Below are 56,364 nucleotides of genomic sequence, written 5' to 3' on the forward strand. Positions count from 1 at the left end.
TGCAGACGGCTGTCGCAGGTGCCGCGCTCGTCAACGGCGGCAAGCTGATCCCGCCGACCTTCCTGCCACGCTCGCAGGAGCAGGCCGATGAACTGGCGACGACGGTCGTCAAGAAAAGCACCAGCGACGACATGCGCTTTCTGCTTCGCTGGAACGGCATCGCCGGTTCGGGCAAGCGCGCGCAGGTGCCGGGCTTCAACGTCGGCGGCAAGACCGGCACGGCCGACAAGGTCGTCAACGGCCGCTATGCCAGCGACCAGAACTTCAACGCCTTTCTCGCAGCGTTTCCGATCGACAATCCGAAGTACATCGTGCTGACTTTCATTGACGCGCCGAAGACCGGCGAAGGCGGCGGACGGACCGCCGGCTCGAATGCCGCGCCCATGGTTCGCGACATCATCAGCCGCTCCGCACCGCTTCTCGGCGTCGAACCGAAGTTCGGAGAAGATGGTTCTGCCATGCTTGTGTCTTATTAGGCATGAAATGAGAATGCGGACGATTCGCGATTCCGGCGAATTGAGAGCGATGTGAGACGTGCGGTTCATGAAGATAAAAGACCTGGCGGGAACGAGCTTCCCTGAACTTTCTGCGCAACTGGATGGCGCTTCCTCGCAGATCGAGGTTGCCGGCATTACGGCCGACAGCCGGCATGTGCAGCCAGGAGATCTTTTCGTCGCCGTCTCCGGCACCAAGGCAAACGGCACCAGCTATATCGTCGACGCGCTTGCGCGCGGCGCCGTTGCCGTCGTCGCTGAATCCGGCGTCAAGCCTGATGGATCCTCCGCACCCGTTCTTTCGCTCGGCAACCCGCGCGCCTTTCTCGCGCGCGCCGCCGCCGCGTTCTACGGTCGCCAGCCTGAGACGATGGTTGCGGTGACGGGCACGGCCGGCAAGACCTCGGTCGCCTCCTTCACCCGGCAGATCTGGGCGCATTCGGGCCTTGCTGCCGCGATGATCGGCACGACAGGCGTGGTGGCGCCCGGCCGCAACGACTACGGTTCTCTCACCACGCCCGATCCGGTTTCCCTGCACAAGCTTCTTGCCGAACTCGCAGATGCCGGCGTCACCCATGCGGCGATGGAGGCTTCCAGCCACGGCCTCGACCAGAGCCGGCTCGACGGCGTCAAGCTTTCGGCTGCGGCCTTTACCAATCTCGGCCGCGACCACATGGACTACCATCCGACGGTCGAGCACTATATGGCGTCCAAGATGCGGCTGTTCGAAGCGTTACTGCCGAAGGGCGCGCCCGCGGTTGTCTTTGCCGACGACCAGTGGTCGGAACAGGCGATTGCGGCTGCCCGCAAGGCCAAGCTCGACGTGCGCACCGTCGGCCGCAAGGGCGAATTCATCTCGCTGAAGCGGGTCGAACATTTCCGCCACAAGCAGTCGGCCGAAGTGCATGTCGGCGACGACATCTTCGAAATCCATATTCCGCTTGCCGGCGATTTCCAGGTTGCCAACGCGCTTGTCGCGGCGGGACTTGCGATCTCCACCGGCATCAGCGCCAAGGCGGCGTTCTCCGCGCTTGAAAAGCTGCAGGGTGCCTCCGGCCGCCTCGAACTGGTCGGCCAGACCAGGGACGGCGCGCTTGCCTATGTCGACTATGCCCACAAGCCCGATGCGCTCGAAAATGTGCTGGCCTCGGTGCGGCCGTTCACGACGGGCCGCGTTATCGTGGTCTTCGGCTGCGGCGGCGACCGCGACAAGGGCAAGCGACCGATCATGGGCGAGATCGCCACGCGGCTTGCCGACGTCGTGATCGTCACGGATGACAATCCGCGCTCGGAAGTGCCTGAGGTGATCCGCTCGGAAATCATGGCTGCGGCTCCAGGTGCAACCGAAATCGGCGACCGCGCCGAAGCGATCCGTGCCGCCGTCGGCATGTTGACAAGCGGCGACACGCTGATCGTCGCCGGCAAGGGACATGAGGAAGGCCAGACGGTCGGTTCCGTCACGCTGCCGTTCTCGGATCATGCGGAAGTCCGCAAGGCATTGGGAGGTCTGTGATTTGAACTGGCTCTGGACAAGCAGCGATCTTCTGGCCGCAATGAACGGCCGTCCGGTTGGAAACCTGCCCGAAGGAGTAAGCGGCATATCGATCGACAGCCGCTCGGTCGGCAAGGGCGAAGCCTTCTTCGCGATCAAGGGCGACCGGGTCGATGGCCACGACTATGCGGGCCTTGCGCTCGCCAATGGCGCCGCACTCCTCGTTGTCAGCGAAGGCAAACTGCCGGCGCTCGGCCGCCTCAGCGCGCCACTGATCGTCGTCGACGACGTGCTTGAAGCGATGATTCGGCTCGGTTGCGCGGCGCGCGACCGCAGTGCTGCGAAGATCATCGCCGTCACCGGTTCCGTCGGCAAGACCACCACCAAGGAGATGCTGCGGCACGTGCTGGTGCCGCAAGGGCGCGTGCACGCCTCCGTGGCCTCGTTCAACAATCATTGGGGCGTGCCGCTGACGCTTGCGCGCATGCCCGAGGCCACCGATTTCGGCATCTTCGAAATCGGCATGAACCATCCGGGCGAGATCCGGCCGCTGACGAAGATGGTCCGCCCGCATGTGGCAATCGTCACCAGCATCGCTGCCGCTCATCTCGGAAACTTCGACAGCCTGGACCAGATCGCCGAGGCCAAGGCCGAGATCTTCGAGGGCGTCGTCAATGGCGGCCACGCGGTCATCAACCACGACAGTGCCCAGTACAAGCTGCTCGAAAAGGCCGCGGGTACGGCTGGCGTCAGCTATATCCACTCCTTCGGCGTCAACCCGAAGGCGGAGTTCCGCCTCGTCGAGTTTGCCGGTGCGGCGGACGGTTCAGTGCTTTGGGCCGCCCTTGGCGGCCGGACGATGGAAATCACCATCGGCGCTCCTGGACGTCATATCGCCGAGAACGCGCTGGCCGTGCTCGCGGCGGTGAAGCTGGTCGGCGCCGATGTCGACTACGCCGCCTCGTCGCTGGCGACGATGCAGGCCGAAACGGGCAGGGGCCGCCGGCACCAACTGTTGATCGGCGCGGGCACACTGACGCTGATCGACGAGAGCTACAACGCCAATCCGAGCTCGATGCGCGCGGCGATTTCGCTGCTGCAGGATTCAGCACCGGCGCCGGGCGGGCGCCGCATCGCCGTGCTCGGCGACATGCTGGAGATGGGCGAACACGCCGCCGGCGTTCATGCCGCGCTCGCCAAACCTCTCGTCGAAGCCGGCATCAGCGATGTCTGGCTTGCCGGGCCGTTGATGGCCCACCTGCGCGACGCGTTGCCGCCGGAAATCTCCGTCGTCTACCGCGAAACGGTGGACGAACTGAAGGCCTATGCACTCGGCGCGGTTGCGACCGGCGACGTGGTGATGATCAAGTCTTCGAAGGGCACGGGCTGCGGCAAGATCGTGCATGCGCTGATCGAAGCCTATCCGGAGCCCGAGGCCGAGGGGGACGAAGCGACTGCGTGATTGCCGGACTGCAAGCGGTTCAGCGGCAATGATGCAGTCGACCAAATGACGACAACGATCTTCGCGTGCCTCAAGCGGCGCGCTGCGTTGTAGTGGTCGTCGCCGATGCTGGCGGCGGTGGATACAGCCTTGGGTTAGGCAGCGCGGCCTAACACTTTCGCATACAAGCGCGTATCGTTTTTCAGATGATTCTGTTGGACGGTGTCCGATTTTAAACCTTTGGGGAAAGGTCCCTTATGCTCATCTGGCTCGTGGAACTGGCGGACCACTTTCAGTTTTTCAATCTCTTTCGCTACATCACGTTCCGTACCGGTGCAGCGCTTTTCACTTCGGCCTTGATCGTTTTCCTTTTCGGTCCGCGCATGATTGCCTCCCTCCGCATCCGTCAGGGCAAGGGTCAGCCTATCCGCGCCGATGGTCCGCAGACGCATTTCAAGAAGGCCGGCACGCCGACGATGGGCGGGTTGATGATCCTTGCGGGCATCGTCGTGTCATCGCTTCTGTGGGCCGATCTTTCCAGCGTCTATGTGGTCTCGACCCTTCTCGTCACGCTCGGTTTCGGCGCCATCGGCTTTTATGACGACTATCTCAAGGTCACAAAGCAGTCGGACAAAGGCTTTTCCGGCAAGGCGCGTCTCGGCTTCGAGTTCATCATCGCCGCGATTGCCGTGTTCTTCATGATGCAGGCGTCGCTTTCGGGCGGTGCTGCCGGCTCGACCTTCGGCTCCTCGGTCACCTTCCCGTTCTTCAAGGACCTCGTGATCAATCTCGGCTATTTCTTCGTGCTGTTCGGTGGCTTCGTCATCGTCGGCGCCGGCAATGCCGTGAACCTGACGGATGGTCTCGATGGGCTTGCCATCGTGCCCGTCATGATCGCGGCGGCCGCCTTCGGCCTCATCGCCTATCTCGCCGGTAACGCCGTTTTCGCCAATTACCTGCAGATCCATTTCGTGCCCGGCACGGGCGAGCTCGCCGTCATCCTCGGCGCCGTCATCGGCGCCGGCCTCGGCTTCCTCTGGTTCAACGCGCCGCCCGCCGCCATCTTCATGGGTGATACCGGTTCGCTGGCGCTCGGCGGCCTGATCGGCACCGTTGCCGTCGCGGTCAAGCATGAATTTGTCATGATCATCATCGGTGGCCTGTTCGTCATGGAAACGCTGTCGGTGATCATCCAGGTGTTCTGGTTCAAGCGCACCGGGCGCCGCGTCTTCCTGATGGCGCCGATCCACCACCACTTCGAAAAGAAGGGCTGGACGGAAAGCCAGGTCGTGATCCGCTTCTGGATCATCGCCGTCATCCTTGCGATGGTCGGCCTGTCCACCCTCAAGCTGCGGTGAGCGGACGATGATCGCGGTCAGCACATTCAGGGGCAAGAAGGTCGCTCTTTTCGGGCTTGGTGGTTCGGGGCTGGCGACTGCGCAGGCGCTCGTCGCCGGCGGCGCCGAGGTGACGGCCTGGGACGACAATCCCGACAGCGTCGCCAAGGCCGGCGAGGCGGGTGTGCCGACAGCGAACCTGCACGGCATCGACTGGCGTGCCTTTGCCGCCTTCGTGCTTTCGCCCGGCGTGCCGCTGACCCATCCGAAGCCGCATTGGACCGTCGACCTCGCGCATGCCGCTGGCGTCGAGATCATCGGCGATGTCGAGCTTTTCGTGCGCGAGCGCCGGGCGCAGGCGCCCGATGCCCCGTTCATCGCCATTACCGGCACCAACGGCAAATCGACGACCACGGCGCTGATCGCCCATATCCTGAGGGAAAGCGGCCGTGACACCCAGCTCGGCGGCAATATCGGCACGGCCGTACTGACGCTTGAGCCCCCGAAGGCCGGCCGCTTCTATGTGGTCGAGTGCTCGTCCTACCAGATCGATCTGGCGCCGACGCTCAACCCGACGGCCGGTATCCTGCTCAATCTCACGCCCGATCATCTCGATCGGCACGGCACCATGCAGCACTATGCCGATATCAAGGAGCGGCTGGTGGCCGGCAGCGGCACGGCGATCGTCGGTGTCGACGACAGCTTCTGCGCACTGATTGCCGATCGCGTCGAGCGGGCGGGCACCAAGGTGGTTCGCATCTCGCGCCGGCATGTTCTGGCCGACGGGATCTATGCCGAAGGCTCGCGCGTCCTTGAGGCGCACGGCGGAACGTCGCGGCTCTTCGTAGATCTCGATGGCATCCAGACGCTGCGCGGCGGCCATAATGCGCAGAATGCTGCCGCGGCAATCGCCGCATGCCTTGCCGTCGATGTCAGCGAAGACGCGATACGCCAGGGGCTGAAAAGCTTCCCCGGCTTGAAGCATCGCATGCAGCCGGTCGGCCGCAAGGGTGCTGTCGTATTCGTCAACGACAGCAAGGCGACCAATGCGGATGCAGCGGCCCCGGCGCTGTCGAGCTACGAGCGCATCTACTGGATCGCCGGCGGCCTTCCGAAGGAGGGCGGCATCACTTCGCTGTCGCCGTTCTTCCCGAAGATCGTCAAGGCCTACCTGATCGGTGAGGCCGCACCGGCCTTTGCCGCAACGCTCGGCGAGGCGGTGCCCTTCGAGATTTCAGGCACGCTGGAAAAGGCCGTGGCGCATGCCGCAGCAGATGCCGAGCATGATGACAAAGGCGCGTCGGCGGTGATGTTATCCCCGGCTTGCGCAAGTTTCGACCAGTATAAGAACTTTGAAATACGCGGCGATGCCTTCGTGACGCACGTCAAGGCATTGCAGGGCGTGACGATGCTGATCTGACGCTCGCCGTCCGCGCGCCCATCCGGCGCGCGACGGGTGGCGGTGATGCCGGGGTTTCGGACGTTTGGCGCAGGCGCGCCTGATAAAGGGGACTGACAGATGGTAAGCCGAGCCGAACGTGGCCCTGTGGCCGACTGGTTCTGGACGATCGACAGGTTCTTCCTGGCGACCTTCATCCTGTTGATGGGCGTGGGCTTCATGCTGTCGTTTGCGGCAAGCCCGGCGGTCGCCGAGCGCATCGGCCTCGACAGCTTCCACTTCGTCAAGCGCCACGCCGTCTTCCTCTTGCCGTCGCTGGTGGTGATGGTCGCCATCTCCTTCCTGTCGCCGAGGCAGGTGCGCCGCGCCGCGATCATCCTGCTCGGCGTGTCGCTCGCGATGATGGTGCTGGTGCTGTTCATCGGCCAGGAGGTCAAGGGCTCGATGCGCTGGATCTCAATCGCCGGCATTTCCATCCAGCCCTCGGAATTCATGAAGCCAGCCTTCGTGGTCGTCTGCGCCTGGTTGTTTTCGGAACATGCGCGCCAGCCGGAAATTCCCGGCAATCTCTTTGCCATCCTGCTCTTCGGCATTGTCGGCGCGCTGCTCGTCGCCCAGCCCGACCTTGGCCAGACGATCCTGACGACCGCGGTCTGGGGCGGCATGTTCTTCATGGCCGGCATGCCGTGGCTGTGGATCATCGTGCTCGCCGGCGCTGCCTTCGGCGGCTTCTTCGTCGCCTATACCATGCTGCCGCACGTGGCCGGCCGTATCGACAAATTCCTGACCGGGGAGGGCGATACCTTCCAGATGGACACGGCGCGCGAGGCGATCATCCGCGGCGACTGGTTCGGCCGCGGTCCGGGCGAAGGCATCGTCAAGCGCATCATTCCCGATAGCCACACCGACTTCGTGTTCTCGGTGGCGGCTGAAGAATTCGGCATCGTCTTCTGCATGCTGATCGTGATGATCTTCGCCTTCCTGGTGCTGCGCGGCCTCAACCACGCCTTCCGCGAGCGCAACGACTTCAACCGCTTCGCCGTTGCCGGCCTCGTGCTGCAGATCGGCATCCAGTCGATGATCAACATCGGCGTGAACCTCGAACTGCTTCCGGCCAAGGGCATGACCCTGCCGCTGATCTCCTATGGCGGCTCGTCCATGGTGGCGATCTGCGTCACCGCCGGCTTCATCCTGGCGCTCACGCGCCATCGCCCAGAGAAGCGCGCCGTGGAGCGTAGCCTGTTTCGGTCCGGCATTGGCGTGCCGGCGGAGTAAAGAATGACCAAAGGCATTATCCTTCTTGCCGCCGGGGGTACCGGCGGCCATCTGTTCCCGGCCGAGGCGCTCGCCCATGAGCTGAAGGCCAACGGCTATTCGGTGCATCTGGTGACCGACAGTCGCGCCGAGCGTTTCGCCGGCAAGTTCCCGGCAGACGAGGTGCATGTGGTGCCGTCGGCAACCATCGGCTCGAAGAACCCCATTCATGTCGTGCGCTCGCTGTGGACGCTCTGGACCGGCATGCGTGCCGCGCGCCGGCTGATCGCCCGGCTGCGGCCGAAGGCCGTCGTCGGTTTCGGCGGCTACCCGACCGTGCCGCCGCTGCTGGCGGCAACCGGCATGGGCGTGCCGTCGATGATCCATGAACAGAACGCTGTCATGGGTCGTGCCAACAAGGCGCTCGCCTCCCGCGTCAAGGCGATCGCCGGCGGCTTCCTGCCCGAGGGCACCGGTACCTTTGCCGCCAAGACGGTGACGACGGGCAACCCGGTGCGTCCGGCCGTGCTCGATGCTGCCAAGGTGCCTTATGTCGCGGCGGCGGGCGAAGCGCCGTTCCATCTCGTCGTCTTCGGCGGTAGCCAGGGCGCGCAATATTTCTCGAAGGCGATCCCCCAGGCGATCTGCCGTCTCGACGACGCACTTCGCCAGCGGCTGACGGTGACGCAGCAGGCGCGTCCGGAAGATCGCGACGGCGTCATCGCCACCTATGAGAAGCTCGGCGTTCCCGCCGAGGTCTCGCCGTTCTTCACCGATATGGCCGAGCGCATCGCCGGCGCCCAGCTGGTCATCTGCCGCTCGGGCGCCTCGACGGTTTCCGAGCTTGCGGTCATCGGCCGGCCGGCGATCCTCGTTCCCTATCCTTATGCGCTCGATCACGATCAGGCGGCCAATGCCGCGGCGATTGCCGCCAAGGGCGGCGCAAAGGTGATCGCCCAGGCGGAGCTGACCGCCGAGCGCCTTGCCGGCATTCTTGCTGAGGCCATGGCCAATCCACAATCGCTGGCGCAGATGGCCGCCAATGCGCGCGAAACCGGAAAGCCGGACGCCGCGCGCTTGCTTGCATCGATGGTAGAGGCTATTGCCAGCGGTTTGACAGTCGAGACATTCAAGGAAAAGCGCTCATGAAAATGCCGAAGACGATCGGTCTGGTTCATTTTATCGGTATCGGCGGTATCGGCATGAGCGGTATTGCCGAGGTGCTGCACAATCTCGGTCACCGGGTGCAGGGCTCCGATCAGTCTGATAGCGCCAATGTCCAGCGGCTGCGCGAAAAGGGCATCGAGGTCTACGTCGGCCACAAGGCCGAGAACATCGGCGATGCCGAAGTGGTCGTCGTGTCGACCGCGATCAAGAAGGACAATCCCGAACTGATCGCCGCCCGTGAAAAACTGCTGCCGGTCGTGCGCCGCGCCGAGATGCTGGCCGAGCTGATGCGCTTCCGCAATGCGATCGCCATCGGCGGCACCCACGGCAAGACGACGACGACCTCGATGGTTGCTGCCCTTCTCGATGCCGGTGGGCTCGACCCGACCGTCATCAACGGCGGCATCATCAATGCCTACGGCACCAATGCCCGCATGGGTGAGGGCAAGTGGATGGTGGTCGAGGCCGACGAGTCCGACGGCACCTTCCTCAAGCTGCCTGCCGATGTCGCCGTCGTCACCAACATCGACCCTGAGCATCTCGACCACTACGGCAATTTCGACGCCGTGCGCGCCGCGTTCCGCCAGTTCGTCGAGAACGTGCCATTCTACGGTTTCGGCGTGCTCTGCCTCGATCACCCCGAAGTGCAGACCATGGTCAGCAAGATCGAGGACCGCAAGGTCATCACCTACGGCGAAAACCCGCAGGCCGACGTTCGTTTCCTCAACATCCGCATGGACGGTGCCACTTCCGTCTTCGATATCGAGATCCGCCGTCGCCGCACCGGCCAGGTGATCTCGATGAAGGATCTGCGCCTGCCGATGCCCGGCCGCCACAATGTGTCGAACGCCACGGCCGCGATCGCGGTCGCCCAGCGCCTCGGCGTCAGCCCCGAGGCGATCGCCAAGGGGCTTGCCTCCTTCGGCGGCGTCAAGCGGCGCTTCACCTTTACCGGCGACTGGAACGGCGTGCGCATCTATGACGACTACGGCCACCATCCGGTCGAGATCAAGGCCGTGCTCAAGGCGGCGCGCGAGGCATGCCAGGGCCGCATCATCGCCGTGCACCAGCCGCACCGCTACTCGCGCCTTGCGAGCCTGTTCGAAGATTTTTCAGCCTGCTTCAACGACGCCGACACGGTTCTGATCGCGCCTGTCTATGCGGCCGGGGAGGAAGCGATCGACGGCGTCAACGCCGAAGAGCTCGTCAACCGCATCAAGGCCGGCGGTCATCGCGACGCCCGGCATGTGGTCGGACCCGAAACAATCGCGCCGGTTGTCAGCAAGATTGCGCAGCCGGGTGATTTTGTGGTTCTCTTGGGGGCTGGCAGCATCACCTACTGGGCCGCTGCCCTGCCACGGGAACTCGCAGACATTTCAGGAAATTGAGCATGAAACAGGTCAACGGTCAGAAACTACTCGAAGCACTCGGAAGCGGAGTCAGCGCCGTTCGCGGCCGCATCACGCCCGATGCGCCGATGGATCGCGTGACCTGGTTCCGCGCCGGCGGTCTTGCCGAGCTGATGTTCCAGCCGCACGACACTGACGATCTCATCACCTTCCTGAAGCTGGTTCCGGCTGATGTACCCGTCATGGTCATGGGTGTCGGCTCGAACCTTTTGGTTCGTGACGGTGGCATTCCTGGTGTCGTCATCCGGCTTTCGGCCAAGGGTTTTGGCGATCTCGAACTCGTCGGCGAGAACCGCATCAAGGCCGGCGCGATCTGCCCGGACAAGAACATTGCGGCGATGGCGCTCGATAACGGCATCGGCGGCTTCTATTTCTACTACGGCATTCCTGGCGCGATCGGCGGCGCATTGCGCATGAACGCCGGCGCCAACGGCTCGGAGACCCGCGAGCGCGTCGTCGAGGTGCACGCGGTCGATCGTCAGGGCAATACGCATGTGCTGTCGAATGCCGACATGGGCTATGGCTATCGCCATTCCGCGGCGGCTAAGGACCTAATCTTCACGCACGCCATCTTCGAAGGTTATCCCGAGGACAAGAACAAGATCCGCACCGACATGGACGCCGTGCGCCAGCACCGCGAAACCGTGCAGCCGATTCGCGAAAAGACGGGGGGATCGACCTTCAAGAACCCGGAGGGACATTCGGCCTGGAAGCTGATCGACGAAGCGGGTTGCCGCGGCATGATGATTGGCAGCGCGCAGATGTCGCCGCTGCATTGCAACTTCATGATCAACACCGGTCAGGCGACGGGCTACGAGCTCGAATATCTCGGCGAAACCGTGCGGAACCGCGTGCTCGAACATTCCGGTGTTCGGCTGGAGTGGGAAATCAAGCGCATCGGTACCTTCATGCCGGGCTACGAGATCAAGGAATTCCTCGGCCGCGGCATCGCCTGAGGCTTATGGGAATAGTTTTATGAAGGGCCGCAGCGGCAACGCTCGGCCCTTTTCGCTTTTCTGGCGTCCTCAGCCGGAGTCTCTTTCTCTCGCCGTCATGCTTGGGCTTGATCCTCGCATCCACGGGTCCAGGTCGGCATCTTTGCGCGGAGGCTGGATCCAGGAAATTGGATTCAGGGAGACAAGATCAGAGCTTGCTGGCAACGAGGGTCGCGGGCTAAAGCCAACTTGTCATGACGTGCCGCAACCAAGCTGGCACCTGCTAACTTCCGCATACTCTAACGTCTGGACTAACAATGGATCAGGGAACTCTGGGAAAAATCGCTGCCATTTTGAATGCTGGTTCAACAAATTATTCCGTTTTTCTGAAGTTGTACGAGGTGCAACTGGGGAGCCAGATAGATTCAACTGCAATTGTTCAGATGGTGTTGGGGACAGGAGCTGTGTTGGGCGGAATAGAAGAAGTACAAAGTGGGTCGGTGTGGCCGGAGGTTATGGAAGCCGTGCTGTATGTTGGTGACTCTAGCGCTGGTCCATCAAGTACAGCACTTAAATCCGGACAATTCACTTCCTTAGTTGAGCTGCTCAAGGCGCAGGTCGACACGATGGTCAAGACATCAGCAACAATCGAGATCTTCTGGCTTAGCAACGGGCATCCCGCCTATCCCGTGTTTTGGGACTTCGCGTTTCTCTTCAGAACGGATGCAACTGCAACTATCTTCATCGGAGCAAGTTCGGACTAGGCAACTGGTCGGAGACTTGGCTACCAGAACTGGCCCACGGAAAGAGCCGCAGCGTTGTCGCTGCGGCTCTTTCGTTTTTTGTGGAACAGGCCGCGTGTGTGGCGAGGCGCAACAGAAATCAGGCCGAAACCTCTTCTTCCGTCGACAGCACCAGGCAAACGAGCGTGATCGCAGCGGCCCCCAGCAGATAGTAGCCGACATGGTCGAGGCTGTAGTTGGTCGCAAGCCAGGTGGCGATGTAGGGCGCGAGCGACGCGCCGAAGATGCCGGCGAGGTTGAAGGTCATCGACGCGCCGGTATAACGCACCGAGGTCGGGAAGGGGGCGGCGAGTGCTGCGCCAATCGGACCATAGGTGAGCCCCATCAGGCCGAGGCCGAGGATGGAGAACAGGAAGGCGCCGCCGAGACCGCCGGCCATGAGCGGTGCCATGACCAGGCCGAAGGCGCCGATGCCGATGGTGGTGATGATCAGCACCAGGCGGCGGCCGTAGCGGTCCGACAGGATGCCCGAGACCGGGATCATCAGGCCGAAGAAGACGACACCGGTCATCTGCACGACGAGGAACTGCTCACGCGAATAGCCGAGCTTGGCCGTGCCCCAGGACAAAGAGAACACCGTCATCAGGTAGAACAAGACGAAGGTGGCAAGCGCCACGAAGGTGCCGAGCACGAGGCTGCGCTTGTGGAACCGGAAGATCTGCGCGATCGGAACCTGGACGCGCTCGTGCTTGTCGATCGCCTTCTGGAATTCCGGCGTCTCGGTGATCTTCAGGCGGACATAGAGGCCGACGATAACCAGCAGGATGCTGGCAATGAAGGGCACGCGCCATCCCCAGGCGAGGAAGGCCTCATCTGTCATGACTTCGCCGAGGATGAGGAAGGTACCGGCCGACAGGATGAAGCCGATCGGGGCGCCGAGCTGCGGGAACATGGCATACCATGTGCGCTTGCCCTCGGGCGCGTTCTCGGTTGCGAGCAGCACGGCGCCGCCCCATTCGCCACCGAGGCCGAGGCCCTGGCCGAAGCGGCAAAGGGCGAGCAAGAGCGGGGCCGCGACGCCGATCGACGCGTAGGTCGGCAAGAGGCCAATGACGACGGTGGAAATGCCCATGGTCATCAGCGCTGCGACCAGCGTCGCCTTGCGGCCGACCTTGTCGCCGAAATGGCCGAAGATCACTGCGCCGAACGGGCGGGCGAAGAAGGCGATGGAGAAGGTGGCGAAGGATTGCAGCATGGCCGATGTCGGGTCGGACGTCGGAAAGAAGAGATGCGGGAATACGAGCACCGCTGCGGTGGCGTAAACGTAGAAGTCGAAGAATTCGATGGTGGTGCCGACGAGGCTGGCGAACAGCACCCGGGCAGGGGAGTTCACTGCCGGCGTCTGCAACGCGCTATCCTTCGGCGACAGGGAGGTTGTCGCGTCTGTCATTGTTGTCGTTCCTGATATGGATGTCATGCCGTCTTGGGAGGCGGTCGGGGCGTCTTAACGCAAGTTTCCGCATGTTGAAACCCTGAATTCGTAAGAAATGCGAACGAATCCGAGGGGTGGCGCAGCATTATTCCGAGGGTGCATGGCTCGCGCGAATCATAGGCACGGCTGCTCCTAAAATAGGCAGACAAGTGAAGGCCCGGCGTGCGGTTTCGTGTTTTGCGGGCGATGACATCCCTGTCACAACCGGGGTTGACCGGAATCAAAATGTGGCAAACTCTGGGCGATTGAAGCGATCAGCTTCGGTTTTCGGGAGCGAATGCATGTTCAAGAAGCTTTCTGCGGAATTTCTCGGTACATTCTGGCTCGTTTTCGGCGGCTGCGGCAGTGCGGTGCTGGCGGCTGCGTTTCCGGCTGTTGGGATCGGCCTGCTCGGCGTTTCCTTCGCCTTCGGCCTCACCGTTCTCACCATGGCCTATGCCGTCGGCGGCATTTCCGGCGGCCATTTCAACCCGGCCGTTTCTGTTGGTCTGACCGTTGCCGGCAAGTTCCCAGCCTCCAGCCTCATCGGCTACATCATCGCCCAGGTGCTGGGCGCGATCGTCGCTGCAGCCGTGCTCTACGTCGTCGCCAGCGGCAAGGCGGACTTCCAGCTCGGCGACTTTGCCGCCAATGGCTATGGCGAACATTCGCCCGGCGGCTATTCGCTGACGGCCGCGCTGGTGATGGAAGTGGTGATGACCTTCTTCTTCCTGTTCATCATTCTCGGTGCCACCCATGGCCGCGTGCCCTCAGGCTTTGCGCCGATCGCCATCGGCCTGGCGTTGACGCTGATCCATCTGGTGTCGATCCCGGTCACCAACACATCGGTCAATCCGGCCCGCTCCACAGGGCAGGCGCTATTCGTTGGAGACTGGGCGCTTTCGCAGCTTTGGCTCTTCTGGCTGGCTCCGATCGTCGGCGCCGCGATCGCGGGAATCGTCTGGAAAATCGTCGGTGAAGACGATTAATCGCTTCGGCAAAAACGACTGATCGTTAAGCCGAAAATACCGCCAATCGTTAAGGCCTCGCACCGAATTGGTGCGGGGCCTTCATTTTTTAGCGGTTTGTGTTTTGTGTAAACAGGCCGCGCCAACGCGCTGATTTCGTGCCAGAAAGCGTTGTAATCGCAACGTTTTCGAGCACGGCTGCCGATCGTTTCCCGACTAAGGTTAATAAAAGTAAACGGTTCATTAACTATAATGCCGTTCTAGTGCCTCCGATGGCCACCGGTGACTCGCGTTGCCGGATTCAGCCAGGCGCAAGCAAGCGTTGCGATAGTGACGTATTTTCGGGGGTATGAATGAACGGCAAGCATGTAGCTGTCCTTATGGGCGGATTTTCTTCGGAGCGACCGGTGAGCCTGTCGTCCGGGGCTGCATGCGCCGATGCTCTGGAAGCGGAAGGTTTCCGCGTTACGCGTGTAGACGTCGCGCGCGATGTCGCTTCGGTTCTGGCCGCGCTGCGCCCGGACGTCGCCTTCAACGCCCTTCACGGTCCGTTCGGCGAGGATGGCACGATCCAGGGCATTCTTGAATATCTGGAAATTCCCTACACCCATTCTGGCGTTCTGGCCTCCGCACTCGCCATGGACAAGGCGCAGGCCAAGCACGTGGCCGCCGCCGCCGGTGTTCCGGTTGCCGAAGCGCTGGTGATGGATCGCCGGGGCTTTGGTCCGAAACATCCGATGCGCCCGCCATACGTCGTCAAGCCGGTCAGCGAAGGCTCGAGCTTCGGCGTCGTCATCGTCAAGGAAGATCAGTCGCATCCGCCGCAGGTCGTTACCTCGAGCGAGTGGCGTTATGGCGACCGAATCATGGTCGAACGTTATGTCGCCGGCCGCGAACTCACCTGCGGCGTCATGGGCGATAGGGCGCTTGGCGTCACCGAAATCATCCCGCAGGGCCACGCCTTCTACGATTATGATTCCAAATACGTAAAAGGTGGCTCGCAACACGTCATTCCGGCACAGGTTTCACCAAATATTTACCAAAAAATACAAACACTCGCATTGAAGGCGCATCAGGCAATCGGTTGCCGGGGCGTCAGCCGATCCGACTTTCGCTTCGACGACCGTACCTCCGGTGAAGGCGAATTGATCTGGCTGGAAATCAACACCCAGCCCGGCATGACCCCAACCTCCCTGGTGCCCGAGATGGCTCAGCATGCTGGCCTTGGTTTTGGCGAGTTTCTGACTTGGATGGTGGAGGACGCTTCGTGCTTGCGGTAAGGGGCAAAAGGGGCAAGAGAGTTCGTGACCCGCTGGGCGCAGTTGCTGCCGAGGCGGATGGCGCACGCGTTCTGCCGCGGCCGCTTCGCAAGGCCGTTCGCTTCCTGGTCAGCCTCGGCAGCGGCCGCGTCCGCTTTCCAGCCCATACCGGCACGATCGCTGCCGTCGCGTTTTTCGCCGCCACCGGCTTTTACGGCATGTCGCTCGGCGGCCACACACAGAACGTCGCGCAGGCATCGACGACGGCGGCCGGCTTTGCCATCGAGGACGTGCGCGTCTCCGGCAACGAGCAGACCTCCGAGATCGATATCCTGCAGCAGCTCGGCCTTGACGGCACGACGTCGCTGGTGGCGCTCGACATCATCGAAGCGCGCAAGCTGATCGCCGAACTGCCCTGGGTGCAGGGCGTTACGGTTCGCAAGGTCTATCCGAGCACGATCGAAGTCACGCTCACCGAGCGCAAGGCTTTTGGCATCTGGCAGCACGGCTCCGACCTGTCGCTGATCGAGCGCAGCGGCAGCGCGATTGCGCCGCTGCGCGACAACAAGTTTGCAGCCCTGCCGCTGTTCGTCGGCCGCGACGCCGAGACGGCAGCGGCCGATTTCTACGACGAGTTTTCCCGCTGGCCGGAGATTCGCTCGCGGGTGAGGGCCTTCGTGCGCGTCGCCGGCCGTCGCTGGGATCTGCGCCTCGACAACGGCATCGTCGTCAAGCTGCCGGAACACGATGTCGCCCGTGCGATGAAGGTTCTGTCGGAGATGGAAAGCGAGCACCAGCTGCTCGAGCGCGACATCGCCGCAGTCGATCTGCGGCTGGAAGATCGAACCACAGTTCAATTGACGCCGGATGCGGTCACCCGGCGCGAAGTTGCCTTGAAGGCGAGGGACAAGATGCTGAAGGCGCAGGAGACGGAGAGAAAGAAAGAGGGGCGGATATGAGTTTGTTCGGTTCCTCCAGCTTTGGCCTGCCGCGCCTGAAGCCGCTTTCTTCGAAGCGGTCTCATGTCGTCTCGGTGCTGGATATCGGCTCGACGAAGATCGTGTGCATGATCGGCCGGCTGACGCCGCGCGCCGAAAGCCAGATCCTGCCGAACCGCACGCATAGCGTCGAGATCATCGGCATCGGCCACCAGAAATCCCGCGGCGTGAAGAACGGCGTCGTCGCCGATCTCGATGCGGTCGAAAGCGTCGTGCGGCTCGCCGTCGATGCGGCCGAGCGCATGGCCGGCCTCACCATCGACAGCCTCATCGTCAACATTTCCGCAGGCCGCCTGCAGAGCGACGTCTATACCGCGACCATCGACCTCGGTGGCCAGGAAGTCGATGCCAGCGACCTGAAGAGAGTGCTGTCGGCCGCCGGCCAGCAATCGCTGCGTTCCGACCGCGCCATCCTGCATTCGCTGCCGACTGGCTTCTCGCTCGACGGCGAGCGCGGCATCCGCGATCCGCTCGCCATGTTCGGCGACGTGCTCGGCGTCGACATGCACGTGCTGACCGCGGAGCGGGCGGCGCTGAAGAATCTCGAACTTTGCGTCAACCGAGCGCATCTCTCGGTCGAGGGCATCGTTGCGACGCCCTATGCCAGCGGTCTGGCGGCTCTTGTCGATGACGAAGTCGAACTCGGCTGCGCCGCGATCGACATGGGTGGCGGCACGACGACGATCTCGGTCTTTGCCGAGGGCAAGCTGGTTCACGCCGACGCGGTCAGCCTCGGCGGCCACCATGTGACGACGGACCTGGCGCGCGGTCTTTCGACCCGCATCGAAGACGCCGAACGGCTGAAGGTCGTGCACGGCTCGGCCCTGCCCAACAGCGCCGACGAGCGCGACATCGTCTCGGTCCCGCCGATCGGCGAGGACGACCGCGACCAGCCGACCCACGTGCCGCGCGCTCTGGTGTCGCGGATCGTACGCGCCCGCATCGAGGAAACGCTGGAGCTCATCCGCGACCGCATCCAGCGCTCGGGCTTCAGCCCGATCGTCGGCAAGCGCATCGTGCTGACGGGTGGCGCCAGCCAGTTGACCGGCCTGCCGGAAGCGGCACGCCGCATCCTGGCGCGCAATGTTCGTATCGGCCGTCCGCTCGGAGTTTCCGGGCTGCCGGCTGCTGCCAAGGGACCGGCGTTCTCCACGGCCGTCGGTCTGATGATCTATCCGCAGGTCGCCGACCTCGAAACGCATGCGGCCCAGGGCGGCATGTTCTCGTCGATCGGCAACGGCAACGGCCGCATCGCCCGCATGGGCCAGTGGCTGAAGGAAAGTTTTTAGAGCGCCGCGCGTCCGGATGGACGTGCAAAGCGCGCTCTAAGGTTTGTGACGTGCATAAGCCTTTCCGAAAATCGCAGACGATTTTCGGGGTTATGCGCGGAGTACGGCCGGCACCGAACAGGGACGATGCCGGACGAAGACAAAGTTGGAATTTCAAGGATTTGGTCGGCTCGGCAAGGCGGCCAGAAAACAGAAGGAACGGGTACTATGACTATCAACTTGCAGAAGCCGGATATCACGGAGCTGAAGCCCCGCATCACCGTCTTTGGTGTTGGCGGCGGCGGCGGCAATGCCGTCAACAACATGATCACAGCGGGTCTTGAAGGCGTCGACTTCGTCGTTGCCAACACCGACGCGCAGGCGCTGACCATGACCAAGGCAGAACGGGTCATCCAGATGGGTGTCGCCGTGACCGAGGGTCTGGGCGCCGGCTCGCAGCCGGAAGTCGGCCGCGCGGCTGCTGAAGAGTGCATTGATGAGATCATCGATCACCTGCATGGCACCCACATGTGCTTCGTCACCGCCGGCATGGGCGGCGGCACCGGCACCGGTGCAGCCCCGATCGTCGCGCAGGCCGCCCGCAACAAGGGCATCCTGACTGTCGGCGTCGTCACCAAGCCTTTCCATTTCGAAGGCCAGCGCCGCATGCGGCTCGCCGACCAGGGCATCGCCGAACTGCAGAAGTCGGTCGACACCCTGATCGTCATCCCGAACCAGAACCTCTTCCGCATCGCCAATGACCGCACGACGTTTGCCGATGCGTTCGCGATGGCCGACCAGGTCCTCTATTCGGGTGTTGCCTGCATCACCGACCTCATGGTCAAGGAAGGCCTCATCAACCTCGACTTCGCCGACGTCCGCTCGGTGATGCGCGAAATGGGTCGCGCCATGATGGGCACCGGCGAAGCCTCGGGCGAGGGCCGCGCAATGGCCGCTGCCGAAGCTGCGATCGCCAACCCGCTGCTCGACGAAACCTCGATGAAGGGCGCACAGGGCCTCTTGATCTCGATCACCGGTGGTCGCGACCTGACCCTGTTCGAACTCGACGAAGCTGCGACCCGCATCCGCGAAGAAGTCGATCCGGACGCCAACATCATCCTCGGCGCCACGTTCGACGAAGAACTTGAAGGCCTGATCCGCGTATCGGTCGTTGCCACCGGTATCGATCGCACGGCCGCGGAGGTAGCCGGTCGTTCGGCCGACTTTCGTTCGGTAGCAGCGCAGAAGCCGATCATCCGTCCGTCCGCAGCCATTCCGGCACAGCAGCCGGCGGTTGCCCAGCACCAGCCCGCTCCGGTCCAGCAGCCGGTCGCCCAGCCGGTGCAGCAGCAGAACTCCGTCGACCAGATCGCGCTTGCGATCCGCGAAGCGGAAATGGAACGCGAACTCGACATCGCAACCCGCGCCGCCACCCAGGCTCCGGCTCCGATGCAGCAGGCTCACGACGACTTTCGTCCCCAGAGCAAGCTCTTTGCCGGTGCCGCACCGGTAGAAGCCGCTCCGGTCATGCGCCAGCCGGCTCCAGTTCAGCGTCCGGTCGAAATGCCGGTTCACGCACAGGTCCAGCCGCAGCCGGTTCAGCGCCAGGAGCCGATCGCTCCGGTGGTGCGCCAGCAGGCCGAGCCGGTTCGCATGCCGAAGGTCGAGGACTTCCCGCCCGTCGTAAAGGCCGAGATGGACCAGCGCGCCCAGCCGGCGCCGCAGTTGCAGGAAGAGCGCGGCCCGATGGGTCTTCTCAACCGCATCACCAGCTCGCTCGGCCTGCGCGAAAGGGAAAGCCCCAGCGTCAACGCCGACATGACGGCCGGTGCGCCGAGTGCGGCTTCCCAGCAGCGCCGTCCGCTTTCGCCGGAGGCCAGCCTCTATGCGCCGCGTCGCGGCCAGCTTGACGATCACGGTCGCGCCGCACCGCAGGCGCGCTCGCACGAAGATGATCAGCTCGAGATCCCGGCGTTCCTGCGCCGTCAATCGAACTGATTTGAAGGCCCGTTCCTTCACCTTGCCGAATGCCCGGGCTACCGCCCGGGCATTTTTGTATTTCTAGCATTCTTTCAATAGGTTGCCGGCGTCGAACGGCGTGTTACAGATGCGTAACAAAACGAAACGAACAGTGATTTGGAATGGTGCCTCAGAACCACTATTTTCAAGCTCGGAATTGGGGATGCATGCGATTCGATCACGCGCTGTCTGTTCGAAACGCAGAGTTCCGGCCTTTGGGCCGAAACTCTCGGGCGCCTTTCTTGCGCCCTGAAAACCGCTGCATCCGCCTGATGTTTGGGCCTTATGGCCATAGGTATTGAAAGTGACGACGAGAATGGGAATCGAACTGCTCGGATTTCAGACCACGATTGCTAGCCCGGTAACGCTCAAGGGAATTGGCGTTCATTCGGGCGCCGAGGTGGAAATCACCTTTCATCCGGCCGAAGCCGATGCGGGCATCGTTTTCCAGCGCGTTCTCGCCAACGGCCGCCTGAGCGAGTTCAAGGCGGTTTCCTCGCAGGTCGGCAACACCGATCTCTGCACCGTTCTCGGCATGTCGCTGGCCACCTCGATCGCAACCATCGAGCATGTGATGGCCGCCATCTACGCGCTCGGCCTCGACAACCTCACCATCGAGGTTCATGGCGCCGAGATGCCGATCATGGACGGCAGCTCCGAACCCTTCATCGATGCGATCGAGCAGGTGGGCGTTCGCGCGCTGGCGGTCAAGCGTCGTTACATCCGCGTGATCAAGCCGGTGCGGATCGAATCAGGTGCGTCCTGGTCGGAATTCACGCCCTATGACGGTATGCGCTTCGAGGTCGAGATCGATTTCGACTGCCCGCTGATCGGTCGCCAGGCCTGGAAGGGCGACATGACGCCTTCGGTGTTCAAGCGCGAACTGTCGCGTGCCCGCACCTTCGGCTTCATGCGCGACGTCGAGCGCCTCTGGGCTGCCGGCTACGCGCTGGGCTCGTCGCTGGAAAACTCGGTCGTGATCTCCGACGACGATTCGGTCATCAATGTCGAAGGCCTTCGCTATACGGACGAATTCGTGCGCCACAAGACGCTCGACGCCGTTGGCGACCTTTCGCTTGCCGGCGCACCGTTTATCGGCTGCTACCGTTCTTATCGCGGTGGTCACAAGATGAACGCAAATGTGCTCAAGGCTCTGCTCAGTGATCCCTCGGCCTACGAGGTCGTTGAAACCGCCACGCCACGTCAGCGCACCCGTGCGCGCGACATGGTTGCGGTTGCAGTTCCGGGCTTCGCGCCCTGGTCCGCATAACAACAAAAAGACACTCTCCTCCAGTCGCCGGCCGAAAGGCCGGCATTTTCATGTCGGCGCCGCCATAAATTTGCATGAATCACCGATCATGACGTTGCGGCATTGAGGCAACTTGCTCTAAAAGCGCATGTCTGGCGGGGTCGATGCCCGCAGAATGGAACGGGAATATCCGATGGTTCTTGCAGTTTCTGTTGATTTGAAAAAGTCAGCGCGTGTGTTCGCCGTGGTAGTCGCGGCCGTTGCCGGCAGCGCCCTGATTACCGCCTGCCAGAACGATCCCGATATCGACATCACCAAGCTGACGGCCGAGACCGATCCGCCGGAGGTGCTGTACAACCAGGGTCTCGCCAACCTCAATGCCGGCAAGACCACGGAAGCGGCGCGCAAGTTCGAAGCGCTCGACCGGCAGCATCCTTTCTCCGAATACGCGCGCAAGGCGCTCGTGATGAACGCCTTCGTCAGCTATCGCAACGGCCAGTACCAGGAGGCGATCAATTCCACCGGGCGCTACCTGAACCTTTATCCGCAGTCGGAAGATGCGGCCTATGCGCAGTACATTCAGGGGCTTGCCTATACCAAGCAGATCCCGGGCGTGACGCAGGACCAGAAGCCGGCCTTTAAGGCGATCGAGGCGATGCAGGCCGTCGTCGACAAGTATCCGGACTCGCAATATGTCGAGGATGCCCAGGCGAAGATCCGCTTTGCCCGCGACCAGCTCGCCGGCAAGGAAATGCAGGTCGGCCGCTATTATCTCGAGCGCAAGGAATACCTCGCCGCCGTGTCGCGTTTCCGCACCGTCGTCGAGAAGTATCCCAATACCAACCAGGTCGAAGAAGCACTGGCCCGTCTGGTCGAAGCCTATTACGCAATGGGCGTGGCCTCCGAAGCGCAGACCGCTGCCGCCGTTCTCGGACACAACTATCCGGACAGCCAGTGGTATGGTGATTCCTTCAAGCTGTTGCAGTCGGGTGGCCTCGAGCCTCGCGAAAGCGGCAATTCCTGGATTGCGCGCGCAGGCAAGAAGCTGATCGGCGCCTGACACGGAAGATTTGACCCCGGATGCTCGCCCAGATCTCGATCCGCGATATCGTCCTGATTGAACGGCTTGATCTGGCGTTCGAGGCCGGCCTGTCCGTGTTGACCGGTGAGACAGGTGCCGGAAAATCGATCCTGCTCGACAGCCTGTCGCTGGCCCTTGGCGGGCGCGGCGACGGCTCGCTCGTGCGTCACGGCTCGGACAAGGGCCAGGTGACGGCGGTCTTCGACGTGCCGATGGGGCACTCGGCACGGCTGATGCTGCGTGACAACGGCGTCGACGATGATGGCGATCTGATTTTCCGTCGCGTGCAGTCGGCCGATGGCCGCACCAAGGCTTTCGTCAACGATCAGCCGGTCAGCGTTCAATTGATGCGGCAACTTGGCCAGACACTGGTCGAAATCCACGGGCAGCATGACGACCGCGCGCTTGTCGATATCGACGCGCACCGCACGCTTCTCGACGCCTTTGGCGGCACGACCGACGAGGCAGAGCAGGTCTCCGGCCTCTACCGCGCCTGGAAAGATGCCGAACGCGGACTGAAGAAGCATCGCGAGCGCGTCGAGGCGGCAGCACGCGAAGCGGACTATCTGCGCTCCTCTGTCGAAGAACTGGAAAAGCTCAGCCCGCGCGATGGCGAAGAGGACGAGCTTGCCGAAAAGCGCGCGCGGATGATGAAGTCCGAGCGGATCGCCGGCGACATCAACGAAGCCTCCGAATTTCTCAACGGCAACGGCTCGCCGGTTCCATTGATTGCCTCGCTGGTGCGCCGGCTGGAGCGCAAGAGCCATGAGGCGCCGGGGCTGCTGGAAGAAACCGTCGAGCTCTTGGATGCCGCGCTGAACCAGCTTTCGGATGCGCAAATGGCCGTCGAGCGAGCGCTGCGCAACACCGAATTCGACCCGAAGGAATTGGAGCGGGTGGAGGAGCGCCTGTTTGCGCTTCGTGGCGCCAGCCGAAAATATTCCGTGCCGGTCGCCGAGCTTCCGGCGCTGGCGGTGCGGATGATTTCCGACCTGGCCGACCTCGATGCCGGCGAGGAGAAGCTGAAGCAACTCGACATGCAGGTTGTTGCGGCACGGGTGGCTTTCGACGCTGCGGCGCGCACCTTGTCCGACAAGCGACAGAACACGGCGTCGGCGCTGTCTGCTGCAGTCATGGCCGAGCTGCCGGCGCTGAAGCTCGAACGTGCCCGCTTCATGGTCGAAGTGCAGAGCGATGCGGCCCAGCCGACCGTCGACGGCATCGATCTGGTCGAATTCCATGTCCAGACCAATCCGGGCACCCGGCCGGGGCCGATCATGAAGGTGGCTTCGGGCGGCGAACTTTCGCGCTTCCTGCTGGCGCTGAAGGTGGCGCTTGCCGACCGCGGCTCGGCGCCGACCCTCGTCTTCGACGAAATCGACACCGGAGTCGGTGGCGCGGTCGCGGATGCCATCGGCCAGCGACTGAAGCGCCTTTCCGGCACGGTGCAGGTGCTTTCGGTCACCCATGCGCCGCAGGTTGCCGCACGCGCGGCGACGCATCTGCTGATCTCCAAGGGACCATCGACCGAAAAGGCCGAGATGATCTCGACCCGCGTCGCCCGAATGGACGACAAGGCCCGCACCGAGGAAATCGCCCGCATGCTCGCCGGTGCCTCGATCACCGAAGAGGCGAGGGCGGCCGCCGCCCGATTGCTTTCCGGCAACGGTTAGTGCCCGCTACGCCTTCTCGCCAAGTTGTCTCCCGGTCGAGCGCGTGTCTTTATTAGGCGTTGCGCGGATATGCGAGCTTTGGCATGTGGGAACAGCTCCAGCAGCGAATTCAGCTTCGACTGGACCAGATGCGCAAGCATCCGGAACTGATCCTGCTCTATTCTCTCGCCTTCGTCGGCTACATCCTGACGATGAAGGAAGCCAACAAACAGCTGGGGGTGATCGGCATCCTGGCGGTGGTGGCCGGCACGGCGCTCATCCCCTATCTGGTCGCGCGACTTCGCGGCGCGCGCAGCATCGAACTGCCGGACGAGAAGGACGATGGCGCCGCACCGCTCGGGTTTCTGCGCTCCAGCGCTGAGGATGACCGCCCGTACCTGGTGCGTGTCCCGCCATCGACGGCGGTTGCCTATGATGTCATCCGCAAGGCGCAGGACGTCTTTCAGAGCGACGCGATCGATCCGGAGGAGGATATGAAAGCCTTCTTCTCCGATCCCTACAGCCTGATCTGCCTGCAGGACTCCGACGACAATATCTACGGTTTCACCGACTACTACGCCTTCGAGAAGAAGCACTTCAAGCTGTTCCTGCAAGGTGACTATGGCTTCGACGACCTGCTTGCCAACGGGTTGCTTGTCCATCCGAAGGCGCGCAAGGCCAAGGTGGTCTATCTCGCTACCATCCTCAATCTCAGCTACCTGCTCGATTCCATGCGCAGCGAACGCCGGCGGCAGAACGGCATCCTCGTCTGGGCGACGGTGTCGGCGATCCTGGAGTACCAGGAGTTTCCGCCCGAAGGTATCGACCTCTATGGCATCGGCTGGGACAAGGGCGGCGCCGCCATCCTGAAAATGTTCGGCCTCGATCCGGTTGGTCGCGTCATGCGCGGCCTTGCGGAAGGCAAATGGATCTACACCAGACGCGGCGTCCACCGGCAGGATTTGGAAGGGATACGCGCGCGCTACCAGAAGCGATACGAGCGCTGGTGTGAGTTGGAGATCCGCCGCTGCGCCGACGTCGAGCCAAGTGTCGCTCCGGCCGGATGATCAGGGGAGACCGATAACGGCCGCTCTTTTCTTTCCCGACAGTTGCTCTAAAAAACGACTCCCAATCCGGAGTCGTCGCGCATGTCCAGTGAACTGAAACCCGTCGAGAAGCTGAACGAAACGGAAGCCGCCGAGGAGCTGGCCTTTCTCGCCTCCGAGCTTGCCCGGCACGACGCGCTCTATCATGGCAACGACGCGCCGGAGATCACGGATGCGGACTATGACGCGCTGAAGCGGCGCAACGATGCGATCGAGGCGCAGTTTCCGGCGCTTGCGCGCGAGGACAGCCCATCGAAGAAGGTGGGGGCAGCGCCATCCGTTACCTTCCAGCCGGTCGTTCATGCCCGGCCGATGCTGTCGCTCGACAACACGTTTTCCGACGAGGACGCCCGCGATTTCGTCGCCTCGGTCTACCGCTTCCTCGGGCAGCTGCCGGATAATTCGATCGCCTTTACCGCCGAGCCGAAGATCGACGGCCTCTCGATGTCGCTGCGCTACGAGAACCGGCGGCTGGTGACGGCGGCGACCCGTGGCGACGGCACAACAGGTGAAAACGTCACCGCCAATATCCGCACCATCGGCATGATCCCGCAGACGCTGCCGGCCGGCGCTCCTGAGATCGTCGAGGTGCGCGGCGAAATCTACATGGCGAAGTCCGACTTTGCCGCACTCAACGCCGAGATGGCAGCGCTCGGCAAGCCGCTCTACGTCAACCCGCGCAACACCGCTTCCGGGTCGCTCCGCCAGCTCGACGCCAAGGTGACTGCCAGCCGCAAGCTGCGCTTCTTTGCCTATGCCTGGGGCGAAATGTCGGAAATGCCTGCCGATACCCAATTCGGCATGGTCGAGGCATTCAAGGCCTGGGGTTTCCCGGTCAATCCACTGATGCAGCGGATTTCGTCGGCCGACGAGCTGCTGGCGCATTACCACCATATCGAGCGCGAACGGCCTGATCTCGACTATGATATCGACGGCGTCGTCTACAAGGTCGACCGGCTCGACCTGCAGGCGCGGCTCGGTTTCCGCTCGCGCTCGCCCCGCTGGGCGACGGCGCACAAGTTCCCGGCCGAGCAGGCATTTACGCGGCTGACGGCCATAGACATCCAGGTGGGGCGCACCGGCGCGCTGACGCCGGTGGCACGGCTGGAGCCGATCACCGTCGGCGGCGTCGTCGTGACCAATGCGACGCTGCACAACGAGGATTACATCAAGGGGCTCGGCAACAGCGGCGAACCGATCCGCGAGGGTCGCGACATCCGTATCGGCGACATGGTGATCGTCCAGCGGGCGGGCGACGTCATCCCGCAGATCGTCGACGTGGTGATGGACGAGCGCAAGGAGGGGAGCGAGCCCTATCGTTTTCCGACGACATGCCCGGTCTGCGGCAGCCATGCGGTGCGCGACATCAACGAGAAGTCCGGCAAGGTGGATGCAGTGCGCCGCTGCACCGGCGGCTTCGTCTGCCGGGCGCAGGCGGTCGAGCATCTCAAGCATTTCGTCTCGCGCAATGCCTATGACATCGAAGGCCTCGGCTCCAAGCAGATCGAGTTCTTCTTCGAGAGCGAGGATCCGACGCTGTCGATCCGCACGGCGGCCGACATCTTCACGCTGGAAAAGCGCCAGGAGACGTCGCTGACAAAGCTCGAAAACATCGACGGCTTCGGCCGCGTCAGCGTGCGCAAGCTCTATGACGCGATCAACACCCGCCGCTCGATCGCGCTGCATCGCTTCATCTACGCGCTTGGCATCCGCCATGTCGGGGAGACCACGGCCAAGCTTCTCGCGCGCTCCTACGGCACCTACGAGGCCTTCGGCGCAGCCATGAGCGAAGCCGGCACCTTTACGGGTGATGCCTGGAACGAACTCAACAGTATCGACGGCATCGGCGAAGTCGTCGCCCGCGCCATCGTCGAGTTCTACAAGGAGCCGAGGAACCTTGAAGTGGTGACGCGACTGCTTGCCGAAGTGACGCCCGAAGGGGCGGAGATACCGGTTGCGAGCGACAGCCCGGTCGCCGGCAAGACCGTGGTCTTCACCGGTTCGCTCGAAAAGATGACGCGCGATGAGGCCAAGGCCAAGGCGGAAAGCCTCGGCGCCAAGGTGGCAGGTTCCGTGTCGAAGAAGACCGATATCGTCGTCGCCGGCCCGGGAGCGGGCTCCAAGCTCGACAAGGCGCGCGAACTCGGCGTGCAGACGATGGACGAGGACGAGTGGCTGGCGCTGATCGGGGGCTGATGCCCACGATCAGGGGCGCTGGCAGGCGTTGTCGTTATGCCTGTTCCGCGTCGTAGGCTTTGGATGCTGCCTTCAGCGCGGCGATGTCGTCGGCGCAGATGACATTGCGCAGCGCGTCGAACTTCGACCTCTCCCATCGGTAGATGCCGAGTGAGAGCAACGTCTCGATGTCTGCTTCGGGAAAGCGCTGGCGAACGGGGCGGGCCGGATTGCCGGCAACGATGGTGTAAGCCGACACGTCTCTGGTGACGATCGCGCCCGAAGCGATGACGGCGCCTTCACCAAGGGTGACTCCCGGCATGATCATGGCGCGCATGCCGATCCAGGCGCCGTCGCCGATGATCGTGTCGCCCTTGCCGATATAGGCTTCGCCAATCATATCGATGAACGGATAGAGGCTGACCCAATCGGTGCGGTGGGTGTGGTTGCCACCCATCAGGATTACCGCCTCGGCACCGATCGCGACGTAGTCTCCGATCCGCAACTGGTCGATCGGCCATTACGGCTCCCAGGCCTTGAGGCTGTAGTCGTCGCCATAGAGGTAGCGAACGACGCTCTCCTCGAAGGAACCCGTCCAAGCGTTGCTGTAGTAGCTGTTGGTGCCGCGCACATGGATATTCGGGTTGCGCACGGTCTCGTGCAAAAGCTCGACCTTGGACCAATGCTTGGCTTCGACATTCATGGACATGGGGCTTCCTCATTCTGCTCATTGCAAGCGTCAGCGACGGCTCACTCGCCTTCTCGACGTATGGGTTCCCCAACTATCCGGTTTTTCGGGCAATTTCTCCCCAAAACCTCTGCGGCCGATAGCCTCGCTCATAGTTGCGTGCACCGGATCAGACAAAAAAAAAGCGCCCGCCGCGAAACGCGGCGGGCGCAAGGCAAGGGGATTGCGTCAGATCAGGAGGCCTGCTGCTGGGCGGCTTCCATGTCCATCCACATGAATTCCCAGACGTGGCCGTCGAGATCCTGGAAGCTGATGCCGTACATGAAGCCGTAGTCGAGTGCCGGCTTCCAGGGCTTGGCACCGGCAGCGAGTGCCTTGGCGAGCATGTCGTCGCATTCGGCGCGGCTCGAGGCGGAAAGGGCGGTGATGACCTCGGTGCCCTTGCTGGCATCGCTGATCTCGCCGGTGATGAAGCCACGGAACTTCGGTTCGGTCAAAAGCATGACGAAAATATTGTCCGAGATCACCGTGCAGGCGGCCGTGTCGTCGGAGAACTGCTCGTTGAAGGTATAGCCGAGTGCCGCGAAAAAGGCCCGGGACGCCTTCAGGTCCTTGACGGGCAGGTTTACAAAAATCATGCGCATGGAATGCTCCTCGTAGGGATTTTCTTGATTGAACATAACTAGGACGTTCGGCGTGACACGCAGCCGACAGCCGTTCAGACATTTTTTGAGAAATGCGAAGTGTCCCCGCTGATGTGGTGTGCAATCATAGGTTTTCAAGCATTTCCGGTTCACCCGAGATTACTGGCAATTCGCTCGGCAAGGTGCCGGCGGCGCGCTCGAAATGGGCGAGCACATCTGGAACGGCGGCGAGTGCCACACGAGGCCGATCAGAGTTTGGCGGTCCATGCTGAATCCGCATCGTTTGCACCTCGCACATTTCTGGCGGATGTTCCATGGTCTCCGGACCTCGTGAAGAGGTGCGGCGAGCAACGATGACTGTCGGCGCCCGGGATGTGAGGAGACACGATGCGTTTGAACCAGGTGACGGTGACGATGCCCGATCTCGATGCGGGGTGGGAGTTCTACCGCACGCTCGGGCTGCAGCCGATCGTCGATGCGCGGCCGCATCATGTGCGCTTCGTCTGCCCGGATGGCGGCAGTTCGTTTTCGCTGCATCAGGGCGAGGCGGGCGGCAGCGGCACAACCGTCTACTTCGAGTGCGACGATCTGGATCTGACCGTCAGCCGGCTGATCGAGGCCGGTATCCTGTTTGCGAGCAGTCCCGCCGACAAGAGCTGGCGGTGGCGGGAAGCCGAAATCTTTGATCCCGCCGGCAACCGCATCGTACTTTATTTCGCAGGCGCCAACAGGCTCGATCCGCCCTGGCGGGTGCCGAGTTCCGCCCACAGCTGAGCTTGCCCGCCCGGACCGTGCGATAATTGGCTTGGCTCTATTCGCAGCGGCACCAATTCCGTTTGTCTTTTTGCGCTGCACAAGATAGAGGTTTGCAGCCAAATTTTGTGCAATTGCCTTTTCGCGGAGCGGGCCAAGAGCCACAGGCCGCGGGGCGGGGCGCTAGCGGCGCCTTCGCGGATTGGAGGGTCCGGATTTGAAGACCATCACCACCATCACCGAGCTGCGCGCAGCCCTTGCCGAATACCGGCGGGCAGGCAAGACGGTCGGGCTCGTGCCGACCATGGGCTATCTGCATGTCGGCCATATGGAGCTTGTGCGCCGTGCGCGCGGGCAAAATGACGTCGTCGTTGCCAGCATCTTCGTCAATCCGCTGCAGTTCGGCCCCAACGAAGACTTGAGCAAATATCCGCGCGATCTCGCCCGCGATCAGGCGATGCTGGAAGAGGGCGGCGTCGACTTCCTGTTTTCGCCAGGGGTGTCCGACATGTATCCGCGACCGATGGAAACGGTGGTCGACGTGCCGAAGCTCGGCTCCGAGCTTGAAGGTTCCGTGCGTCCCGGCCACTTTGCCGGCGTTGCGACTGTCGTCACCAAGCTGTTCAACATCGTGCAGCCGGACCGCGCCTATTTCGGCGAGAAGGATTTCCAGCAGCTGCAGATCATTCGCCGTATGGTCGATGATCTCGCCCAGCCGGTGGAGATCATCGGCGTGCCGACGGTGCGCGAGGCCGATGGGCTCGCCTGTTCGTCGCGCAATGTCTACCTCAGCGCCGCTGAGCGTGAAGCGGCTGCCATCGTGCCGAAGGCACTTGCCGAGGCCGAGCGGCTGGTCGCGTCCGGGATCACCGATGCCGTCGAAGTGGAAAGGGCCGTGACGGCTTTTCTTTCCGCCGAACCGCTGGCTCGACCCGAAGTCGTGGCGCTGCGCGATCCTGGCACGCTCGAAACAATTCAAGAGATCGGTGACAAGCCGGTGCTGCTGCTGCTCTTCGTGCGCTTCGGCACGACGAAGCTGCTCGACAACCGCGTGATTGCCGCCAAATCCGCCCATTTTGCAAAGGTTGCCTGAGAATGAGCGTACAATCTGCCAGACGCCGCCTGAGCCCTGCCAATATCGAGGCGCTGAAGGGCGAGCGCCCGATCGTCAGCCTGACGGCCTATACGACACCGATTGCCCGGCTGCTCGATCCGCATGTCGATTTCCTGTTGGTCGGCGATTCGCTCGGCATGGTGCTCTACGGTCTCGACACCACCGTCGGCGTCACGCTCGAGATGATGATCGCCCATGGCCAGGCGGTCATGCGCGGCTCGGAGCGCTCCTGCATTGTCATCGACCTGCCGTTCGGCTCCTACCAGGAATCCAAGGAACAGGCCTTCCGAAGTGCTGCACGCGTTTTGAAGGAAACCGGCTGTAGCGCCGTGAAGCTCGAGGGCGGCGCCGAGATGGCCGAGACGGTCGAGTTCCTCGTCAGCCGCGGCATTCCGGTTCTCGGCCATGTCGGGCTGATGCCGCAGCTCGTCAACACCACCGGCGGCTATCGCTCGGTCGGTCGCAACGAGAAGGAAGTGGCCAAGATCCGCCGCGACGCCAAGGCGATCGACGATGCCGGCGCTTTTGCGATCGTCGTCGAAGGCACCGTCGAGCCGGTTGCGCGCGAGATCACCGGGGAATTGCGCTCGCCGACCATCGGCATCGGCGCATCGCCGGCCTGCGACGGCCAGATCCTCGTCTCTGACGATATGCTGGGCCTGTTCAACGACTTCAAGCCGCGCTTCGTCAAACATTTTGCCGAACTGGCGCCGGCGATCTCGAAGGCTGCGGAGGAATACGCCAACGAGGTCAAGGCGCGCACGTTCCCGGGTGTCGAGCATACGTTCCAGGTCAAGCGCTGACACATCTCTTTGCACGACCTGGCCGCGCCAACGAGCACACGGCGACTTTGAACAGGAGGGCGCAGGTCATGCGGCTTGCGCCCTATCCCACTGGGGGAGCGATCTTCGGATAAATGCCCCACCGCCAGGTGGTCGGTGGCGAGGCGGCGGTGAAAAAGCGGCGATCGCTTATCGACCCGTGCGCATTTCGTTCAAGCCTGCCGCGGTCAGGCATCATAAAATTCAATCATTGTATAAGCGCAATTGAATTGTTGGTCGGGGCGGGAACGCCTATCTGTCCGGCACAGGACGACAGCCGCGCGCGCCTTGAGGTGCACAGTCGCTGTCGCAGTTTTGAAATGCTGCATGTGGCCTTGATCGATCCCGATTAAAGACGGCATGCCGCGGGCGCCCATTGCCGGCGCCGCGGGAGGATTCCATGAGAAAAGACGAATTCTGGGAAGGCGTGCGCGGCGGCTTCCCGATCATGCTAGCGGCGTCACCCTTTGGCGCGCTGTTCGGTGCGCTTGCGGTCGACAATGGTTTTACCATCGCCGATACCGTGTTCATGAGCGCGACGGTTTATGCCGGCGCCAGCCAGATGGTCGGCATCGAGCTGTTCGGCAACCATGTCCAGCCATGGCTGGTGGTGCTTTCGGTCTTCGCCGTCAACTTCCGCCACGTGCTCTATTCCGCCTCGATCGCCAAATACATCCGGCATTTCACCCCGGTCCAGAAGTTCTTTGCCTTCTTCCTGCTGGTCGATCCGCAATATGCCGAGACCGAGAAGCGCGGCGAGCGTGGCCTGCCGGTGACCTTCCCCTGGTATCTCGGCTTCGGCCTGGTGATCTATTTCCCCTGGATCTTCAACACGCTGCTTGGCGCGATCTTCGGTCAGTTGATCGGCGATCCCAAGGCCATCGGCCTCGACGTGCTCTTGCCGATCTACTTCCTCGGCCTGGTGATGGGTTTTCGCAAGCGTGACCGCTTTTTGCCGATCGTTGCGGTTTCTGCCGTGGCGTCGGTTGCCGGCATGCATCTCGTCGGCTCGCCCTGGCATGTCAGCATCGGGGCGCTGGCGGGCGTGCTGCTCGCCGCCTGCCTGCCGCCGACCGAGACGGTTTCGGCACCGCCCGTCGCCATCGAGAAGGAGGCCTGAGCCATGGACCCGCAACACCTCAATCTCATCTATCTGATCATCGCGGCGGCCGTTGCGACCTTCATCACCCGCATCGGTGGCTATGTGCTCATCACCCAGATGAAGCAGATCCCGCCGCGGCTCGAATCGGCATTGAACGCCGTTCCGGCGGCGGTGCTGACGACGCTGGTGGCGCCGGCCTTCGTCTATGGCGGCTTCGACGTCGCGGTCTCGATGTTCGTCGCCTTCGCCATTGCGCTCGGGCTTAATCTCTCCACCTTGCGCATGCTCGTCATCGGCTGGGTGGTGGTGATGCTGATCCGGCATCTCGTCCTGTAGGTTCCTCACCGCCTTTGTGCGGGCAATCCCTGTCGCTGGTCGTGTCGTCGAAGACGGCGCGGGCAGGGCAGGGTGCGCTGAACGCTCCGGCGTTGGCTTCGGGCGCGTCCTGGATTATCATCCTCTGATTGCCGGAGAGGTACGGCTGCGCCGCGCGCCCTGTCTGACGCGCAAAGGTCGCGGTTGCACTTTGACTTGCTGCAGCCTCCCGGTGGTGGAGGAGCGACCATGATTACCAGGATCTCGATTGCCCTTTTGCTCGCGCTTGCGCCTGCGACGGCCTTTGCCAACCAGTGCCCCACCATGATGGCTGCGATCGATGCGGCCATCCCGACGGCCTCTCTTTCCGAGGCCGACATGGCGAAGGTCACGGCGCTGCGCAAGCAGGGCGAAGACCAGCACAAGGCCGGCGATCACGCCGCGTCGGAGGCAACGCTCGGCCAGGCCAAGAAACTGTTGGGAATCTGAAAGGAAAAGCCGGGGCTTCCCCCAAGCCTTTGTGCTTCTTCTTGAAAGCCGGCGTCAGAGCGGGATGAGGAAAACTGCGTGCGGTTTTCCGGCCGCATCCCGCCCCAATTTGCTACAGCGCCGGGCGCTCTCCCGGATTCGCTTGTTGCGCTTTAAGCTCTTGTTTTTGCGCATGTCGTTATCGCAAAACCACTGCGCACCTTTGCGCGACATGCTTTGGGGACTGGAAACGCGCTTCAGCCCCTTCGCAATGCCCCACTCAGCGTGTGATGGCTTTCGTCGCGGTCTTCAGCCAGTTGCGGGTCTCGTCGCTCACCAACAGCGGCATCAGCTTTTCGCGCGTCTCGGCGTGGTAGGCGTTGAACCAGCCCAGTTCCTCGTCGGTCAGCAACGCCGGCAGCACCAGGCGGCTGTCGATCGGGCAATAGGTGATCGTGTCGAAGCCGAGCATCGCCAGGTCGCCGCCGGCGATCTCTTCGGCCGGTTGCACCACGATGAGGTTTTCGATGCGGATGCCGAAGGCGCCGGGGCGGTAATAGCCGGGCTCGTTCGACAGGATCATGCCGGGCAGCAGTTCTTGGGTTGAAAGCCGGGCGATGCGCTGCGGTCCCTCATGCACCGAGAGGTAGGAGCCGACGCCGTGGCCGGTGCCATGGGCGTAGTCGGCGCCAGCCTTCCACAGCGCGATGCGGGCCAAGGGGTCAAGGTCGACACCGCGCGAGCCCTTGGGGAAACGCGCGGTGCTGATGGCGATCATGCCCTTCAGCACCAGCGTGAAGAAGCGCTTCTGCTCTTCCGGAACCGCGCCGACCGCCACCGTGCGGGTGATGTCGGTGGTGCCGTTGATGTATTGCGCGCCGGAATCGATCAGGAACATGGTGCCTGCTTCGATCGCGCGGTCGGTTTCGGTCGTCACGCGGTAGTGCATGATCGCCGCATGCGAGCCGGCACCGGAGATGGTGTTGAAGGAAATGTCCTTGAGTGGGTTTTGCATGCGCTCGCCGACGGTGGCACGGGCGGCTTCCAGCTTGTTGGCAGCGCCGATCTCGGTGACGGTGCCGGGCTCGGCCTTGTCGAGCCAGGCGAGGAATTCGACCATCGCGGCGCCATCCTGCAGATGCGCGCGGGTCGAGCCCTCGATCTCGGCCCTGTTCTTCTGGGCGCGGGGCAGGCGGGCTGGGTCGACGGCCTCGACGACCTTGCCGCCCTTGGAGCGGATCAGCTCGGAAATGGCGAAGGAGGCAAGGTCCGGGTCGAGCATGACGGCAGCACCCGCAGTACTGAGCGTCGACAGGCGGTCGTCGAAGGTCGAGGGTGCTGCGATCTCGGCGATCTGGGTGAGATAGGCTTCCTGCTCGATGCCGGTCTTGCGCTTGTCGAGGAAGATCTCGGCGCGGCCGTCGGCATGGATGATGGCGCGGGCGAGCGGATGCGGCGTGTGCGGCACGTCGGTACCGCGGATATTGAAGGTCCAGGCGACGGAGGAGGGGTCGGTCAAAACCACGGCGCTGGCACCGGCCTTTTCGAGGCCGCCAGCGATGGTCGCGATCTTGTCCTTGGCAAGCTCGCCGGCCTGCTCGATCGGCTGGATGGAGACGCGGCCGAGCGGGGCTGCCGGGCGACCGGTCCAGATGCGGTCGAGCGGGTTGTGGTCGAGGAAGACGAGCGAGCCGCCGAGGACGGCAAGCGCCTTTTCCAGCCGGCGCACTTCAGCGCCTGTGTGCAGCCACGGGTCGATGCCGAGCCTGAAGCCCTTGGTGCCGTTATTTTCCAGCCAGAGATGCGGCGGCTCGCCGATGAGATCGCCGCCGATAAAGACCTGGCCGTCGACCTGTTCCTTCAGCTGGGTCACGTAACGTCCATCGACGAAAACGACAGCCTGACGCTGCGTAATGAGGGCGACGCCGGCGGAACCGGTAAAGCCGGTGAGCCAGGAAAGCCGCTCCGACGATGCCGGCACATACTCGCCCTGGAACTCGTCGGCACGGGGTACGAGAAACCCGTCGATGCCGAGGGCGGCGAAGGTGGCGCGCAAGGCTTCTGTGCGCTCCTTGCCGAACTGGGGCGTGGAGGTGACTTCAAAGGACTGAAACATGAGGGATTTCCGGTAAATTGGGCGGAGAACCGCGGGAAAGATGCGCGATCTTAGCGGAAACGTCCATGGGGAGGAAAGAGGCGAGATCCTGCCGGGCATGCCGGCGGCAGGACGTGCACAGAATCAGAGCATTTCCAGGAAAAGTGCGAAGCGGTTTTCCGTCAGGAAATGTGTAAAAACAAAGAGATAGAGCGTTTTTGCGATTCCGCATAAATCGGAAATGCTTTAGAGGGCAATTGCTCATTTACCATACATATGCGCTTTCTGCATGGCTCCTATGCCAAGAAGCTGCTATCTCTATCGGAATAATAGTTTATAAGCCGCCTCAACGAACACGGACGAACATCCGGTGGTTCAAAAGCCTGCAGTTCCGAGAATAGTTGATCACTCTGTTCTCCTCCTCCCTCAAGGGTGGTCAATTTCGGAACGGTAGACGCCCGCTCGAGCGCTCCTCCTCCTCAGGCTCGCGGGCATGGTTCGGTCTCAAGCCGAACCAGCAGGCGATGCCCCTGGCATCGCCTTTGTTTCGAAGGGCCGCCCGTCATGAAAGACGTGGCGGCCTTTTCGTTTTTCTTCGGCTTGGCTTTTTGGCGCTGGCACCCTGACATCAACGGCTCTTTCGTGCGCCGTTATGGAACACGTGCCACAAGATGATTTTGCACAAGGTCACAATCCCGATATTGTGGACGAGTTCGGTTTCCCAACAGAGTGCGCCACCCGAAGGAGACGTGGGAGCGTGGTCGAGAAATCAATCCACCGCCGCCTTGTTGCGATCCTCGTCGCCGATGTGGTCGGCTATTCCCGCATGATGGAAGCCGATGAAGCCGGGACGTATGAGACGCTGAAGGAGCGGCGAAGTCATGTGCTCTACCCGGTGGTGCGCGCCCATGGAGGACGCATCGTCAAGCTGATGGGCGACGGTGTGCTGGTCGAATTCGCCAGCGCGATTGACGTCGTCGAGGCCGCGCTCGAGCTTCAGCGGAAGATGGCGGAGGCGAATGCCGGTGTTCCAGAACCCAGCGAGATCCTGCTCCGCATCGGCATCAACATCGGCGATGTCATCGGCGAGGGTTCAGACATTTATGGCGAGGGGGTCAACATCGCAGCGCGACTGGAAGCGCTGGCCGAGCCGGGTGGCATCTGCATGTCCGAGAAGGTGCACAATGAAGTCCGAGGCAAGATCCCCGTCGTGATGAAAGACCTCGGACTGGTGCAGCTCAAGAACATTGCTGCGCCGGTCAGGATCTTCGGAATGGAGACGGCCCGGGCACTGCTCCAAACGACACTTTCTCGCGGCAGGGAATTTACCACCATCGCCGTTCTGCCTCTCACGAACATGTCGGGAAGCACAGAGCAGGACTACTTCGCCGACGGCCTCACCGAGGACATCATCACCGAGCTGAGCCGCTTCCGGAATCTCTCCGTCGTCGCCAGAAACACCACGTTCAGCTACAGGGGCCAATCGGTGAACGTGGCGGAGGTGGGCCGGCAGCTCGGTGCGGAATTCGTCCTCGAAGGCAGTGTCCGGCTGGCTGGCCAGCGCCTGCGCGCCTCGGTGCAATTGATCGACACACAGACAGGGGCGCATGTCTTTGCCGAGAGATTCGATCGCGAAATGGCGGACATCTTCGCGGTCCAGGATCAAATCGTCGATGCGATCATAGGTCGCCTGTTTTTCAATCTTCAAGAGGTGGCCGGGGCCGTTCGCGCAAGGAGTTCGACGACGGATATCTCCGCCTATAGGTCCTGGCTCCGGGCAGGGGCTGCCTGGCGCAACGGTGACGAACAGGGTGCACGCGGGCACATGCAGGAGGCGATCCGCGTCGACCCGACCTATGCGCCCGCTCTCGCCTCGCTAGGATTGCTCTACGCATACTGGCGGTTCAGTGAGCCTGATGCTGCGACAGATGCCGGGCTTGAGGTTGAGTGCCAGGGATATGCCGCGCGGGCGATCGCTGCCGACAGAAACGATCCATTCGTCCTCACCAGCGTTGCTGCATGCTTTCTGTTGGTCGGGAAAATTGACGAGGCCCTGCGCTACTCCGACATTGCGATCTCGATGAGCCCGCGCGACATGAACGTCCTTGTCGCCCGAGGCATGATCCTTTCCTATGCGGGAATGCATGAAGAAGGCTTGGCGCTTGTCGAACGGGGCTGCAAGTTCGAGCCGCTCCTGCCGCCGGCGTTCCTCTCCAGTCTCGGGGACTGCTACTATCTCGCGCGCAGGTTCGATGCGGCATTGACCGCCTACTGAACCCTGATCGATCCGCCGTATTTCTTCCGATTGAACCAGGCGGCCTGTCTCGCCCAGCTCGGCAGGGCGGAGGAGGCGGCAATCATAACGCGCGCGATGCCCGCGGCGTTCGATGCAGACGTCTACGCCCGAAACACCGCGAAGATTTGCTCCTTGTCAGAGGATGCGGAGCTCTGGCTGAACGGCTTCCGCAAAGCCGGCATATCCATCGCTCAGTTCTCCCACCGCCGTCCGGCGAAGGGATAGGCTGCAAACCGAGACCAGGTCAGGCTTTGCGAAGAAACCCTGCGGCTGTCGCTCCGGACGCGTGCCTCACTTCTCCAGGTGGATCGTCACCCAGCCGTTGCGCCAGATGGTGCGGACATGGCGCAGGTGCTGCCCGTTATAGGCGGCAAGCACCTTCCAGCGCTGCTCGGCAAGAATGCCCGAGAGGATCACCGAGCCGCCGGGGGCGAGGTTGGCGGTCAGTTGCGCTGCCATCTTCATCAGCGGACGGGCGAGGATGTTGGCGATGATCAGGTCGAAGGGGCCGTTGCCGCTGAAGGCGGTGGAGTGAAAGCCGGGGGCCGTCGCAAAGGTCATGCCGGTGACGACGCCGTTGCGGCGGGCATTTTCCTCGGCAACGCGGGTGGCGATCGGGTCGATGTCGGTGGCGAGCACCGTCACATGCAGGAGCTTCCAGGCAGCGATCGCCAGCACGCCGCTGCCGGTGCCGAGGTCGAGCACGTTGCGCACCGTGCGGGTGCGCGCCACGGTCGCCAGCACTTCGAGGCAGCCGGCGGTCGTGCCATGGTGGCCGGTGCCGAAGGCCTGGCCGGCCTCGATCTCGATGGCGATCTCACCGGTGCGGACCTTGTCGCGGTCATGGGAGCCATGCACGACGAAACGGCCGGCGCGCACGGGCGCCAGCCCCTCGAGCGACTTGGCGATCCAGTCGATATCCGGCAGCACTTCGCGTTCGATGGCAAGATGGGAAAAGTCGTCGGCAAGCGCCTCCGTCAGCCGCTCGTTGACGCTCTCCTCGTCGGCCGCCATCATGTAGATCGAGGCTTCCCAGACGTCGCGCTTTTCGTCGACTTCCGTCGTGCCGATGGCAAAATCCTCTTCGCCGAAGACCTCGCTCATGCGGTCGAGCACGGCTTCCGCCTGCTTCTCGGTGGTGGTGACGAAAAGTCTGATCTCGCTCAAGGCTCTGTCCTTCGGCTGGCTCTGCATAATCGCCGCACGCCCTATCCGACGTGCGCCGCTGCAAGCCCCCGCCGCTAGCATGAAAGCTTGGCAAACGCAAAGCGCCGGGCGATGCCGGCGCTAGCAAAGATGTTCGATTGGGGCAGGAGCGGTCCTCAACCCTTGGTGAGGTTCTCGAGCTTCTTGATCGCGGTTTCGGGGTTTTCCCCGTAGGCGATGGTGCCGGAGAAGCTGCCGTCGGCGTCGAGCAGGAACACCGAGGCGGTATGGTCCATGGTGTAGTCGCCGTCAGGCTTTTCGGCGTCGAGCGGCACCTTTTTGGCGTAAACGCGGTAGCCCTTGACCATCTCCAGCACCTTGTCGGCCGGACCGGAAATGCCGGTGATGCGCTTGGACACGTTGGAGACGTACTGGCCGAGAATTTCAGGCGTGTCGCGCTCAGGGTCGACGGTGATGAAATAGGCCTGCAGCTTGTTGCCTTCCGGGTCGACCTTTTCCAGCCAGCCGTTCAGCTCGAACAACGTCGTCGGGCAGACCTCCGGGCAATGGGTGAAGCCGAAGAACAGCGCGGTCGGTTTGCCGGAGAAAGCCTTCTCGGTGATCTCCTTGCCATCCTGCGCCACCAGCGTGAAGGGCACGCCGAAGGGGCCGGAGGCGGCCTGCTGCTTCGACTGGGTCATCTCGTAGGTCAGCCAGCCGAGAACGCCGGCCATGACGACGACGGCGGCCCAAAGGGCGATGCGAATGGTTTTCATGCGTGCTACCGATTTAGTTGGGGCCTTGGCCGGCCATATCAGGTTGATCGGCTTTTGATACCGTCTCCGCCGCAGCCACGCAAATGGGACAATTGCCGCAGGCAATCTCTTTGTGTTGAAGCATTTCCGGACGGAAAACCGCTTCGCACTTTTCCTGGAAATCCTCCGGCAGTAATGCCCGTCAGCTCAGATGCACCAGGCAAGGCCGGACTGGGCGAGCGCCAGGAAGATATCGGCGCCGTTCGCCATCCAGCCGCGGAAGGCGAGAAGCGTCACGACGGCAAGCGCCATCGCAAGACCCGCAAGCAGCGGAAGCCGGATCGATCTCTGCGTTCTCGTGTTCATGACCCTATCATAGCATCCGGAGCGCCAAGGGGAAGGGATCTCCGGCCGGGCCGGAGATCGGCGTTCAGGCGGCCGGCAACACCAGCGGGTCGAGATCGGCGCGGTAGCGCTGGACGGCCTGGGTCGTTTTCGCGTCGAAGGGCAACAGAAGCGGCAGGAGAAGATCGCGCAGGAACAGTGCGACCGGGCCCTTTGCCTGCTTCTTGGCGCCACGGCGGCGGCTGATGCGGACGATGTGTTCCACCCGGTCGCGCCGGAGCGTCTCATAGGCCCTGAAGGCCCGGCTCGGCGCGCCATAGGCGGTGAGGCAGGCGGCGAGCACGACGGCATCCTCGATCGCCATCGAGGCGCCCTGGCCAGCATGGGGAGAGACCGCATGGGCGGCATCGCCAAGCAGCACGACGCGATCGTCGAACCAGCGCGGCAGGTGGCCCATGTCGAAGACCGGATAGGCGCGCGGCACCGAGGTGACGGCCGCGGCGATGTCGCGGACCGGGGCGGCGTCGCCGGCGTGCTGGGCGCGGGTGCGGGCGGCAAGGGCTGCCGGATCCGGCCGGCCGATCGCCGTCTCCTCGTCGAGCGTGAAGGAATCGAACCAGAACACCGGCCCTTCCTGCGCCTTGATGTAGCCGAAGAAGGCGCTTTCGCCGAACATCAGGCGCAGCACGCCGCCGCTCGACGGCACGTGAGGACAATCGAGAAAGCCGCCGGTGCCTGTCAACCCGGTATAGAGCGGCTCGGGCGAGGCGGGCAATGCGAGGCGCCGCGTGCGCGACCAGACCCCGTCGCAGCCGGCGAGCCAATGCGCATGCGCACTCTCGCCGTTGCCGAAGCGCAAGGTCACGCCGTCCGCTTTCCGCTCGATGTCGATGAGCGCGTGGTCATAGCGAATGTCGACGCCCTGCGCCGACGCTGTCTGGCGTAGCGCCTCCAGCAGGTCGGCGCGACGCAGGGTGATGCTCGCGGCGCCCGCCTGCCGTTGGGCTTCCCGCTCATCGAGCAATGCCAGCCGTCGGCCAGCGGCGTTGAGGATTTCAATGCCGGTCGTCGGGATGCCGAGGGAAGAGACACGCTCGGCAAGGCCGAGCGCGCGCAGCGCATTGATGCCGTTCGGCGCCAGCGTCAGGAAGGCGCCTTCGCCGGACGCCTCCCGCGGCCGCGCCTCGAAGATCTGGACTGAGTGGCCGGTCTGGCGCATGCGAATGGCGAGGGACAGGCCGGCAATGCCGGCGCCTGTTATCGCGATGGAATTCTGCTTTGGCATATGCGTCTCCAAGGCTTGCGTCCGCTGCAAGCGAAGTTCATATTGTTGCGATGAATGAAAAGTACGATGGATTAATATTTAGATGATCGAAGTAAATTCGTCAAGCCCGGCGCCGGACGGACTCGTCCGAGCAATTGGCGGCGCCGTGATGCGCTGGCAGGATGCGACCCAAGCCTATGACGAGGCGGTGGGCGAGCGGCTGCAGCTCAATGCCGCCGAGCGCCGCTGCCTCGCGTTCTTGCATGCCGGCCCGCGACCGGCCGGCGCGATTGCCGAGGAGACGGGACTGACGCCAGCGGCGGTGACGGCGCTGATCGACCGGATGGAGGCACGCGGCCTCTTGCAGCGGACGCGCAGCGCCGAAGACCGGCGCAAGGTGATGGTGGAAAACACCGATGCAGTGGAGATGCTGACGGCGCCCTATTACCGGCCGATCGCCGAGGAAGGTGCCGGCTTCCTCGCGACCTTTTCAGCCGAGGAGCAGGCGGTTCTGCTGCGCTTTCTCGAAGGGGCGACCGCGCTCCAGCAAAAGCATCTCGCCGCGCTGCGTTTCTCCCCATGATTCGGGGGTCGGCTTAGCGAATGCTTAAGGTCTGTTTGCCAGTGTTTTGCCAACGCGGGTGAAGTGCTTCACCTCTACATGACATGACGTCATCCGGTTTGATCGAGCCCGGCTTTCCGCATCGATTTTAACGGAGGACTTCGCCTGGTTTTGGCAGGTCCGTGACCATGGACTGCCCTATGACCGCAACGTCTGCGCCCCTGAAAAAGAACCTCACCGTCAGCCAGCGGCTTGCCACGCTCGCCGGTGCCGCCTTCGTTGGCTTCGGCTCCGTGCTCGGCGTCGGCTGGTATGAGGACATGCGCTCGAACGAGGCGCTGAACGGGGCGATCACCGCGCAGCGCGGCCTGACCGCCGTCGACGAGATGCGGCTTGCCACCACCAACCTCGTGCTCAACGCCATGGATACCATCGTCGACCGTAACGAAGGCGTGATCCATCCGGAGCGCGCCGCAGGCATCGCAACCACGCTTAGCCTTCTCGAAGCCAGCAAGGCGGATATCAAGACGCTGGCGACGCTGCTCGGCCGGACTGACGCGCTTTCGACCTTCGACGCGGATCTCACCGAACTTCGCCAGGCAATCGGCGTCGACCTGAAGACGCTGGTCGAAGGCAAGGCTTCGACGGAAGAATTCGGCAAGATCGACGACGCGATCGACGGTGCCGGCGAACGGCTTGGTAAAGCACTTTCGCAGCTCTCCGAGGCTGCGACACAACTGGTTCAGACGCGGGTCGACGAAGCGCGCGCCGTTTCGGCCGATGCGCTTCTGCTGCAGACTATAGCCGGTCTCGTCGCCATGGCGACCTTGCTCGGCCTGCTCTGGTTTCACGGGGCGACGTTGCGCCGCGGCATCCTCGGGCTTCGCGACAGCATGCAGCGCATCCAGAAGGGCGAGCTCGGCTCCAAGGTCGAGGCGCTTGACCGTGGCGACGAGATCGGCGTCATGGCCCGCTCCGTCGATCTCTTCCGTGCCTCGGCCATAGAAAAGCAATCGCTCGAGCAGAATGCGGCGGCAAGCCGCCGCGAAATCGAGAAGGAACGCGAACAGCAGCAAAGCGAGCGCGACGAAGCGGTTCGCCGCATCCAGGCTGCGGTCGACAGCCTCGGCCTGGCACTGACGCAGCTTGCCGAAGGCGATCTCGCCGTCACCATCGACCGCCCCTTCGATGGCAAGCTCGATACGCTGCGCCGCAATTTCAACCAGACGGTCGAGCGCCTGCGTGACGTGCTCTTCAACGTCAAGGAAAACGCGCTCTCGATCGAGACGAATGGCCGCCAGATGCGCACCGCCGCCGACGACCTGGCGCGCCGCACCGAAAAGCAGGCCGCATCGCTGGAGCAGACATCCGCCGCCCTCGACGAGATCACGGTGACCGTGCGCACCGCGACCCAGCGCGCCGAAGAGGCGAGCCGCATGGTCGACGAGACCCGCACCAATGCGCAGGAATCCGGCCGCATCGTCGGCGAGGCGATCAGCGCCATGGCCCGCATCGAGGATGCCTCGAACGAGATCGGCACGATCATCAACGTCATCGACGAGATTGCCTTTCAGACCAACCTTCTGGCGCTGAACGCCGGCGTCGAGGCAGCGCGGGCAGGGGAAGCCGGCAAGGGTTTTGCCGTCGTGGCGCAGGAAGTGCGCGCGCTGGCGCAGCGCGCCGCAGGCGCCGCCAAGGATATCAAGACGCTCGTCGGCCGCTCGGGCAACGAGGTCGGCACCGGTGTCCGGCTGGTGCAGGCGACGGGCGAGGCGCTCGGTCGCATCGGCGCCGATGTCGCGCGGATCAACGAGCACATGAGTTCCATCGTCATGGCGGCGCGTGAGCAGTCGACCGGGCTCAACGAAATCAGCACGGCGGTCGGCCAGCTCGACCAGATGACGCAGCAGAACGCCGCGATGGTCGAACAGACCAACGCCTCCAGCCACACGCTGGCGCAGGACGCGGAAAAGCTGACGCAACTCGTCGGCCAGTTCCACGAGGGCCGGACCGTCCAAGCATTGATGCGCTCCAACGCACCGTCGCAGACGACCGCGAGCGTGAAGCCAGTTACGACCGTGAAGCCGGCAGCGCCTGTCCAGACGCGGGCTTCAACGCAGATCGCAGCCGCAACGACGCCTGCAGCTGCAAGGCTCGTACCCAGGGGCACGCACAAGGCGGTGCCTTTGCACAACCTTGCCTCGGCAAAATCGACCTCGCGTCCAGCTCCATCCCCCGCCAAGGCCCTGATGGGCAAGCTAGCGGGCGCATTCGGCAACCAACCGGGCTCCGTGCCATCGACGTCGGCCTCCGGTGAGAATTGGGAAGAATTCTGATCATGTCCAACGCAATCAAGCAGTCCGGTGCCTATCTCGAAATCGTTTCGTTTCATCTGGGCGACCAGGAATTCTGCATCGACATCATGGCGATCCGCGAAATCCGCGGCTGGGCGCCGGTGACGCCGATGCCGCACACGCCGCCCTACGTGCTCGGCCTCATCAACCTGCGCGGCGCGGTGATCCCGGTCATCGACATGGCCTGCCGTCTCGGCATGAAGATGACCGAACCGTCGGAACGTTCGGCGATCATCGTCACCGACATTGCCGGCAAGCTGGTCGGCCTGCTCGTCGAGCAGGTATCCGACATGATGACCATCAAGAGCGAAGATCTGCAGCCGGCGCCGGAGATCATTCCGGAAGCGCAACGTGCCTTCTGCCGCGGCATTGTCGCGCTGGAAAAGACCATGGTCTGCTTCCTCAACCTCGACACGGTGATTGCCGACGAGCTGGCGCAGGCCGCCTGACCACCTTCGAGCCGCGGATTGGCGATGCGCCCTGGGGCTTTCCCGGGGCGTTTCGCGTTTTGCAGGTGGCACGTTGGTCAGAAAGCCCGCAGGTCAAGTTAAACTTGCGTCATGATTTTCACGCTTGGGCGAGGCTATCGTGACAAAACGTCATGAGCGCTGACGGAACAGTTGTACTACTTTAGCGTTGTCGCAGCGTACCTGTTCGGAGGCCGGGTACCGTATTTTTGAAACAGGAGTTGAACCTATGACCATGTCTGTAAGGAAACTCATTGCCGCGCTCTCCGTAACAACGCTCATTGCCGGCGCCGCCGGGCCAGTTCTGGCTGACAGCTACTATCAGGGCATCGACGCGAACAATCCTCCCGGAACACAGTATCGCGCCAGGGTCGCCCCGATGCGCACCACCGTTGCTCCAGTCGATAGGATGTCGACAGGCAGTATCTACAGAACCGTTCCGCGTGCCTACCAGCAGCCGTTAACTGATCGCTATCAGGGTGGTGACGGCGACTACTACCAGGGTATCGTCCCGCCTACCTATTGAGCATCGATGGCCTGACGCCAGTTGTGGGGACTGGCCGGTGACAAAGCCCTCCTGGAACACTCTTCCGGGAGGGTTCGTTTTGTCAGGGCTTCGGCTTGCCTTCCTGCCAGTTGACGGTCTGCCCGTAGAGCGGGATCGTCGTGATCGACATCTTGGCCGAGCCGTCGGTCAGTTCGCGCGAGTGGGCAAGATAGATCAGCGTGTCGTTCTTGCGGTCATAGATCCGGGTGACGAGCAGGTCTTTCCAGATCAAGGACAAGCCGGAGCGGAACACTTCCTCGCCTTCTTTCGAAAGGTCGATGTCGCCGATCTCGATCGGGCCGGTCTGGCGGCAGGCGATCGAGTTGTTGGATGGATCCTCGAACCAGTTGCCGTTTTTCAGCCTATCGATGACGCCGCGATCGAAATAGGTGACGTGACAGGTCACACCCTTGACCTTGGGATCGCTGACCGCGTCGACGATGATGTCGTTGCCGAGCCAGTCGACGCCGACTTCGCCGACGGTTTCGGCCCGGGCGGGAGAGACTGTCGTTACGAAAGCGGCAAGGCTGGCTAGCATCAAGACGCGGAACGAACGGGACATGAATTTCCTCCGGTGGTTTGCACCGTTCACATAGGTTCTGCCCCAATCAATGCAAGATGGCCAGCGCAAGGTGGACACGTGAACCGGGCTGAGCGGAGGTTCCCGGATCAGCCGGTGTCGCGCAGCAGTTGCGGTGCGAGCGAATAGGCCTCGGCAGCGCGAAGCTGTGCGGCGGCAGCGGCAAGCACGCGACCGCTGGCGTCTGGCTGCAGCCTCCCGGCGATGGTGCAGCGGTCGCGTCCGTCGGCCTTGGAGGCGTAGAGTGCCATGTCCGCCCGGATCATCACGTCGGTCATGGTATCGCCAAGGCCCGCGCTGGCAATGCCGATGCTGACAGTCAATCGGATCGGCTGGCCGAAACGTCCGACGGGGGTGACGCGGACCGTACGGCCGATCTCCTCGGCCAGCAGAAACGCTTCGCCTTCGGTATGGTCAGACAGCACCACGCCGAATTCCTCGCCGCCGATGCGGCCGAATGTGCCGCGTCCGGCAAGGCAGGCGGTGACCGTGTCGGCGAAATGGCCGAGCGCGGCATCGCCGGCCGCATGGCCATAGCGGTCGTTGATCTGCTTGAAATAGTCGAGGTCGAGCAGCAGGAAGGCGGCGGGGCGCGCGTGCGCCGTGCACGAGGCAAAGATGCGTTCGCCAAGTTCGATGAAGGCGCGCCGCGACAGCGCTCCTGTCAACTCGTCGCGGGCAATCGTGGTCTTGAGATCGGCGATGACGCGGTCATGAGTCATCAGGATGACGCCGAGAAACAGGATGGGCATGTAGAGCAGCCACATCGCAGCCAGCAGAAAGTTCCAAGCAACAAGGGGAGCCGGGCCTGCCTCGTTCACGGGGGAAGGGGGCGAGATCGCGGCGATCTGCAGGAGCGTGACGCTGGCAATGGCGGCACCGATGACGATTGCCTTCCGTGTTGTCGGGTCGCTCGCTGTGCGCAGCCTCAGGACGGAAATGGAGGCGACCACGAAGACGGCGGCGGCGACGCCGAGCGTGATCAGCGCCCGAGCCGCGGTACTCTCAGCGCCGAACGCAGCCAGAACCGAGATGGTTGCAACCATCGTTGCGCCGAGCGGCAGGATTGCCGGCCTCCAGCTGGGTAGAGCGAAGAACGAGCGGAACCCGGCGAGTACGAAGAGACAGGCGATGGCAAGAAACGCAAAGCCGACAAGCAGCAGCGGCCGGAGAGACTGGATCTCGGCCAGCATCACCAGTGTCATGGCAATGGTTGTCATGGCACAGCCGGAAGCGAACTCCGCAGCGCCTGGCATCGATGATTTCTGCAGCGAAAGCAGTACCGGCAGCATCACCAGTAGGCATATGATCGATAGGGCGGGGAGAAAGCTCATTTCGAAACGGCCTGTCGTGCTAAAATCGAGGAAGGCGGCTTACGTCAAAGCCAAATATGCAGGGGTCAATTGGTAGCTTTGGCGCCTTAACGAAACCCGGCGGAAATCGCTGCAATTTTAGCGACTGCCGAAATTGACACGGTTGTCCACCGATGCGGAGTGACAACTGCCGGATGGTCAGGCGTTTCGTCGGCGGTGACGCGGTGCCAGGCGGTTCAAGCGGCCTTCTGCGGGCCGGGAGAGGCGACATGTTCACGGGACCGGTGTTCTTCGAAAACAGGGCCGACGCCGGCCGCAGGCTGGCGCAGGCGGTGGCCGTCGAGGCGCCGCCGGAGCCCCTGGTCATGGCGCTGCCGCGCGGCGGCGTTCCGGTTGCCTTCGAGATTGCCACGTATCTCCGCGCACCGCTTGAGGTGCTGATCGTGCGCAAGATCGGCGCGCCGGGTCATCAGGAATTCGGGCTTGGCGCACTGGTCGATGGCGAAGAGGCGGAACTGGTGCTGAACCGCGAGGCCGTGCGCCTGGTGCGGCCGCCGCGCGGCTACATCGCCGCCGAAGCCGAGCGCCAACGCGCGGAAATCGCAAGACGGCGGGTGCTCTATCTCGGCGATCGCGAGCCGCATTCGCCGAGGGATCGCAATGTGGTGCTCGTCGACGACGGCATTGCCACCGGCGGCACGATCCGCGCGGCGATCCAGGCGCTGCGCCGGACCGGTGTGCGTAGCCTGCTGTTGGCGGTTCCCGTTGCGCCGGCGAGCGCGCTCGCAAGCCTGCGGCCGTCGGTCGACGGCATCGTCTGTCTCTCCACCCCCGCCTTCTTCCGCGCCGTCGGCCTGCATTACCGCGACTTCGAGCAGACCTCGGATGCCGAGGTCATGACCTTGATCAGCAGGGCGAGGGCAGGCGGGTGCGATGACGCTTGAGACGGAGGTTGTTACCGCCAACATCTGCCTCCGGCCGTATTGAAACCTTGGAACCGCCGCGCCACATTCCCGGTGCTTGATTGAAGCGTGAGGACGGCCGCCGGAGGAGGTGGGCCGGAAGAGGGGAATGATGGCAGTTTCACTGGACATTGGGAAAACGCTTGCCGATTTTTGCCGACCGGACCGGATGGCGCTGGTGGTTTATGACATGCAGGCGGGGATCACCAATCAGGTCAAGAATGGCCCGGCGATCCTGGCTGAGGTGCTGAAGGTTCTGGAGGCCGCGCGCGCCGGCGGCTATCCCATCATCTTTCTGCGGCATCTGTCGATGCCGAAGCCGCTGATGGGCGCGTTCCAGATGCGCCAGGCGATGGCCTGGCAGCGCACGGACGATCCCGATGCCGTCAAGCCCTGGTTCCTGCGCGGCACGCCGGGCTTCGAGCTGGTGGCGGAACTGGCGCCGCGCGACGATGAGGCCATACTCGACAAGATCACGTTCTCGGCCTTCGAGGGCACGCCCCTTGCCATCATCCTGCGCGATCTCGGACTGACCTCGTTTGCCATCTGCGGCATTGCAACCGAAATCGGTATCGATCCGACGGTGCGCCATGGCGCCGATCTTGGGCTGGTGCCGATCGTCATCCGCGATGCCTGCGGCGCCGGCCACCACGAGGCCGGCGAGCGCTCGATGGACAACATCGCCTTCATGGGCGACGCGATCCTGACCGGCGTGGACGAGATCATCGGGGCGATGGCCAAGGGCCGAATGTAGCGGCAGTCTTTGTCGCTGGTCCGCTCCAGCTCGGGCTGTTTCAGTGGGTGCACGGTCCTCGCAATCGCGAAGACCGTGGCGCCTTCGCCCCTTGAGGGCTGAGCACGCCTTGCGCAGGCAGGCTATGAATGGAAAGACATCACGCCATCATCCCCATAGTTCATTCGCATCGATCCAGCAGGATAGAGATATGACCGACGCAGTTCGCATCCGCCCGATTGTCCGCAGCGATTACCAGCAATGGCTGCCGCTCTGGGATGGTTACAACGCCTTTTATGGAAGGTCGGGTGCAACGGCGCTCGATCCTGATATCACCGCAATGACCTGGTCGCGATTCTTCGATGCTTACGAGCCGATGCACGCGCTGGTGGCCGAAAACGAGGGACGGCTGGTCGGGCTCACCCACTACCTCTTTCACCGCAGCACGACGTCCATCGGGCCGAACTGCTATCTCCAGGATCTCTTCACCAGCGAAGCTGCGCGCGGCAAGGGCGTTGGCGCGGCATTGATCGAAGGCGTCTACGAGGCCGCCCGCACGGCCGGCTCGCCGCGGGTTTACTGGCAGACACATGAGACCAATGCCACAGCGATGGCACTTTACGACAAGGTGGCGGAGCGTTCAGGCTTTCTCGTCTACCGCAAGATGATCTAGGCTTTAGCTTGGCTGAAGGCTGTGTGACAGCGGGCAACTGGGGTGGACGCGATGGACAACGTGCAGGTTTCTACGATCGGCTTCACAAAATCATCGGCGGAAGATTTTTTCGATCGCCTGCAGAAGGCCGGCGTCAAGACGATCGTCGATGTCCGGCTGCACAATACCTCGCAGCTTGCCGGCTTCGCCAAGGCCAATGACCTTGCGTTCTTCCTGAAGAAGATCGGCGGTATCGACTATGTGCACCAGCCGCTTTTTGCGCCCACCGAGGCGATCATGAAGGTCTACAAGACCGACAAGGGCGACTGGAAGACCTTTTCGCGGGACTTTCTCGACCTGATGGCGGAGCGCAAGGTCGAGCAGCACGTGAAGCCGGAGGCGCTGCAGGGCGCCTGCCTGCTCTGCGCCGAGGACAAACCGCACCGCTGCCACCGCACCCTCGTCTGCGAATATCTCAACGATCGTTGGGGAGGCCGCCTTCGCGTCGAGCATCTGTAGGACCTGACAGTCGCCAGCAGCTGTGCCGTCTCCTTCAACCGTCACGCTCTTGATGAACGCTCCCGTACTCGCAAGCTGTTTGAACAACATCAGCCTTGTGGCCATGGTCGCGATGGTAGGCAAGGAGTAGTGAATGTAGCTCGGCAAAAGTAATGGCAAGGCCGTGCGAGACCACTAGGAGCCCTTTGGGTGTTCCAAACATGCCGCTTCGCCGAATCTTCGCGCCAATTTTCTTATGTAGGCGGCCGATCGTGTTCGGATCGAGTGTCAACACAATCATTTTTTGTTTGTGATACTCGATCGGATTGAGGCCGACGATCGCGGGCCAGGGGATCATGCTCGGAGCCAGTCGAGCATCGCTAAACCCCTGAGGGGACAACATGATAACGCTGCGTCGCATCGGAACGTAGAGGACGAGTACACCCAGGAATGCAGCGGGCCAAGCTATCGAGCCGAGATAGCGGGCGAACAACAAGCGACCAGAACCTGCTTCTACACCCAGTTCAGTACAGTTGTTAGGGAAGCCGCCGACAGTGCTGCGGCGGCGGCGAGGATTCCTATCAATTGGGGCCAGGATTTTTTGACTTCGACGGTGCGGGAGGTGTCAATCATATTGGCCGTTCCGCCTGGGCGATTTAGAATCCGATGCCGGCAATCCAAATCGTCCGTTGTCCCAACTGGTTGCCACCTGATGTGCCAGCCTAGCAGACTCGTTGCGCTGACGCTTTCTCGACAAATCCATCCAGCACGCGCTTCTGCCCGGCCTTGTCGAAGTCGATCGTCAGCTTGTTGCCTTCGATCGCTGAAATGTTGCCGTTGCCGAACTTCATGTGGAAGACGCGGTCGCCGACGGTGAAGCGCGAGGGCTCGGTGCTGGTGGATTTCGCCACCAGTTCGCCATCGATGGTGCGGCTGCGCGGGCCGCTTTCGCCGTAGCCGATGCGCTCGACGGCGTGGCCGGAGCGCGAGCCCCAGTTGTCGCGCGTCGCATCCGAGCGGTTCTGCTGGGCGCGCTTCCAGCCGGGGGTGGAGTAGTTGTTCTGGAAGGGATCGGCCTTGTCGAAGCGCGACTGGCCATAGCCGCCGCGGCCGTACCCGCCATAGGACTGCTCGGTCTCGGCCACCTCCACATGGGTATTCGGCAACTCGTCGAGGAAGCGCGAGGGCAGGGTGGACTGCCACAGCCCGTGGATGCGGCGGTTGGAGACGAACCAGATGTGGCAGCGGTGCTTTGCCCGGGTGATGCCGACATAGGCAAGACGGCGTTCTTCCTCGAGGCCGGAGCGGCCGCCCTCGTCAAGCGCGCGCTGGTGCGGAAACAGGCCGTCCTCCCAGCCGGGCAGGAACACGGTGTCGAACTCCAGCCCCTTGGCCGAATGCAGCGTCATGATCGAGACGGCATCGAGGTTTTCGTTCTGCTCGGCGTCCATCACCAGCGCGACGTGTTCGAGGAAGCCGCGCAGGCTCTCGAAGGCTTCCATCGAGCGGATCAGTTCCTTGAGGTTTTCGAGCCGGCCCGGCGCTTCGGCCGATTTGTCGTTCTGCCACATAGCCGTGTAGCCGCTCTCGTCGAGGATCTGCTCGGCAAGTTCGGTGTGCGGCGTGGTTTCGAGCAGGCTCTGCCAGCGGCGGAAATCGGCGACGACATCGAACAGCCCCTTGCGGGCCTTGGCCTTCAGTTCGTCGGTCTCGATGATGTCAGTCGCAGCCGCAAGCATCGGCACGTCGCGGGCGCGGGCATAGTCGTGCAGGGTGCGAATGGTGGTGTCGCCAAGGCCGCGCTTCGGCGTGTTGACGATGCGCTCGAAGGCAAGGTCGTCGGCCGGCTGGCAGACGAGCCGGAAATAGGCCATGGCGTCGCGGATCTCGAGCCGCTCGTAAAAGCGCGGGCCGCCGATGACGCGGTAGTTCAGGCCGAGCGTGACGAAGCGGTCTTCGAATTCGCGCATCTGGAACGAGGCGCGCACCAGGATCGCCATGTCGTTGAGCTTGTGGCTCTTGCGCTGCAGTTGTTCGATTTCCTCGCCGACGGCGCGGGCTTCCTCTTCGGAGTCCCAGGCGGCGTGCACCTGCACCTTCTCGTCATCCGGGTCGGTGCGTTCGGTAAACAGCGTCTTGCCGAGGCGCCCCTCGTTGTGGGCGATCAGATGCGCGGCGGCGCCGAGAATATGCTCGGTCGAGCGGTAGTTGCGCTCGAGCTTGATGACCTTGGCGCCGGGGAAATCCTTTTCGAAGCGCAGGATGTTGTCCACTTCCGCGCCGCGCCAGCCATAGATCGACTGGTCGTCGTCGCCGACGCAGCAAACGTTCTGCGGCACGCCCTTGGCGCGCTGCGCCAGAAGCCGCAGCCACATGTACTGCGCGGTGTTGGTGTCCTGATACTCGTCGACGAGGATGTAGCGGAACTTGTCGTGGTATTCCTTCAGCACATCCGGATTGCTGCGGAACATGCGGATCGGGTGCAGCAGCAGATCGCCGAAGTCGCAGGCGTTCAGCGTGCGCAGCCGGTTCTGGTAGGCGGCGTAGAGCTCGCGGCCCTTGCCGTTGGCAAAGGCGCGGGCATCGCCCTCGGGGATCTGCGCCGGGTCGAGGCCCTTGTTCTTCCAGCCGTCGATCATGCCGGCGAACTGCTTGGCCGGCCAGCGCTTGTCGTCGAGGCCCTCGGCCTGGATGATCTGCTTGATCAATCTGACGACGTCGTCGGTGTCGAGAATGGTGAAGTCGGAGCGCAGGCCCACCAGCTCGGCGTGGCGGCGCAACAGCTTGACGCCGATCGAGTGGAAGGTGCCGAGCCAGGGCATGCCCTCGACCGCATGGCCGACGAGCACGCCGACGCGCTCCTTCATCTCGCGCGCCGCCTTGTTGGTGAAGGTCACCGCAAGGATCTGCGAGGGGAAGGCGCGGCCGGTGGAAAGAATATGGGCGATGCGGGTGGTGAGAACCCGGGTCTTGCCGGTGCCGGCGCCGGCGAGAACCAGCACCGGGCCATCCAGAGATTCGACCGCTTCGGCCTGTTCCGGATTGAGGCCGGAGAGATAATCCGGGCGCTGCTGGCGGTCGCGGGCAGCCATGGCGCGCGCGGCGATGCCGCCCGTTGCTGGCGGCTGCTTGCGCGGGGCCGGCTCTTCGTCGAAGAAGGGAATGTCGTCGAAACCACTCATCATGCGGCTCAATGTAGTGATTCGGAGGCGAAAGGCCAGAAAGGATGTTCTTCTTTTATTCCGTTTTCTGCGCCACCCGCACCAAGCCTGTGGAAAGACAGGCGATTTCGAAGCCGCTTATTCTCGCGCTCACCGCCGTCAGGCCGTCCTGTCGAAGGCAGCGTCCACCGGCACCTGCAAGGCGGTCGCCAGCTGGTTGGTTCTGGCGGCAAGTGAGATCACGCGCAAGAGATCGGCATGTTCGGCGTCGCTCATGCCCTTGGCTCTCGCGGCAGCCGTATGCGAATGGGCGCAGTAGCCGCAGCCATTGCTGACGGAAACGGCGATGTAGAGCATTTCCTTGACCAGCGGATCGAGCGCGGAGGGCGTTGCCATCACCGCCTTGACGTCGCGCCAGGTCTGCTCCAGCAGGTCGGCATCGAAGGCGAGCCACAGCCACATATTGTTGATGAAATCCGATTTGCGGGTGGCGCGAATGTCGTCGAACACGGCTTTTACGCGCGCGTCGGATTCCGGATCGGCAGGCGGGGCGATGGTGCTCATGACGTCTCCTGGTCATAGGGTCAATCGGGGGGCGTCCGGCGGCGGACGCCGCCGGATCGGCAGGTTGGTATCCCTCTTTGCTTGTACGCATTTCCTCACGGAAAACCGCTTCGCATTTTTCCTGGGTATGCTCTAGACGAGCGCAAACACGCGCGCCGGACCGCCGGTGCCGCCGCGGTGTTTGGGCGCGCCAAGCACGAGGGTCGCGCCCTTGACGGGCACCTTGTCGAGGTTGGCGGCCGCCTCCAGTCCCCAGCGGCCTTCCGGCAGCCAGGCATAGTGGGTGGCGAAATCAGGCGAGGGGCCATGGTCGAGCGAAAGCGTGTCGACGGCGATGCCGGCCGCCTTGGTCTCGTCGAGCAGGTATTTCGCCGCCTCGGCGTGGAAACCGGGGAAGTGCATCTTGCCGTTTGCATCGGCATTGCGGAACTTGTCAGTGCCAAGGTGCGCTCCCCAACCGGAAAGCATGGCGACGCAGGCGTTTTCCGGAATGTCGCCATTGGCGGCGACCCAGGCCTTGATGTCGTCGGGTGTTATTTGCGCATCGGCATCGGCGGACGCCTTCTCGCGGATGTCGACGACGCAGAGTGGCACGACGAGCTTTTCAACCGGCAGCTCGGCGACCGACAGACCATCGGCGGAGAAATGCAGCGGCGCGTCGACATGGGTGCCGGTGTGTTCGTTCACCCGGAGCTCGAACAGGTTGAACTTGTCCTTGGCGTAGCTGAACTTTTGCTCGCGGAAGAACTGCTGCTGGCCGAAGAAGGTCGGGAACTCCTCGTAGAGTTCGTGGGTGAGGTCGGTGACGCCGGTGTGTCCCTGGGCGAGCGCCGGCGGGGCGATACCGGCGCTCGCGGCGGCGATGCCCGCTGTGCCGACGGCTGCTGCCTTGAAGAAGCTGCGGCGGGACAACATTTTCTGCTTTACGGATTCCATGACGCACGCATCGCACATGTCTTTGCTTCCCTCTCAAGAACCGGTCGAAACCTGATGGCAATGGCTGCCAGCGGTTGCAGGATACCTCAGAGGAAATCGCTGTAAACGGTCTTTGTCCCGTGCGTTTTGATGGAATGACACGGCGATCGCGATTGCCGGCGCACGATGGCGCTGATGTCATCATGCCGCCAACAAATACGCTTTTATTACAATTGCGTAATGATGGCATTCCGCCGTTGCCCACAAAGGTGCGAACAACGATACTCTGGGCAAATCGGAATTCCGCCGGCGCGTGCCGCGCAGGAGCGCGTTTTGCATATTTGGAGACATGAATGCGGGTTTGGAAACAGCTGGCGGTGAGCGCCGTTGTGCTTTTGGTGGGTGCCGGCGTCTGGGTGCGGTTCGTGCCCGGAGCAGGCGAAACGCTGGCCGCGATCGGTGTCTCGCATCCGCTGATCGATGCCATCTCCAAGCAGAGCGGTGCCGCTGGGGGCGAGGGCGGCCAAGGCAGCGGCGGACGCAGGCAGGGCGGCAACGACGCCATCCTCGTCATGGTTCGCCCTTCGGCAACGTCTGTCGTCAATGACCGGCTGAACGCGATCGGCAACGGCGAGGCGATCCACTCCGTCACCGTGACGCCGACGGCCACCGGCAACCTCACCGAAATTCTCGTGCGCTCCGGCGAAAAGGTGGCGCAGGGGCAGGTGATCGCCAAGCTCGATAGCGACGACCAGAAGATTGCTGCCGACCAGGCGCGGCTGACGCGCGACAGTGCCCGCGAAAAACTGGAGCGCTATCGCAACCTCAGCACAGCGCGCGCGGTGACCGCCGTCGACGTGCGCGACGCCGAAATCGCCATGCAGGCCGCGGAGCTTGCGCTCAAGACCGCCGAGCTCGACCTCAAGCGCCGCGATATCGTTGCGCCGTCGCAGGGCGTTGTCGGCATCATCACCGTCAATGTCGGCGACTACGTCACCACGACGACGCCGATCGCCGTGGTCGACGACCGCTCGGAAATCCTCGTCGACTTCTGGGTGCCGGAGCGTTTTGCGAGCAAGATCGTCGTCGGCCAGCCGGTGACAGCGCACGCCATTGCCCAGCCGGGCAGCCAACTCGACGGCGTCATTCACGCCATCGACAACCGCCTGGACCAGGCAAGCCGGACGCTGCGCGTGCGGGCGCGGCTGGAAAATCCTGACGACACGTTGCGGGCGGGCATGTCCTTCTCGGTGACCATGGCATTCGATGGCGACACCTATCCGACCGTCGATCCGCTCGCGATCCAGTGGAGCTCCGAAGGCTCCTATGTCTGGCGTGTCAGCGCCGACAAGAGCGAGCGGGTTCCGGTCAAGATCATCCAGCGCAACCCCGACAAGGTGCTGGTTGATGCGGCCTTGAGCGAAGGCGACGAAGTCGTCACCGAAGGTGTGCAGCGGCTGCGCGACGGCGGCGACGTGCGCATTGCCGGGCGCGAGCGCCGCGATGCCGCGCAGAAGGTCGCGGAGGACGGGAAGTGAGCGGCGCGAAGGAACCCGGCCACCAGACCGCGCGCGAGGCCGGCAAGACCGGCTTCACCGCGCTTTTCATCCGCCGGCCGATCTTCGCCCTGGTCGTCAACACGCTGATCGTCGTCGCCGGCCTTGCGGCCTGGAACGGCATCGAGATCCGCGAACTGCCGCAGGTCGACCAGCCGGTCGTCTCCGTGACGACGACGCTCGACGGTGCAGCACCCGAGACCATGGACCGCGAGGTGACATCGGTCGTCGAAGGTGCGGTCTCGCGCGTGCAGGGCATCCGCGACATCTCCTCGACCTCGTCCTTCGGCCGCAGCCGCGTGACGCTGCAATTCTCCGACACCACCGACATCGGCCAGGCGGCCAACGATATCCGCGACGCGCTGGGGCGCGTTCGCAACCAGCTGCCCGACCAGGCGGACGAGCCGAGCATCGTCAAGGCGGACGCCGACAGCCAACCGATCATGCGCCTGGCGCTGACCTCCGATACCATGTCGATGGAAGACATGACGCTGCTCGTCGAAAACGAGATCAGCGACCGGCTGGCCGCCGTCGAGGGCGTCGCCGACGTTGCCGTCTATGGCGACCAGGAAAAAATCTTTCGCATCGACCTCGACCAAGCCAAGCTTGCCGGGCGCGGCGTGACGGTGGCAGACCTCAGGACGGCCCTTGCCAACGCCTCCTATGACGTGCCGGCCGGCAAGCTGACGAGCGCCAGCCAGGACATTTCGGTGCGCGCCACCGCCGACCTGCAGACGCCGGAGCAATTCGAAAACCTCATCCTCGTCAACAATGTGC

The 56,364-nt window shown here is 63.1% G+C and carries 53 protein-coding genes (2 of these 53 running past the window's edge); 37 read left to right on the top strand and 16 right to left on the bottom strand.

The window, feature by feature from the left end; all coding sequences use genetic code 11:
* The 10 genes from ASD02_RS13330 to ASD02_RS13375 form a co-directional block, all read left to right on the top strand.
* A protein-coding gene (locus ASD02_RS13330; RefSeq protein ID WP_025427733.1) for a penicillin-binding protein 2 crosses the window boundary here: on the top strand, positions 1-476 show its 3' portion. The gene continues 1,273 nt to the left of window position 1, outside the view; the window shows 476 of its 1,749 coding nt (coding positions 1,274-1,749); its start codon lies off the left edge, out of view; it ends in the stop codon at positions 474-476.
* A 67-nt stretch (positions 477-543) separates the two neighbouring features.
* The gene (locus ASD02_RS13335) at positions 544-2,007 is read left to right on the top strand and encodes a UDP-N-acetylmuramoyl-L-alanyl-D-glutamate--2,6-diaminopimelate ligase (protein WP_025427732.1); all 1,464 of its coding nucleotides are present in this window, start codon (positions 544-546) and stop codon (positions 2,005-2,007) included.
* Between the two features lies 1 nt (position 2,008).
* A complete protein-coding gene (locus tag ASD02_RS13340) occupies positions 2,009-3,448 on the top strand; it encodes a UDP-N-acetylmuramoylalanyl-D-glutamyl-2,6-diaminopimelate--D-alanyl-D-alanine ligase (RefSeq protein ID WP_057220765.1) in 1,440 nt (479 codons plus the stop codon).
* Between the two features lie 236 nt (positions 3,449-3,684).
* Complete coding sequence (gene mraY / locus ASD02_RS13345; RefSeq protein ID WP_025427730.1) at positions 3,685-4,785, top strand: phospho-N-acetylmuramoyl-pentapeptide-transferase; 1,101 nt, start codon at positions 3,685-3,687, stop codon at positions 4,783-4,785.
* A 7-nt stretch (positions 4,786-4,792) separates the two neighbouring features.
* Complete coding sequence (gene murD / locus ASD02_RS13350; RefSeq protein WP_057220766.1) at positions 4,793-6,184, top strand: UDP-N-acetylmuramoyl-L-alanine--D-glutamate ligase; 1,392 nt, start codon at positions 4,793-4,795, stop codon at positions 6,182-6,184.
* A gap of 99 nt (positions 6,185-6,283) precedes the next feature.
* The gene (ftsW, locus tag ASD02_RS13355) at positions 6,284-7,438 is read left to right on the top strand and encodes a putative lipid II flippase FtsW (protein WP_025427728.1); all 1,155 of its coding nucleotides are present in this window, start codon (positions 6,284-6,286) and stop codon (positions 7,436-7,438) included.
* 3 nt (positions 7,439-7,441) lie between these two features.
* Complete coding sequence (murG, locus tag ASD02_RS13360) at positions 7,442-8,566, top strand: undecaprenyldiphospho-muramoylpentapeptide beta-N-acetylglucosaminyltransferase (RefSeq protein WP_025427727.1); 1,125 nt, start codon at positions 7,442-7,444, stop codon at positions 8,564-8,566.
* Entirely contained in the window at positions 8,563-9,972 is a 1,410-nt protein-coding gene (gene murC, locus ASD02_RS13365; protein ID WP_025427726.1) for a UDP-N-acetylmuramate--L-alanine ligase, read from the top strand. The genes murG and murC overlap by 4 nt, the downstream gene beginning before the upstream one ends.
* A gap of 2 nt (positions 9,973-9,974) precedes the next feature.
* The gene (gene murB, locus ASD02_RS13370) at positions 9,975-10,949 is read left to right on the top strand and encodes a UDP-N-acetylmuramate dehydrogenase (RefSeq protein WP_025427725.1); all 975 of its coding nucleotides are present in this window, start codon (positions 9,975-9,977) and stop codon (positions 10,947-10,949) included.
* 296 nt (positions 10,950-11,245) lie between these two features.
* Positions 11,246-11,692, top strand: a complete 447-nt coding sequence (locus ASD02_RS13375) for a hypothetical protein (protein WP_057220767.1) — start codon at positions 11,246-11,248, stop codon at positions 11,690-11,692.
* 118 nt (positions 11,693-11,810) lie between these two features.
* Here the strand turns inward: ASD02_RS13375 and ASD02_RS13380 are convergent, their stop codons facing one another.
* The gene (locus ASD02_RS13380; protein ID WP_025427723.1) at positions 11,811-13,121 is read right to left on the bottom strand and encodes an MFS transporter; all 1,311 of its coding nucleotides are present in this window, start codon (positions 13,119-13,121) and stop codon (positions 11,811-11,813) included.
* 323 nt (positions 13,122-13,444) lie between these two features.
* Between ASD02_RS13380 and aqpZ the strand changes: the two genes are divergently transcribed.
* The 10 genes from aqpZ (at position 13,445) to ligA (ending at position 26,938) form a co-directional block, all read left to right on the top strand.
* Positions 13,445-14,131 (top strand): aquaporin Z, encoded by a 687-nt coding sequence (gene aqpZ, locus ASD02_RS13385; RefSeq protein WP_025427722.1) that lies wholly within the window; start codon positions 13,445-13,447, stop codon positions 14,129-14,131.
* Between the two features lie 332 nt (positions 14,132-14,463).
* Entirely contained in the window at positions 14,464-15,390 is a 927-nt protein-coding gene (locus tag ASD02_RS13390; protein ID WP_057220768.1) for a D-alanine--D-alanine ligase, read from the top strand.
* Positions 15,391-15,422: 32 nt separating this feature from the next.
* Positions 15,423-16,328 (top strand): cell division protein FtsQ, encoded by a 906-nt coding sequence (gene ftsQ, locus ASD02_RS13395; protein ID WP_225906334.1) that lies wholly within the window; start codon positions 15,423-15,425, stop codon positions 16,326-16,328.
* Positions 16,325-17,656 (top strand): cell division protein FtsA, encoded by a 1,332-nt coding sequence (ftsA, locus tag ASD02_RS13400; RefSeq protein ID WP_025427719.1) that lies wholly within the window; start codon positions 16,325-16,327, stop codon positions 17,654-17,656. The genes ftsQ and ftsA overlap by 4 nt, the downstream gene beginning before the upstream one ends.
* Before the next feature lie 207 nt (positions 17,657-17,863).
* Positions 17,864-19,633: a cell division protein FtsZ gene (gene ftsZ, locus ASD02_RS13405; protein WP_025427718.1), complete on the top strand. Its 1,770-nt coding sequence runs from the start codon at positions 17,864-17,866 to the stop codon at positions 19,631-19,633.
* A gap of 337 nt (positions 19,634-19,970) precedes the next feature.
* On the top strand, positions 19,971-20,924 hold the full coding sequence (gene lpxC, locus ASD02_RS13410) for a UDP-3-O-acyl-N-acetylglucosamine deacetylase (RefSeq protein ID WP_057220769.1): 954 nt from the start codon (positions 19,971-19,973) through the stop codon (positions 20,922-20,924).
* A 172-nt stretch (positions 20,925-21,096) separates the two neighbouring features.
* Positions 21,097-21,963, top strand: coding sequence for an outer membrane protein assembly factor BamD (locus tag ASD02_RS13415; protein WP_025427716.1), 867 nt, complete (start codon positions 21,097-21,099; stop codon positions 21,961-21,963).
* A gap of 20 nt (positions 21,964-21,983) precedes the next feature.
* Entirely contained in the window at positions 21,984-23,657 is a 1,674-nt protein-coding gene (gene recN, locus ASD02_RS13420; protein ID WP_025427715.1) for a DNA repair protein RecN, read from the top strand.
* An 83-nt stretch (positions 23,658-23,740) separates the two neighbouring features.
* Complete coding sequence (locus tag ASD02_RS13425; RefSeq protein ID WP_025427714.1) at positions 23,741-24,703, top strand: hypothetical protein; 963 nt, start codon at positions 23,741-23,743, stop codon at positions 24,701-24,703.
* An 81-nt stretch (positions 24,704-24,784) separates the two neighbouring features.
* Complete coding sequence (ligA, locus tag ASD02_RS13430) at positions 24,785-26,938, top strand: NAD-dependent DNA ligase LigA (RefSeq protein WP_057220770.1); 2,154 nt, start codon at positions 24,785-24,787, stop codon at positions 26,936-26,938.
* A 34-nt stretch (positions 26,939-26,972) separates the two neighbouring features.
* On the opposite strand, the gene ASD02_RS13435 is transcribed toward ligA, so the two are convergent.
* The 4 genes from ASD02_RS13435 to ASD02_RS39400 form a co-directional block, all read right to left on the bottom strand.
* Positions 26,973-27,422, bottom strand: coding sequence for a CatB-related O-acetyltransferase (locus tag ASD02_RS13435; protein ID WP_244494214.1), 450 nt, complete (start codon positions 27,420-27,422; stop codon positions 26,973-26,975).
* 15 nt (positions 27,423-27,437) lie between these two features.
* A complete protein-coding gene (locus ASD02_RS39750) occupies positions 27,438-27,626 on the bottom strand; it encodes a hypothetical protein (RefSeq protein ID WP_244494215.1) in 189 nt (62 codons plus the stop codon).
* Positions 27,627-27,838: 212 nt separating this feature from the next.
* Positions 27,839-28,249, bottom strand: coding sequence for a VOC family protein (locus ASD02_RS13440; protein WP_025427711.1), 411 nt, complete (start codon positions 28,247-28,249; stop codon positions 27,839-27,841).
* A 124-nt stretch (positions 28,250-28,373) separates the two neighbouring features.
* On the bottom strand, positions 28,374-28,565 hold the full coding sequence (locus tag ASD02_RS39400; RefSeq protein ID WP_144239155.1) for a hypothetical protein: 192 nt from the start codon (positions 28,563-28,565) through the stop codon (positions 28,374-28,376).
* Positions 28,566-28,636: 71 nt separating this feature from the next.
* Here ASD02_RS39400 and ASD02_RS13445 point away from each other — a divergent pair, with 71 nt between their 5' ends.
* The 6 genes from ASD02_RS13445 to ASD02_RS13470 all read left to right on the top strand — a co-directional run bounded on the left by ASD02_RS13445 (position 28,637) and on the right by ASD02_RS13470 (position 32,843).
* Positions 28,637-29,023, top strand: a complete 387-nt coding sequence (locus ASD02_RS13445) for a glyoxalase/bleomycin resistance/extradiol dioxygenase family protein (RefSeq protein ID WP_057220771.1) — start codon at positions 28,637-28,639, stop codon at positions 29,021-29,023.
* 196 nt (positions 29,024-29,219) lie between these two features.
* Positions 29,220-30,095, top strand: coding sequence for a pantoate--beta-alanine ligase (gene panC, locus ASD02_RS13450; protein ID WP_025427709.1), 876 nt, complete (start codon positions 29,220-29,222; stop codon positions 30,093-30,095).
* A 2-nt stretch (positions 30,096-30,097) separates the two neighbouring features.
* The gene (panB, locus tag ASD02_RS13455; RefSeq protein WP_025427708.1) at positions 30,098-30,919 is read left to right on the top strand and encodes a 3-methyl-2-oxobutanoate hydroxymethyltransferase; all 822 of its coding nucleotides are present in this window, start codon (positions 30,098-30,100) and stop codon (positions 30,917-30,919) included.
* A gap of 418 nt (positions 30,920-31,337) precedes the next feature.
* Positions 31,338-32,057 (top strand): AzlC family ABC transporter permease, encoded by a 720-nt coding sequence (locus ASD02_RS13460; RefSeq protein ID WP_025427707.1) that lies wholly within the window; start codon positions 31,338-31,340, stop codon positions 32,055-32,057.
* 3 nt (positions 32,058-32,060) lie between these two features.
* Positions 32,061-32,375, top strand: coding sequence for an AzlD family protein (locus ASD02_RS13465; protein WP_025427706.1), 315 nt, complete (start codon positions 32,061-32,063; stop codon positions 32,373-32,375).
* Positions 32,376-32,603: 228 nt separating this feature from the next.
* Positions 32,604-32,843: a hypothetical protein gene (locus ASD02_RS13470; protein ID WP_025427705.1), complete on the top strand. Its 240-nt coding sequence runs from the start codon at positions 32,604-32,606 to the stop codon at positions 32,841-32,843.
* Positions 32,844-33,102: 259 nt separating this feature from the next.
* Here the strand turns inward: ASD02_RS13470 and ASD02_RS13475 are convergent, their stop codons facing one another.
* Entirely contained in the window at positions 33,103-34,938 is a 1,836-nt protein-coding gene (locus tag ASD02_RS13475) for an aminopeptidase P family protein (RefSeq protein ID WP_057220772.1), read from the bottom strand.
* A gap of 736 nt (positions 34,939-35,674) precedes the next feature.
* On the opposite strand from ASD02_RS13475, the gene ASD02_RS13480 reads away from it, so the two are divergent.
* Entirely contained in the window at positions 35,675-37,192 is a 1,518-nt protein-coding gene (locus tag ASD02_RS13480) for an adenylate/guanylate cyclase domain-containing protein (protein ID WP_063978382.1), read from the top strand.
* A gap of 312 nt (positions 37,193-37,504) precedes the next feature.
* On the opposite strand, the gene ASD02_RS13490 is transcribed toward ASD02_RS13480, so the two are convergent.
* The 4 genes from ASD02_RS13490 to ASD02_RS13500 form a co-directional block, all read right to left on the bottom strand.
* A complete protein-coding gene (locus ASD02_RS13490) occupies positions 37,505-38,380 on the bottom strand; it encodes a 50S ribosomal protein L11 methyltransferase (protein ID WP_025427702.1) in 876 nt (291 codons plus the stop codon).
* A gap of 155 nt (positions 38,381-38,535) precedes the next feature.
* A complete protein-coding gene (locus ASD02_RS13495; RefSeq protein ID WP_057220774.1) occupies positions 38,536-39,135 on the bottom strand; it encodes an SCO family protein in 600 nt (199 codons plus the stop codon).
* A 186-nt stretch (positions 39,136-39,321) separates the two neighbouring features.
* A complete protein-coding gene (locus ASD02_RS39195) occupies positions 39,322-39,480 on the bottom strand; it encodes a hypothetical protein (protein WP_025427700.1) in 159 nt (52 codons plus the stop codon).
* A gap of 64 nt (positions 39,481-39,544) precedes the next feature.
* Complete coding sequence (locus tag ASD02_RS13500; protein WP_057220775.1) at positions 39,545-40,744, bottom strand: NAD(P)/FAD-dependent oxidoreductase; 1,200 nt, start codon at positions 40,742-40,744, stop codon at positions 39,545-39,547.
* 148 nt (positions 40,745-40,892) lie between these two features.
* Between ASD02_RS13500 and ASD02_RS13505 the strand changes: the two genes are divergently transcribed.
* The 4 genes from ASD02_RS13505 (at position 40,893) to ASD02_RS13520 (ending at position 44,632) form a co-directional block, all read left to right on the top strand.
* Positions 40,893-41,306: a MarR family transcriptional regulator gene (locus ASD02_RS13505; protein WP_309141651.1), complete on the top strand. Its 414-nt coding sequence runs from the start codon at positions 40,893-40,895 to the stop codon at positions 41,304-41,306.
* A gap of 179 nt (positions 41,307-41,485) precedes the next feature.
* Positions 41,486-43,621, top strand: a complete 2,136-nt coding sequence (locus tag ASD02_RS13510) for a methyl-accepting chemotaxis protein (protein WP_038577246.1) — start codon at positions 41,486-41,488, stop codon at positions 43,619-43,621.
* A 2-nt stretch (positions 43,622-43,623) separates the two neighbouring features.
* Positions 43,624-44,088, top strand: a complete 465-nt coding sequence (locus ASD02_RS13515; protein ID WP_018326507.1) for a chemotaxis protein CheW — start codon at positions 43,624-43,626, stop codon at positions 44,086-44,088.
* Between the two features lie 247 nt (positions 44,089-44,335).
* A complete protein-coding gene (locus tag ASD02_RS13520; RefSeq protein WP_025427696.1) occupies positions 44,336-44,632 on the top strand; it encodes a hypothetical protein in 297 nt (98 codons plus the stop codon).
* 82 nt (positions 44,633-44,714) lie between these two features.
* Here ASD02_RS13520 and ASD02_RS13525 read toward each other — a convergent pair whose 3' ends face one another.
* The gene (locus ASD02_RS13525; RefSeq protein WP_025427695.1) at positions 44,715-45,215 is read right to left on the bottom strand and encodes a CreA family protein; all 501 of its coding nucleotides are present in this window, start codon (positions 45,213-45,215) and stop codon (positions 44,715-44,717) included.
* A 107-nt stretch (positions 45,216-45,322) separates the two neighbouring features.
* Positions 45,323-46,567, bottom strand: coding sequence for a GGDEF domain-containing protein (locus ASD02_RS13530; protein ID WP_057220776.1), 1,245 nt, complete (start codon positions 46,565-46,567; stop codon positions 45,323-45,325).
* Positions 46,568-46,815: 248 nt separating this feature from the next.
* On the opposite strand from ASD02_RS13530, the gene ASD02_RS13535 reads away from it, so the two are divergent.
* The 4 genes from ASD02_RS13535 to ASD02_RS13550 all read left to right on the top strand — a co-directional run bounded on the left by ASD02_RS13535 (position 46,816) and on the right by ASD02_RS13550 (position 49,412).
* Entirely contained in the window at positions 46,816-47,490 is a 675-nt protein-coding gene (locus tag ASD02_RS13535; protein WP_025427693.1) for a phosphoribosyltransferase, read from the top strand.
* Between the two features lie 130 nt (positions 47,491-47,620).
* A complete protein-coding gene (locus ASD02_RS13540; RefSeq protein ID WP_225906331.1) occupies positions 47,621-48,262 on the top strand; it encodes a cysteine hydrolase in 642 nt (213 codons plus the stop codon).
* A 190-nt stretch (positions 48,263-48,452) separates the two neighbouring features.
* Complete coding sequence (locus ASD02_RS13545; RefSeq protein ID WP_025427691.1) at positions 48,453-48,914, top strand: GNAT family N-acetyltransferase; 462 nt, start codon at positions 48,453-48,455, stop codon at positions 48,912-48,914.
* Between the two features lie 51 nt (positions 48,915-48,965).
* Positions 48,966-49,412, top strand: coding sequence for a DUF488 domain-containing protein (locus tag ASD02_RS13550; RefSeq protein ID WP_057220777.1), 447 nt, complete (start codon positions 48,966-48,968; stop codon positions 49,410-49,412).
* A 34-nt stretch (positions 49,413-49,446) separates the two neighbouring features.
* On the opposite strand, the gene ASD02_RS13555 is transcribed toward ASD02_RS13550, so the two are convergent.
* The 4 genes from ASD02_RS13555 to ASD02_RS13570 form a co-directional block, all read right to left on the bottom strand.
* Positions 49,447-49,749 (bottom strand): hypothetical protein, encoded by a 303-nt coding sequence (locus tag ASD02_RS13555; protein WP_128090488.1) that lies wholly within the window; start codon positions 49,747-49,749, stop codon positions 49,447-49,449.
* Positions 49,750-50,113: 364 nt separating this feature from the next.
* Entirely contained in the window at positions 50,114-52,576 is a 2,463-nt protein-coding gene (locus tag ASD02_RS13560) for a UvrD-helicase domain-containing protein (RefSeq protein WP_057220778.1), read from the bottom strand.
* Between the two features lie 135 nt (positions 52,577-52,711).
* Entirely contained in the window at positions 52,712-53,116 is a 405-nt protein-coding gene (locus ASD02_RS13565; RefSeq protein WP_025427687.1) for a carboxymuconolactone decarboxylase family protein, read from the bottom strand.
* A gap of 132 nt (positions 53,117-53,248) precedes the next feature.
* Positions 53,249-54,070, bottom strand: a complete 822-nt coding sequence (locus ASD02_RS13570; protein WP_057211137.1) for a cyclase family protein — start codon at positions 54,068-54,070, stop codon at positions 53,249-53,251.
* 314 nt (positions 54,071-54,384) lie between these two features.
* On the opposite strand from ASD02_RS13570, the gene ASD02_RS13575 reads away from it, so the two are divergent.
* Positions 54,385-55,569, top strand: coding sequence for an efflux RND transporter periplasmic adaptor subunit (locus tag ASD02_RS13575; RefSeq protein ID WP_057220779.1), 1,185 nt, complete (start codon positions 54,385-54,387; stop codon positions 55,567-55,569).
* Positions 55,566-56,364: the beginning of an efflux RND transporter permease subunit gene (locus ASD02_RS13580; protein ID WP_025427684.1), read on the top strand. 2,342 nt of this gene lie beyond the right edge of the window; 799 of the gene's 3,141 nt are visible here — the first part of the coding sequence; the start codon lies at positions 55,566-55,568; its stop codon lies off the right edge, out of view. Before ASD02_RS13575 ends, ASD02_RS13580 begins: the two co-directional genes overlap by 4 nt.

It is taken from the genome of Ensifer sp. Root1252 (assembly GCF_001425885.1).
Taxonomy (GTDB): Bacteria; Pseudomonadota; Alphaproteobacteria; order Rhizobiales; family Rhizobiaceae; genus Ensifer; species Ensifer canadensis.

Excerpts from the sequence above, each read along its gene's own strand:
- ASD02_RS13335 (WP_025427732.1), top strand. The coding sequence starts at position 544 with ATGAAGATAAAAGACCTGGCGGGAACGAGCTTCCCTGAACTTTCTGCG.
- mraY (WP_025427730.1), top strand. The coding sequence starts at position 3,685 with ATGCTCATCTGGCTCGTGGAACTGGCGGACCACTTTCAGTTTTTCAAT.
- murD (WP_057220766.1), top strand. The coding sequence starts at position 4,793 with ATGATCGCGGTCAGCACATTCAGGGGCAAGAAGGTCGCTCTTTTCGGG.
- ftsW (WP_025427728.1), top strand. The coding sequence starts at position 6,284 with ATGGTAAGCCGAGCCGAACGTGGCCCTGTGGCCGACTGGTTCTGGACG.
- murG (WP_025427727.1), top strand. The coding sequence starts at position 7,442 with ATGACCAAAGGCATTATCCTTCTTGCCGCCGGGGGTACCGGCGGCCAT.
- murC (WP_025427726.1), top strand. The coding sequence starts at position 8,563 with ATGAAAATGCCGAAGACGATCGGTCTGGTTCATTTTATCGGTATCGGC.
- murB (WP_025427725.1), top strand. The coding sequence starts at position 9,975 with ATGAAACAGGTCAACGGTCAGAAACTACTCGAAGCACTCGGAAGCGGA.
- ASD02_RS13375 (WP_057220767.1), top strand. The coding sequence starts at position 11,246 with ATGGATCAGGGAACTCTGGGAAAAATCGCTGCCATTTTGAATGCTGGT.
- ASD02_RS13380 (WP_025427723.1), bottom strand. The coding sequence starts at position 13,121 with ATGACAGACGCGACAACCTCCCTGTCGCCGAAGGATAGCGCGTTGCAG.
- aqpZ (WP_025427722.1), top strand. The coding sequence starts at position 13,445 with ATGTTCAAGAAGCTTTCTGCGGAATTTCTCGGTACATTCTGGCTCGTT.
- ASD02_RS13390 (WP_057220768.1), top strand. The coding sequence starts at position 14,464 with ATGAACGGCAAGCATGTAGCTGTCCTTATGGGCGGATTTTCTTCGGAG.
- ftsA (WP_025427719.1), top strand. The coding sequence starts at position 16,325 with ATGAGTTTGTTCGGTTCCTCCAGCTTTGGCCTGCCGCGCCTGAAGCCG.
- ftsZ (WP_025427718.1), top strand. The coding sequence starts at position 17,864 with ATGACTATCAACTTGCAGAAGCCGGATATCACGGAGCTGAAGCCCCGC.
- lpxC (WP_057220769.1), top strand. The coding sequence starts at position 19,971 with ATGGGAATCGAACTGCTCGGATTTCAGACCACGATTGCTAGCCCGGTA.
- ASD02_RS13415 (WP_025427716.1), top strand. The coding sequence starts at position 21,097 with ATGGTTCTTGCAGTTTCTGTTGATTTGAAAAAGTCAGCGCGTGTGTTC.
- recN (WP_025427715.1), top strand. The coding sequence starts at position 21,984 with ATGCTCGCCCAGATCTCGATCCGCGATATCGTCCTGATTGAACGGCTT.
- ASD02_RS13425 (WP_025427714.1), top strand. The coding sequence starts at position 23,741 with ATGTGGGAACAGCTCCAGCAGCGAATTCAGCTTCGACTGGACCAGATG.
- ligA (WP_057220770.1), top strand. The coding sequence starts at position 24,785 with ATGTCCAGTGAACTGAAACCCGTCGAGAAGCTGAACGAAACGGAAGCC.
- ASD02_RS39750 (WP_244494215.1), bottom strand. The coding sequence starts at position 27,626 with ATGTCCATGAATGTCGAAGCCAAGCATTGGTCCAAGGTCGAGCTTTTG.
- ASD02_RS13440 (WP_025427711.1), bottom strand. The coding sequence starts at position 28,249 with ATGCGCATGATTTTTGTAAACCTGCCCGTCAAGGACCTGAAGGCGTCC.
- ASD02_RS39400 (WP_144239155.1), bottom strand. The coding sequence starts at position 28,565 with ATGGAACATCCGCCAGAAATGTGCGAGGTGCAAACGATGCGGATTCAG.
- ASD02_RS13445 (WP_057220771.1), top strand. The coding sequence starts at position 28,637 with ATGCGTTTGAACCAGGTGACGGTGACGATGCCCGATCTCGATGCGGGG.
- panB (WP_025427708.1), top strand. The coding sequence starts at position 30,098 with ATGAGCGTACAATCTGCCAGACGCCGCCTGAGCCCTGCCAATATCGAG.
- ASD02_RS13460 (WP_025427707.1), top strand. The coding sequence starts at position 31,338 with ATGAGAAAAGACGAATTCTGGGAAGGCGTGCGCGGCGGCTTCCCGATC.
- ASD02_RS13465 (WP_025427706.1), top strand. The coding sequence starts at position 32,061 with ATGGACCCGCAACACCTCAATCTCATCTATCTGATCATCGCGGCGGCC.
- ASD02_RS13470 (WP_025427705.1), top strand. The coding sequence starts at position 32,604 with ATGATTACCAGGATCTCGATTGCCCTTTTGCTCGCGCTTGCGCCTGCG.
- ASD02_RS13475 (WP_057220772.1), bottom strand. The coding sequence starts at position 34,938 with ATGTTTCAGTCCTTTGAAGTCACCTCCACGCCCCAGTTCGGCAAGGAG.
- ASD02_RS13495 (WP_057220774.1), bottom strand. The coding sequence starts at position 39,135 with ATGAAAACCATTCGCATCGCCCTTTGGGCCGCCGTCGTCGTCATGGCC.
- ASD02_RS39195 (WP_025427700.1), bottom strand. The coding sequence starts at position 39,480 with ATGAACACGAGAACGCAGAGATCGATCCGGCTTCCGCTGCTTGCGGGT.
- ASD02_RS13500 (WP_057220775.1), bottom strand. The coding sequence starts at position 40,744 with ATGCCAAAGCAGAATTCCATCGCGATAACAGGCGCCGGCATTGCCGGC.
- ASD02_RS13505 (WP_309141651.1), top strand. The coding sequence starts at position 40,893 with ATGCGCTGGCAGGATGCGACCCAAGCCTATGACGAGGCGGTGGGCGAG.
- ASD02_RS13510 (WP_038577246.1), top strand. The coding sequence starts at position 41,486 with ATGACCGCAACGTCTGCGCCCCTGAAAAAGAACCTCACCGTCAGCCAG.
- ASD02_RS13515 (WP_018326507.1), top strand. The coding sequence starts at position 43,624 with ATGTCCAACGCAATCAAGCAGTCCGGTGCCTATCTCGAAATCGTTTCG.
- ASD02_RS13520 (WP_025427696.1), top strand. The coding sequence starts at position 44,336 with ATGACCATGTCTGTAAGGAAACTCATTGCCGCGCTCTCCGTAACAACG.
- ASD02_RS13525 (WP_025427695.1), bottom strand. The coding sequence starts at position 45,215 with ATGTCCCGTTCGTTCCGCGTCTTGATGCTAGCCAGCCTTGCCGCTTTC.
- ASD02_RS13530 (WP_057220776.1), bottom strand. The coding sequence starts at position 46,567 with ATGAGCTTTCTCCCCGCCCTATCGATCATATGCCTACTGGTGATGCTG.
- ASD02_RS13535 (WP_025427693.1), top strand. The coding sequence starts at position 46,816 with ATGTTCACGGGACCGGTGTTCTTCGAAAACAGGGCCGACGCCGGCCGC.
- ASD02_RS13540 (WP_225906331.1), top strand. The coding sequence starts at position 47,621 with ATGGCAGTTTCACTGGACATTGGGAAAACGCTTGCCGATTTTTGCCGA.
- ASD02_RS13545 (WP_025427691.1), top strand. The coding sequence starts at position 48,453 with ATGACCGACGCAGTTCGCATCCGCCCGATTGTCCGCAGCGATTACCAG.
- ASD02_RS13550 (WP_057220777.1), top strand. The coding sequence starts at position 48,966 with ATGGACAACGTGCAGGTTTCTACGATCGGCTTCACAAAATCATCGGCG.
- ASD02_RS13555 (WP_128090488.1), bottom strand. The coding sequence starts at position 49,749 with ATGATCCCCTGGCCCGCGATCGTCGGCCTCAATCCGATCGAGTATCAC.
- ASD02_RS13560 (WP_057220778.1), bottom strand. The coding sequence starts at position 52,576 with ATGATGAGTGGTTTCGACGACATTCCCTTCTTCGACGAAGAGCCGGCC.
- ASD02_RS13565 (WP_025427687.1), bottom strand. The coding sequence starts at position 53,116 with ATGAGCACCATCGCCCCGCCTGCCGATCCGGAATCCGACGCGCGCGTA.
- ASD02_RS13570 (WP_057211137.1), bottom strand. The coding sequence starts at position 54,070 with ATGTGCGATGCGTGCGTCATGGAATCCGTAAAGCAGAAAATGTTGTCC.
- ASD02_RS13575 (WP_057220779.1), top strand. The coding sequence starts at position 54,385 with ATGCGGGTTTGGAAACAGCTGGCGGTGAGCGCCGTTGTGCTTTTGGTG.